This window comes from Sphingobacterium yanglingense, assembly GCF_004363245.1.
In the GTDB taxonomy this organism is placed as follows: Bacteria; Bacteroidota; Bacteroidia; order Sphingobacteriales; family Sphingobacteriaceae; genus Sphingobacterium; species Sphingobacterium yanglingense.
This window is the reverse complement of record NZ_SNYV01000019.1, coordinates 230,685-277,879: the sequence shown is the minus strand read 5'-3', so window position 1 is coordinate 277,879 and position 47,195 is coordinate 230,685. Positions and strand designations below refer to the sequence as shown.

General features: G+C 41.3%; 38 protein-coding genes (1 of these 38 only partly in view). 13 read left to right on the top strand and 25 right to left on the bottom strand.

The features are described from left to right. Together CLV99_RS22280 and pfkA are read left to right on the top strand one after the other, a co-directional pair. The coding region (locus CLV99_RS22280; RefSeq protein WP_170180431.1) for a thioredoxin family protein at window positions 1-384 on the top strand (384 nt) is incomplete at its 5' end. A gap of 163 nt (window positions 385-547) precedes the next feature. Continuing rightward, window positions 548-1,522 carry a 6-phosphofructokinase gene (pfkA, locus tag CLV99_RS22275; protein WP_133586722.1) on the top strand — a complete coding sequence of 325 codons (975 nt, stop codon included), beginning with the start codon at window positions 548-550 and terminating at the stop codon, window positions 1,520-1,522. A 48-nt stretch (window positions 1,523-1,570) separates the two neighbouring features. Here pfkA and CLV99_RS22270 read toward each other — a convergent pair whose 3' ends face one another. The 3 genes from CLV99_RS22270 to CLV99_RS22260 all read right to left on the bottom strand — a co-directional run bounded on the left by CLV99_RS22270 (window position 1,571) and on the right by CLV99_RS22260 (window position 4,784). Continuing rightward, the gene (locus tag CLV99_RS22270) at window positions 1,571-2,827 is read right to left on the bottom strand and encodes a metallophosphoesterase (protein ID WP_133586721.1); all 1,257 of its coding nucleotides are present in this window, start codon (window positions 2,825-2,827) and stop codon (window positions 1,571-1,573) included. 8 nt (window positions 2,828-2,835) lie between these two features. Beyond that, window positions 2,836-3,864, bottom strand: a complete 1,029-nt coding sequence (gene hemH, locus CLV99_RS22265) for a ferrochelatase (RefSeq protein WP_133586720.1) — start codon at window positions 3,862-3,864, stop codon at window positions 2,836-2,838. A gap of 71 nt (window positions 3,865-3,935) precedes the next feature. Beyond that, a complete protein-coding gene (locus CLV99_RS22260; protein ID WP_133586719.1) occupies window positions 3,936-4,784 on the bottom strand; it encodes a 4-hydroxy-3-methylbut-2-enyl diphosphate reductase in 849 nt (282 codons plus the stop codon). Window positions 4,785-4,956: 172 nt separating this feature from the next. Between CLV99_RS22260 and CLV99_RS22255 the strand changes: the two genes are divergently transcribed. Further along, window positions 4,957-5,376: a nucleoside-diphosphate kinase gene (locus CLV99_RS22255; RefSeq protein WP_133586718.1), complete on the top strand. Its 420-nt coding sequence runs from the start codon at window positions 4,957-4,959 to the stop codon at window positions 5,374-5,376. Between the two features lie 61 nt (window positions 5,377-5,437). Here the strand turns inward: CLV99_RS22255 and ybeY are convergent, their stop codons facing one another. Together ybeY and ruvX are read right to left on the bottom strand one after the other, a co-directional pair. Further along, window positions 5,438-5,872, bottom strand: a complete 435-nt coding sequence (ybeY, locus tag CLV99_RS22250) for an rRNA maturation RNase YbeY (protein ID WP_133586717.1) — start codon at window positions 5,870-5,872, stop codon at window positions 5,438-5,440. A gap of 3 nt (window positions 5,873-5,875) precedes the next feature. Next, entirely contained in the window at window positions 5,876-6,289 is a 414-nt protein-coding gene (gene ruvX, locus CLV99_RS22245; protein WP_133586716.1) for a Holliday junction resolvase RuvX, read from the bottom strand. A gap of 276 nt (window positions 6,290-6,565) precedes the next feature. Between ruvX and def the strand changes: the two genes are divergently transcribed. Then, the gene (def, locus tag CLV99_RS22240) at window positions 6,566-7,288 is read left to right on the top strand and encodes a peptide deformylase (RefSeq protein ID WP_211348624.1); all 723 of its coding nucleotides are present in this window, start codon (window positions 6,566-6,568) and stop codon (window positions 7,286-7,288) included. Between the two features lie 18 nt (window positions 7,289-7,306). On the opposite strand, the gene CLV99_RS22235 is transcribed toward def, so the two are convergent. Genes CLV99_RS22235 through CLV99_RS22220 form a run of 4 tightly spaced genes read right to left on the bottom strand, consistent with a single transcriptional unit; the run spans window position 7,307 to window position 10,961 of the window. Beyond that, window positions 7,307-8,344 (bottom strand): glutaminyl-peptide cyclotransferase, encoded by a 1,038-nt coding sequence (locus CLV99_RS22235; protein ID WP_133586715.1) that lies wholly within the window; start codon window positions 8,342-8,344, stop codon window positions 7,307-7,309. A 38-nt stretch (window positions 8,345-8,382) separates the two neighbouring features. After that, window positions 8,383-8,736: a YraN family protein gene (locus tag CLV99_RS22230; RefSeq protein ID WP_133586714.1), complete on the bottom strand. Its 354-nt coding sequence runs from the start codon at window positions 8,734-8,736 to the stop codon at window positions 8,383-8,385. Window position 8,737: 1 nt separating this feature from the next. Beyond that, window positions 8,738-10,732, bottom strand: a complete 1,995-nt coding sequence (dnaG, locus tag CLV99_RS22225) for a DNA primase (RefSeq protein ID WP_133586713.1) — start codon at window positions 10,730-10,732, stop codon at window positions 8,738-8,740. A 31-nt stretch (window positions 10,733-10,763) separates the two neighbouring features. Then, window positions 10,764-10,961 (bottom strand): PLDc N-terminal domain-containing protein, encoded by a 198-nt coding sequence (locus tag CLV99_RS22220; RefSeq protein WP_133586712.1) that lies wholly within the window; start codon window positions 10,959-10,961, stop codon window positions 10,764-10,766. Between the two features lie 132 nt (window positions 10,962-11,093). On the opposite strand from CLV99_RS22220, the gene CLV99_RS22215 reads away from it, so the two are divergent. The 3 genes from CLV99_RS22215 to CLV99_RS22205 all read left to right on the top strand — a co-directional run bounded on the left by CLV99_RS22215 (window position 11,094) and on the right by CLV99_RS22205 (window position 13,401). Further along, on the top strand, window positions 11,094-12,479 hold the full coding sequence (locus CLV99_RS22215; RefSeq protein WP_133586711.1) for a nucleotide sugar dehydrogenase: 1,386 nt from the start codon (window positions 11,094-11,096) through the stop codon (window positions 12,477-12,479). 115 nt (window positions 12,480-12,594) lie between these two features. Further along, entirely contained in the window at window positions 12,595-12,972 is a 378-nt protein-coding gene (locus tag CLV99_RS22210) for a hypothetical protein (RefSeq protein WP_133586710.1), read from the top strand. A gap of 93 nt (window positions 12,973-13,065) precedes the next feature. Then, window positions 13,066-13,401 carry a phosphoribosylpyrophosphate synthetase gene (locus CLV99_RS22205; RefSeq protein WP_133586709.1) on the top strand — a complete coding sequence of 112 codons (336 nt, stop codon included), beginning with the start codon at window positions 13,066-13,068 and terminating at the stop codon, window positions 13,399-13,401. 52 nt (window positions 13,402-13,453) lie between these two features. On the opposite strand, the gene CLV99_RS22200 is transcribed toward CLV99_RS22205, so the two are convergent. Continuing rightward, window positions 13,454-14,050, bottom strand: a complete 597-nt coding sequence (locus CLV99_RS22200; RefSeq protein ID WP_133586708.1) for a TetR/AcrR family transcriptional regulator — start codon at window positions 14,048-14,050, stop codon at window positions 13,454-13,456. A gap of 454 nt (window positions 14,051-14,504) precedes the next feature. Here CLV99_RS22200 and CLV99_RS22195 point away from each other — a divergent pair, with 454 nt between their 5' ends. Then, window positions 14,505-15,014, top strand: coding sequence for a GNAT family N-acetyltransferase (locus CLV99_RS22195; RefSeq protein WP_211348623.1), 510 nt, complete (start codon window positions 14,505-14,507; stop codon window positions 15,012-15,014). A 130-nt stretch (window positions 15,015-15,144) separates the two neighbouring features. Here the strand turns inward: CLV99_RS22195 and CLV99_RS22190 are convergent, their stop codons facing one another. After that, window positions 15,145-15,564, bottom strand: coding sequence for a nuclear transport factor 2 family protein (locus CLV99_RS22190; protein WP_133586707.1), 420 nt, complete (start codon window positions 15,562-15,564; stop codon window positions 15,145-15,147). A 591-nt stretch (window positions 15,565-16,155) separates the two neighbouring features. Here CLV99_RS22190 and CLV99_RS22185 point away from each other — a divergent pair. The 5 genes from CLV99_RS22185 to CLV99_RS22165 all read left to right on the top strand — a co-directional run bounded on the left by CLV99_RS22185 (window position 16,156) and on the right by CLV99_RS22165 (window position 24,145). Next, a complete protein-coding gene (locus tag CLV99_RS22185; protein WP_133586706.1) occupies window positions 16,156-16,734 on the top strand; it encodes an RNA polymerase sigma factor in 579 nt (192 codons plus the stop codon). Between the two features lie 111 nt (window positions 16,735-16,845). Next, window positions 16,846-18,030: a FecR family protein gene (locus tag CLV99_RS22180; protein ID WP_133586705.1), complete on the top strand. Its 1,185-nt coding sequence runs from the start codon at window positions 16,846-16,848 to the stop codon at window positions 18,028-18,030. Between the two features lie 171 nt (window positions 18,031-18,201). Further along, window positions 18,202-21,531 (top strand): TonB-dependent receptor, encoded by a 3,330-nt coding sequence (locus CLV99_RS22175; RefSeq protein ID WP_162850192.1) that lies wholly within the window; start codon window positions 18,202-18,204, stop codon window positions 21,529-21,531. An 18-nt stretch (window positions 21,532-21,549) separates the two neighbouring features. Beyond that, window positions 21,550-23,016, top strand: coding sequence for a RagB/SusD family nutrient uptake outer membrane protein (locus CLV99_RS22170; protein ID WP_133586703.1), 1,467 nt, complete (start codon window positions 21,550-21,552; stop codon window positions 23,014-23,016). Continuing rightward, window positions 23,003-24,145, top strand: a complete 1,143-nt coding sequence (locus tag CLV99_RS22165; protein WP_162850191.1) for a metallophosphoesterase — start codon at window positions 23,003-23,005, stop codon at window positions 24,143-24,145. Before CLV99_RS22170 ends, CLV99_RS22165 begins: the two co-directional genes overlap by 14 nt. An 80-nt stretch (window positions 24,146-24,225) precedes the next feature. On the opposite strand, the gene CLV99_RS22160 is transcribed toward CLV99_RS22165, so the two are convergent. The 14 genes from CLV99_RS22160 to CLV99_RS22095 all read right to left on the bottom strand — a co-directional run. Then, window positions 24,226-25,767, bottom strand: a complete 1,542-nt coding sequence (locus CLV99_RS22160) for a RagB/SusD family nutrient uptake outer membrane protein (RefSeq protein WP_133586701.1) — start codon at window positions 25,765-25,767, stop codon at window positions 24,226-24,228. A 20-nt stretch (window positions 25,768-25,787) separates the two neighbouring features. Further along, window positions 25,788-29,420, bottom strand: coding sequence for a SusC/RagA family TonB-linked outer membrane protein (locus CLV99_RS22155; RefSeq protein ID WP_133586700.1), 3,633 nt, complete (start codon window positions 29,418-29,420; stop codon window positions 25,788-25,790). A gap of 125 nt (window positions 29,421-29,545) precedes the next feature. Beyond that, window positions 29,546-30,688 (bottom strand): TlpA disulfide reductase family protein, encoded by a 1,143-nt coding sequence (locus CLV99_RS22150; protein WP_133586699.1) that lies wholly within the window; start codon window positions 30,686-30,688, stop codon window positions 29,546-29,548. A gap of 26 nt (window positions 30,689-30,714) precedes the next feature. Further along, window positions 30,715-31,860 (bottom strand): FecR family protein, encoded by a 1,146-nt coding sequence (locus tag CLV99_RS22145; RefSeq protein ID WP_133586698.1) that lies wholly within the window; start codon window positions 31,858-31,860, stop codon window positions 30,715-30,717. Between the two features lie 110 nt (window positions 31,861-31,970). Continuing rightward, window positions 31,971-32,570, bottom strand: a complete 600-nt coding sequence (locus tag CLV99_RS22140) for an RNA polymerase sigma factor (RefSeq protein WP_133586697.1) — start codon at window positions 32,568-32,570, stop codon at window positions 31,971-31,973. Between the two features lie 164 nt (window positions 32,571-32,734). Further along, window positions 32,735-34,480, bottom strand: a complete 1,746-nt coding sequence (locus CLV99_RS22135) for a RagB/SusD family nutrient uptake outer membrane protein (protein WP_133586696.1) — start codon at window positions 34,478-34,480, stop codon at window positions 32,735-32,737. A 105-nt stretch (window positions 34,481-34,585) separates the two neighbouring features. Next, on the bottom strand, window positions 34,586-37,834 hold the full coding sequence (locus tag CLV99_RS22130; protein WP_133586695.1) for a SusC/RagA family TonB-linked outer membrane protein: 3,249 nt from the start codon (window positions 37,832-37,834) through the stop codon (window positions 34,586-34,588). A gap of 16 nt (window positions 37,835-37,850) precedes the next feature. Further along, complete coding sequence (locus CLV99_RS22125; protein WP_133586694.1) at window positions 37,851-38,993, bottom strand: Sb-PDE family phosphodiesterase; 1,143 nt, start codon at window positions 38,991-38,993, stop codon at window positions 37,851-37,853. A gap of 185 nt (window positions 38,994-39,178) precedes the next feature. Continuing rightward, window positions 39,179-39,598 (bottom strand): hypothetical protein, encoded by a 420-nt coding sequence (locus tag CLV99_RS22120; RefSeq protein ID WP_133586693.1) that lies wholly within the window; start codon window positions 39,596-39,598, stop codon window positions 39,179-39,181. 141 nt (window positions 39,599-39,739) lie between these two features. Further along, entirely contained in the window at window positions 39,740-40,570 is an 831-nt protein-coding gene (locus tag CLV99_RS22115) for a hypothetical protein (protein ID WP_133586692.1), read from the bottom strand. A 71-nt stretch (window positions 40,571-40,641) separates the two neighbouring features. Then, window positions 40,642-41,652, bottom strand: a complete 1,011-nt coding sequence (locus CLV99_RS22110; RefSeq protein ID WP_133586691.1) for a DUF4302 domain-containing protein — start codon at window positions 41,650-41,652, stop codon at window positions 40,642-40,644. A 19-nt stretch (window positions 41,653-41,671) separates the two neighbouring features. Continuing rightward, window positions 41,672-42,547, bottom strand: a complete 876-nt coding sequence (locus CLV99_RS22105; protein WP_133586690.1) for a substrate import-associated zinc metallohydrolase lipoprotein — start codon at window positions 42,545-42,547, stop codon at window positions 41,672-41,674. A gap of 1 nt (window position 42,548) precedes the next feature. Next, the gene (locus tag CLV99_RS22100) at window positions 42,549-44,006 is read right to left on the bottom strand and encodes a RagB/SusD family nutrient uptake outer membrane protein (protein ID WP_133586689.1); all 1,458 of its coding nucleotides are present in this window, start codon (window positions 44,004-44,006) and stop codon (window positions 42,549-42,551) included. 11 nt (window positions 44,007-44,017) lie between these two features. Further along, on the bottom strand, window positions 44,018-47,195 hold the 3' portion of the coding sequence (locus CLV99_RS22095; protein WP_133586688.1) for a SusC/RagA family TonB-linked outer membrane protein. The gene runs 458 nt beyond the window's last position; 3,178 of the gene's 3,636 nt are visible here — the last part of the coding sequence; its start codon lies off the right edge, out of view; its stop codon occupies window positions 44,018-44,020.

The following is a 47,195-nucleotide window of genomic DNA, read 5'->3' as shown; positions in this document are numbered from 1 at the left end:
CAGAAGAAACCGTTGTTGGTCGATTTTACAGGCTGGAACTGTGTCAACTGCCGTAAGATGGAAGCTGAAGTATGGAGTAGCCCTAAAATACGGGCGATGCTTAACAATGAGTTTATCCTTGTAGAGCTGTACGTTGATGACAAGGTATTGGATCTTCCCGAAAGTGAGCACTATGTCTCAAAGAAAACGGGCAAAAAGATCAATACGGTAAGTAAGCGCAATGCTGATTTTCAGATTACGAAGTTTGAGAGCAACTCACAGCCATTGTACGCACTTTTGGACAACGAGGGTGAGCTATTGGTGCCGACAAGTGGTGCGATCTATGATATCGAGAAGTATGGAGCATTCCTACAGTCTGGAATAGACGCATTCAAAGCGAAGTAAACCAAACATACTTTTAATGTAAAAATAACAACATTTGATAACAAATGTTGTTATTTTTGTATAATATAGACCCCAATAAGGGAGCATAGTAATGTACAGATGTATTTGAGTGCAACTGACATTTATTTTGCACTTGAAAATAAATTTATCTAGGTTTGAACATATGAGTGAAATTAAGAATATAGCTGTTTTAACATCGGGAGGTGATTCTCCAGGCATGAATGCTGCAATACGGGCTGTAATTCGGGCTGGTATATACCATGGGGCTAATATGTTTGGCGTACGCCGTGGTTATGATGGATTGGTCAATGGAGAAATAATCTCTATGGATGCCAAATCTGTGGCAAATATTATCCAACGGGGAGGTACTATCCTAAAAACAGCGCGTAGTGAAGAGTTTAAATCGGTCGAAGGACGTAAAAAAGCTTACGACAACATAAAAAAACTGGGCATTAATGGTTTAGTGGTTATCGGTGGTGATGGAACTTTTACAGGAGCATCCAAGTTTATCGAAGAATTTGATATTCCTATCGTAGGTATACCCGGAACAATCGATAATGATCTAGCAGGAACTGACTTTACAATCGGGTACGACACAGCGATCAATACCGTGGTGGATGCTGTAGATAAGATTAGAGATACGGCTGAATCCCATGATCGACTTTTTGTAGTTGAGGTAATGGGGCGTGACTCCGGACTTATTGCACTTCGTTCTGGCATCAGTACAGGAGCAGAAGCAGTTCTGATCCCGGAATTAACCGTAGACTACCAAGCGATCATGAAGCGTTTGGATCAAACCAGAAAGAATAAGTCTTCGCGAATTATTATCGTTGCGGAAGGTGACAATGAAGGAGGCCTGGTCGTAGCAGAAAAAATAAAAGAAAGCTTCCCTCATTATGATGTTCGGGTATCTATCCTAGGGCATATCCAACGTGGTGGCAAGCCGTCTTGTATGGACCGCGTACTGGCCAGCAGACTAGGAGTAGCAGCTGTGGAAGGATTATTGGAAGGGCGTCGTGGCGAAATGGCTGGATTGATCTGTGGACAGATTCAATTTACACCGTTCGGAAAAGCAATCAAACATATTGACAAGATCAACGACAATCTCACCCGGATTGTTGAAATCCTATCACATTAATACAAATAAAGCCTGTGGATGTCCACAGGCTTTATTTGTATATTTTCATTAGGAGGTTACCAATTCAAAAATTGTAATTTCTGGTAATATTCCCACCCTGCCAGGGTAACCTAAGAAACCATAGCCCGTGTTAACATAAAGCTGCTTCGGTCCCTCCTGATATAGGCCTGCCCATTCTTTATAGATATATTTAGCAGGACTCCATTGAAAATGCTCTCCTCTGACCCCGAACTGCATACCGTGTGTATGGCCGGCAAACATAACGTCTACATCTGTATCGAGTACCTGAGCGCGCCAGTGTGACGGGTCATGAGACAACAGCAATTTGACTGCTTTATCTTCAGTACCTATCAATGCTTTGCCCAAATCACCTTTTTTCGGAAAACGTCCGGTTCCCCAGTTCTGTACCCCAACAATGGAAAGTTCTTCATTATCCACTTTAATCACTCTATTTTCGTCCATCAGGAGATCCCAGCCCATTACCTTATGGACATCGATAATATCTTTCAAGTTTTTACGTTTAGCCGCACTATCTTCCTTACCGTAATAGTAATCACCATAATCATGATTCCCAAGTGTAGAATAAACCCCAAATTCGGCATGTAGCTTAGAAAAGATATCTTGGTAATCTCTCATTTCTGAGGCTACATTATTCACTAAATCGCCTGTAAAAAAGATTGCATCCGGTTTTTCACCAAGCAACATCTCCACACCGCCTAACACCGCTTTCTGGTTATAGAAAGAGCCAGAGTGTACATCCGAAATTTGAGCTATTTTAAAGCCATGGAAAGCCTTTGGAAGATTTGGCAGTACTAAACGCTGCCGTCTGATACGATAATCATAAGCGCTGGATATAACGCCCCAAGCTAAGGGAAAGATTGGTAAAGACGCCACCACAACTCCAGATTTAAGTAAAAAATCAGAGCGACTAATGCCGTTTTTGACTTTTTCAGGAAGCGGCTTTTCTAACTCTTCAACCCGCTCCTCCAATGTCTTTCCTTTTCGAGATGTAAATAGTCTAGACATCCAGACGCCCCCTCTCCGTATATCGTCCATTAGCAATACGACAACGTATATAAACTTACTAACGGCAGTCATGAAAAATGCGACTAATATAATAGAGCGATACATCAATGGAATATTGAACTTGAATGCGATCAATACTCCTGCCAATAAACAAATAGAATACAACCACCAAGCGATCGCAAACCATTTCTTTCTGACAAAGGATATTTTAGTGGCACGAAGTGCAAAAAAAATGTAAAAATCTAATACAAATAAAAAAATAGCGTTGAAAATCAACATAGTTTATATCAATTTGAGAGTACGAGCTTCTTAAGAGAATCGATCCATCTCGGGTTATCATTGAGGCTCTCTACCATAACAACTTCCTCTCCCCCTAGTGCTTTAAACTCATCGGCATACTCGACCTGTATCTCATCTAATGTCTCGATACAATCAGCGACGAAAGCAGGACTGAATACCAGTAGCTTTTTGACCCCCTTTTGAGCCAGATCATGTAATACATCGGAGGTATAAGGTTGTATCCAAGGCGTTTTCCCTAACCTAGACTGGAAACAAACTGTAAATTTCTCAGGGGAAAGCTCCAGCTTCTTCGCTATTGCCCTAGTTGTTGCATAACATTGTGACAGGTAACAAAATGAGTTAAGCTCTACCTTACAGGTATCACAACCACTATCCGGACAGTGCAATTCTCCGGAAGGATCCACTTTACCAAGCTGCCGTACCGGAAGCCCATGGTAACTGAATAAAATATGATCAAACTCCTCGATAGGATGCTTCTTGCCATTCTCTGCAAATACCGAAATCATATCTTCGTCTTCACAATAGCTATTCACAAAAGACACGCTAGGTATATACTGCCATTTACGCATAACCTCCATTACCTTCTCCATTACCGAACCGGTAGTCGCGGATGCATACTGTGGAAACAACGGCACAACCTTAATAGAATCCAGCAGCATTCCCTCCATCTTTTGCAAGGCAGCATCGATTGATGGATTTTGATAACGCATAGCTAACTCCACGTGGTATTCTTCGCCCAATTGCTCCTGAAGCATTTCCTTCTGCAACACACTATAATACATCAATGGCGACCCTGTACGGTCATCCCATATGGTTTTATAGGTAGCGGCAGATTGTGCCGATCGTTGAGGCACGATGATACCTTTGACAAGTAAAGTCCGGCTCCAGTATGGAATATCCATTACTCGTCCGTCCATCAAAAATTCGGTAAGGTATCTTTTCACTTCAGCGGTAGCAGGTGCGTCGGGTGTACCTAACTGCACCAACAAAACACCTTTTTTAGCCTTTTTGTTCATTAAGACAAAATTATACAAAAAAATAGATTAAGCTGTGGGGATCGGTCTAATATGAAAATCACATGACCTACCTATAGATTTTCGAGGGTAGTTTTTATCTCTTTCATCAGCCACATTGGGGTGGAAGTCGCTCCACAGATACCTATGGCTTCGCCCTCTTTAAACAAAGAAATATCTAATTCTTCTACTTCAGATATAAAATAGGAGTTTGGATTTGCGGCTTTACAAACGTCATAAAGCACTTTTCCATTAGAAGATTTTTTTCCAGAAACAAAGACAACACGATCATACTGTTTAGCAAAATCTCCTAGATCCTCATACCGATTAGAAACCTGCCGACAGATTGTGTCATTCGCCTTTACTTCATACCCACGTTCAATAAGCTCTTTTTTTATCGCATAGAATTTGTCTACACTCTTAGTGGTCTGACTATATAATGTAAAAGATGGGGGTAATTCGATATTATCCAGTTCATCTATATCCTGAAAAACCAGCGCTTCATTGTTGGTCTGACCTTGTAATCCAATAACCTCGGCGTGGCCATGCTTTCCAAATATCAAGATCTTTTCGGAGTCATCGTAGGAAGTCTTGATGCGATTTTGAAGCTTTAGTACCACAGGACAGGATGCATCTATCAGTGTAATATTATTTTCTAAAGCAATACGATAAGTCTCAGGAGCCTCACCGTGAGCCCGGATCAAGACTTTTTCATTCTGCAAATTGGGTAAAGCGTCATGACTGATGATACGAAGTCCCTTGGCCCGCAATCTCGCCACTTCTTCGTCATTATGTACAATATCTCCTAAACAATAAAGGTATCCTTCTTCTTCCAGAATTTCTTCGGCCATGTCGATGGCATACACCACTCCAAAACAAAAGCCTGAATCTTTATCAATCGTAACCTGCAGATTTTTTGACATAACACAAAGTTAAGTATTAGTATTTAGATATTAGTAGTTAGTATTGAGATATGAGTATTGAGATATGAGTATTGAGATGTTAGTATTGAGGATCTCAAATCTTCTGTCTTTAATCTTTGCTCTTTAATCTTTGCTCTTTTCCTAGTATCTTTGCAAAAAATTTATAATTACAATGGCAACAAACAGAACATTTACGATGATTAAGCCAGATGCGGTAGCAAATGGACATATCGGAGCTATTTTAAATGATATTATTGCAGGTGGCTTCAAAATCATTGCAATGAAATACATTAAGCTTTCAAAAGAAACTGCAGGTGATTTTTATGCTGTTCATAAAGAGAGACCTTTTTATGGAGAGTTAGTTGATTTTATGACTTCAGGTTCTATTGTAGCTGCAATTCTAGAAAAAGACAACGCAGTAGAAGACTTCCGTACGTTGATCGGTGCTACTAACCCTGCAGATGCTGCGGAAGGTACTATCCGTAACAAGTATGCAAAATCCATCGATGCAAATGCAATCCACGGTTCAGATTCTGACGAGAATGCTCAAATCGAAGGAAACTTCTTCTTCTCACAATTCGAAAGATTTTAATCGAACGATCTCGGTTACAAAAAGGGGGCGAAAATGAAAAATTTTCGCCCCCTTCTTTTTCCTAAAAACTTCGTTTCTGCAGGTATTCGTTTTCCTTCGCTGTCATCCGTTCTTTTTCTTCTTTCTTTTTATCCAGATAGCCACAGAGGTGCATGACACCATGAATAATAACGCGGTGAAGCTCATCTCTCTCGGGCACTTTAAACTTCGCTGCATTTTCACGTATCCGCTCTATCGAAATAAAAATATCGCCCGCTATCACTTCCTCTTCTTCCGAAGAATCGAAGGTAACAATATCCGTATAAGTGTCGTGATTGAGATACTCTTTGTTGATATCCAACAAATATTCGTCTGAGCAGAAAATAAAATTCAATTCGCTCACTCTTTTAAATCCTTCTGCCTGTATTGCCGAATGAATCCATTCGCGCACCTTTGCCTTTTCCTTCAACGTGTAATCGATGTCTTCTGAGAAAAAGGAAATATCTTTTAATGCCATACCTTAGTACTTTTGGGTGTCCATATATGTCTGCAAAATTAGCGTCGCTGAGATGGTATCTACCAATCCCTTGTCCCGCCGTTTGTTCTTCTTAATCCCACTTTGTAAAATAGCCTGAGATGCTATTTTGGAAGTAAATCGTTCGTCAACCTCTACCACGGGGATATTAGGGTATTCCCGCTGTAAGCGCCGGACAAAACCGACAACGTGATGTGCCGATTCCGATGCTGTGCCATCTGTCTGCAAGGGTTTCCCTACCACAAAAGTCTCTACCTCTTCCCGTTGCAGATAATCCTTAAGAAAATCCCATATCTTTTCGGGATGAACGGTATCCATCGCTGTAGCTATGATCTGTAAGGGATCTGAAATAGCAATCCCAATCCGCTTAGTCCCATAATCAAATGCCATCAATCGCATATTTTTTCTTCTGAAAGTGTTTGTTCTTTAAGGACATCAAGAACTTTCATCTCTATTGATGATCCTCCGCCTGGGAGATCATGAGAGTTTCTTCTGAAAGTGAATCCTCAAAGCTTTTTTGGCAAAGGTACAATTAGATTCTGATTTTGTTTAAAAACTTTAACGATTCTACAGCGCAACAGAATGTATTTTTGATCAGCAATATCCAAAAAGACACTCGAGCCCATAAAGACACTACCGAAAAAAAAGTGTAGATTTAACCTCATCTTCTTCAGAATGAAATCAAGAATTATAAATACCATAATCCTGTACTTTGCGACCACAGCAGCAATGCCGCTGTTTTCGCAAACAGCCGTACACTCAACAATAGAAGACAATCAAATGGGCAATTCTAAAATCAAAGGATTTAACAAATCAGAAAAAAGCATCATTCTAGCCGGGCAGACGGATAGCAAACTACACGTCTACCAGACAACAGACGAAAAAGAACTTATCGTTTTAAAAAGCAAGTCTTCTGATATAGACCCTACAGACCCACTACTACCTACTCTAGAAGCGCGTATGCTCTTGACGGTTCAGGACCCGAATCACTCAGGAGTAGGTATTGCCGCTCCTCAGATAGGAATCAACAGGAACCTGATCTGGGTACAGCGCTTTGATAAAACGGACGACCCTTTTGAGTTTTACATCAACCCTAGAATAATATGGAAGTCAAAGCTTACCCGCTTAGGAGCTGAGGGATGTCTTTCTATCCCTGATCGTAAGGAAGAAATACAACGAAGCTATGCGATTCGTCTTCAGTACCAAGATAAAAAGGGACAGTTTATTGAAGAAAATATTGAAGGTTTTACAGCCGTCATATTTCAACATGAGGTCGACCACCTGTTAGGCATTCTTTATCCTGATCGACTGGAAGAACAGACTTCAGCGGGATATATCGAACTGAATGAGAAAATCCCATTCTCTCTTCAGATCGACAAAAAAACGATATTACCGTAATCTGGGTCGCTCCGTATACTAACGGGCGACCAGTTTAATTTCAAAAAGCTTACTCCATAATTTCCCTGTCACAAACAGACGTTTGGCCTGGTGGTCATAGGCTATACCATTCAATTCGTTATCTACAGGCTTACGGTTCTCATTGTACATACCCACCAGATTAATTCTACCTTCTACGGCCCCAGTTTTAGGATCAATAATAACAATAACCTCTTGCTGATACACGTTAGCATACACCTTACCATCGATATATTCCAGTTCATTCAACTGATCGACAGCGCCATTTTCATCATACACGGCTATAGATGATTCTTCTGCTCCTGTCTTCGCATTCAAGAAATATAAGCGATTAGTCCCATCAGACTTGATCATTCGCTCGCCATCATAGGTAAGCCCCCACCCCTCTTTACTGCTTCCATAACCGAAGGAGCCTACTTGTTTTAGGTTCTCTTTATTATAAATAAAAGCAACATTCTCCATCCAGGTCAACAGGACAATCTTATCATCAACAATAGTCATTCCCTCCGCAAAATATTTATTGTCCAATGCTACAGATTGAAGTGCTTTTCCTGTTTGAAGATCTACTTTTTTCAATTGGGACTTCTCGTATCTTCCTGAAGACTCGTACATCACCCCATTTTGATATTGCAATCCTTGTGTAAAAGACTGATCATCATGCGGGAATGTATTGACAACTTCAAACCCGAAATTCTGTGCATTGGGTGGCAATACCATAACATTACTATAAGCGATATCTTCCTTCCCTGCAGCGTACACTTTTGCAGACAACGAGCGGTCTCCTAAACCATAACTCTTTGTATCAAAGACAACAGATCCCGTATCACGTTTGGTTTCAAACACATTACCATCGATAGAATATACAACGGAATCTACCGCAGCATTTGGAAAATTAAGCGTTAATTTGACCTGCTCGCCATAAGCAATCCGCTTACCAGAATCGGGCTGAACAAATTCTAACTTACCTTTTTGCGTCTTACAGCCAACTACTGTAATTAATACTGCTACCAATAATCCTACTGCTGATTTATTTTTCATCGTAATCTAATTACTTTAATAAGTTTATTCTTCACTTTTTAGTTACTCCAAAAGGCATCTTTAATCCATTCAACCTCTTTCGTTTTTAGGTAGACCGATATAATATCGAATCTTATTTCTCCTTCGAAACGTTTAATCTTTATATAGGCCTCGGCCAACTTAATCAAATTATTTCTCTTCTTCCAATCGACAAATTCCGCTGGCTCACCAAAAGCCGTATTTGTCCTACTTTTCACTTCAATAAAAACAAGCACATCGCCATCCATCGCTACAATATCAACCTCCCAATAACGATAGCGCCAATTTTTATCCAACACATTATAGCCTAACTTCCGGACAAAATCAAGAGCCAACTGCTCTCCATACCGACCCGATGATAGATGCTCTGCCAAATCACTTTACGATTGTATTTCCTAATAGATTACCCAACAACTGCTCTCCCTCTTTTAGCTTTTGATATTTATGCAGGGCAATCTCCATATCTTCGGCGCTCAGCGGTTGCTTTAGCTCCTCTCTGACTTTATGCATCTCTGAAGCAAACTTTCTCTTTTTAATCCGATAAATCGCCTGGATAACAAGCTCTTTCAAGTGTTCAATCTCTTTCGTTATATAGATCTTGCGCTTATCATCATTCCAGTTAGGGCTCAGTTCATAGCGTGAGGCAATACAATCTACAGCTAATTTTGAGATATCACCATCCTCATGTCCAATAAAGAACTTCGCTTCAGGGACTTCAAAATTCTCAGCCTGTTTCTTAAAAACAGCCACAATCTTGGCACTTGCGCTATCGTCAAATGTCAGATCTTCTATACTCCCCAATAAATAAGGAGCAACCGGAATATCACCATCACCTTCCCAGCTTACCAGCTCTCTCCCATAGTTCAACAGAATCCGAACAATCTCTCTTTCTTGCAACACCTCGGCCGTAATGACTTGCTCTGTGCTCCCTTCAGGCATCCCTGCCTCAGAACGCTCTTGTTCTGTCATAAAGAAATCCGGAGGAGGCATATCTCCCTCTGGACCGATCGACATATGCGAAGGTGCCGATCTCGCACTACTTGCTTTCTTATCCTGAGCCTTTGCCTTATTGATCCGGATTTTGTTCAGTTCAGTCAGCAACACCCTTTCTTCGATATCCAGTAAAGAGCTACACTGACGTATAAAGACCGAGACTTTAATCTCATCAGGAATAAGTGCAATACTCTCCACGACATCACGGATTACCTCAGCACGTTTTATAGGATCATCCTTTGCGTCCTTTAGTAGGATATTTGTCTTATAAAAGATAAAATCTTCTTGATGCGCTGCTATATAGGCAATAAACGCAGAAGAACCTACCTGCTTAATATAAGAATCAGGGTCATTGCCATCCGGAAAAAGGAGAACCTTCACGTTCAATCCCTCTTCGAGCAACATATCTGTCCCCCGTAGCGATGCCTTTATACCGGCAGCGTCTCCATCATAGAGAATAACAACATTCTTTGTAAATCTGGAGATTAGTTTGATCTGTCCGGTAGTCAGCGATGTACCGGAGGAAGATACCACATTTTCTACTCCGGCCTGATGCATTGCGATGACATCGGCATACCCTTCTACCAAATAACACAGATCCGCGTCCATCACGGCCTTTTTGGCATGGTTTAACCCATATAGAACGTCTGACTTGTGGTAGATTTCGCTTTCAGGCGAATTGACATATTTAGGGGTTGACTTTTCCGTCTTTAATGTCCGTCCACCAAAACCGATGATACGGCCTGTCAAGTTATGAATAGGAAAAATCACCCTTCCTCTGAACCGATCATACAGACTTTTGTCATCCCGCTCGATCGCAAGACCTATATCGGATAGGTAAGACTCTTGAAAACCATCTTTTTTTGCAGCGTCGACCAGAGCAGTCCATTGATCGGGAGAATATCCTAAATCAAATTTTTTAATGATATCATCCCTGTATCCCCTTTCTTTAAAATATGAAAGCGCGATGGCTTTCCCCGAATCGGTTTCCCAAAGGTGCTGTTTAAAGAATTTACCGGCCCATTGGCTCAACACATACAGGCTCTCACGTTTATCCTGAGCAGCCATCTGCGCAGGACTTCTCTCCACCTCCTCAATTTCAATGCTGTATTTGCTGGCTAGATAACGTATTGCTTCGGGGTAGGAAAACTTTTCCAACTCCATTACAAATTTAAGGGAATCCCCCCCTGCCCCGCAACCAAAACACTTGTAGATCCCCTTGGCTACAGATACGTGAAAAGATGGTGTTTTTTCATTATGAAAAGGACAGTTCCCAATCAGTGAGGTTCCTCTCTTTTTGAGGTCTACAAACTCACCAACGACTTCCTCAATCCGGGCCGTATCTAATACCTTATCTATGGTTTCTTTCGTGATCAACTATCCTCCCTGTCTTAATATTCCTATAGGACTACTGGTCTACTTTTGCCTCATTCATGAATAGGTATACCAGCCCTCCGAATACAGGAATAATTATAATCCCCAGCATCCAAAGAACCTTAGCAGTCTTCTTGATTTGCCCATTCACGAGGCACTTATATAGTGCAAAGAGTGGTACAAGAACGACTATTGCTCCGAATAAATAGGTAAAAACCTGTTGCATATCCATACTCACTCTTTCTAGTCTTGTGTAATTCAAATTTAGAAATTAAAAATCAGAATCCCTCATATTCGAAGTTAAGAAGGTTAGATAGAGTTAAGATAAATTAGCTATTTTTGTGCTTCAAAAACTTGCTAAGAGATGGCTTTTACAATAAAAAAAATATGTTGCATTGGTGCTGGTTATGTAGGAGGTCCGACAATGTCGGTCATCGCACAGCAATGTCCTGATATCCAAATCACCCTCGTGGACATGAATACCGAACGGATTGCAGCCTGGAATGACCCAGACCTAGATCTACTCCCTATCTATGAGCCGGGTCTATCTGATATTGTTGCCGAAGCCCGTGGGCGAAATCTCTTCTTTTCTACCAATGTAGAAAAGGCTATCGACGAAGCGGACATGATATTTATCTCTGTCAATACTCCGACCAAAAACTATGGAAAAGGCAAAGGGATGGCCGCTGACCTCAAATACATTGAGCTCTGTGCACGACAGATCGCCGATGTAGCGACCTCGGATAAAATTGTAGTCGAGAAATCCACACTTCCAGTACGTACAGCCGCTGCACTAAAGAGCATTCTACACAACACCGGCTCTTCGGTGAACTTCCATATCCTGTCCAACCCTGAGTTTTTGGCAGAGGGAACTGCTGTGCAGGATCTACTCAATCCAGATCGCGTATTGATCGGAGGAGAACATAAAGAAGCTATACAGGCATTGGTTGATATTTACGCCAGATGGGTTGACCGAGACCGTATCCTTACGACCAACCTTTGGTCTTCGGAGCTCTCAAAGCTCACCGCCAATGCTTTCTTGGCACAGCGCGTCTCTTCTATAAACTCTATCTCTGAGCTCTGTGAAAAAACAGGGGCTGATGTACAAGAAGTCGCCAAAGCTATTGGTATGGATACGCGGATAGGCTCGAAATTCCTAAAAGCATCTGTAGGTTTTGGAGGATCTTGCTTTCAGAAAGACATTCTGAACCTTGTTTATATCGCACGATCTTACAACCTACAAGAGGTCGCCGACTATTGGGAGCAGGTTATATTAATGAACAATCACCAGAAACAGCGATTCGCAGACAACATCATACAGACACTCTTCAATACCGTCAACGGTAAAAAGATAGCCATCCTAGGATGGGCTTTCAAAAAAGACACCAATGACACACGAGAATCTGCCGCGATCTACGTAGCCGATCACTTGCTCAACGAGCAGGCAGACATCTTCGTATACGACCCCAAGGTGCCCGCAGAAAAAGTATTCGTGGACCTTGACTATCTAAATAGCCGTCCTGATGCCGAAACCCGACGACTAGTATCTGTCAGCGAAGACCCTTATGAAGCCTGTAAAGATGCTCATGCTATCGCCATATTGACCGAATGGGACGAATTTAAAACTTATGACTGGTCTAGAATCAAAAGTAACATGAAAAGCCCTTCATTTATATTTGACGGCCGCAAACTATTGGATAGAACACAGCTCGAAGAGCTAGGGTTTGTATACTACGCAATCGGAGAATAGAGAAACTCTAATCTCCGATATAGCAATTTAGACTGTAGAACAACTCTGATTCAGGGGTATTGCATATAAAAAGGATTTTACGTATGTTTATACATAAGAACCAATAAGCGTGCTAATGAAGCATATTATTTTTATTGATGAGGCATACATAGGGATTTTTCAGTTCCGATGCTTCATCTTCGAACACCGCAACCAAGAGATAGGGTTTGGCATCTTCTTAGATAAACACCCCAAAGCTTTAGTCTGGTTCGAACCAGAAGGTGAAAGCAGTGCCAGCCTCCACACCAACGACGAACTTGCCCAATTAATCAGCAACCAGACCCAATCCAACAAAGACCAACGCAAAGAGAACTTCAGACGGTTTATAAAATTTATTAAAGACAGCGAACGCATCGCTGCGAAAATGGTATTCAAAGGGAGAGAAGTAGAATACCTCAGCAAGAGCAAAGATATTGTCAAAATAAAGAATGATTATATCAACAAGGTAGATTAGGGAAAATCCAAATATATTTCACTACCTTTAATAGGCTAGTGAGAGGCCGCTGTAAACAGAAATCTACGGACAGTATATACAAAACCATCTATTATGGACAGTAGTAAAAAAAGATATACCTATGACACCCTAAGTGAAGCAGTCAATGATCTTCAAAAAAGAGGATATACTTATGACTTCTTAATCCCCGAAGAGCAGGAATGTATCTATTGTACGCAAAATTCATTAGAACTCTCTCCAGATGAATTCAGCATTGAAGAAATATACCGGTTTGAGGGAATGACAGATCCTGGTGATGAAAGCATTGTATTTGCTATTGCTTCAAAAAAACACAACATCAAGGGACTTGTAATCAACAGCTTTGGCGCAGAATTTGGTTACCGTTCATCCAAATTGGTCGAGGATCTGTACAAGAAGTCTAGAGGATAACACTTCCCACCAAGGGTTACCTCCCCCTCTTATTAAGATTCACAGACAAATCTTATTTCACATTCTTCAAGACACGCTCCAAAGTAGCCGTTACACGTGCTGCATCCTCCTCTTTATTGATATCTAATCCACAAAATAGACTTCCATTGATCGTGGCATGCATAGAAAGGTAATAGATACCGCTTACAAGAAGAGCGATCAATGGCTGTACGTCCTCTTTAAAACTTTCATTTTTCACTATTTTCGTCAAGAGCTCATTCCCTACCTCATCCCGCTCGTCGGCCAACTTAGACAATATTTCATTTTTCTCACTTAATTCCCAAATGAGCAACTGCGTAAGCAATTTATTGCTTTTCATTTCAGAAAACTGCTTCTTCAACACCTCAATCACGGCTTCCCAGTTTAATTGCTGAGGTATATCTTCAAAAGCCTCAGACAGCCAGAAATCCTTACTCCTCAAAAACGCATTATATAGACCTTGCAAATCTCCGAAATGGAAATAGATCAATTTTTTATCTACCCCAGACACCTTACTGATGTTCTCGACTTTTAAGGCTACAAACCCTTCATTAGCCAATATATCTTCCACAGCCTGAAGCAGTTTGCGTTTAGTCGATTCTGATTGGAGCGTTTTCTTATTTACTTTCATAATATAAATATACCACTTAATATCTTTTTATCAACATCCGTACAAAGGATGAAAAAATCAGACTTAGGCCAAAGAATACGTGTTTAACCTTCAATTTTCATAGGAGGTCAATTCCCTTATTCACACTAATTATTTATTATATTTAGGGAAATATAATTCAATTATAGGGTAATTATCAAGCTTGACATATATCCACAGACATTAAAAAAAAGAGCATATTTTTTAGCGATTCACAGACTTGAGGCAGGCATTGTAAAAGATAGTCCTGAAGCTAGCACTCCAGGACTACACAAACCAATTATTAACCTAAATTATGAAATTTCTGACTTATTATATAAATAACGCTATGAAGCATTATTTATTATATCTCAAAACAGAAAAAATCATATTCCACGAAAAAATGCAACTTTCAACAGAAAACTTTATTTTTATCTGCGACTTAGCATAAACAAACATGATTAAAATAATAAAGGCCACTCTCCAGGATGTTCCCGTCATTCAATCTCTAGCTGCTACAATTTGGCCAGTTACATTCAAAGATATACTCTCTCAGGAACAAATAAGCTACATGATGGACTTCATGTATTCGGACAGCGCACTTGAGCAGCAGATCGGTGTACATCACCATCAATTCTTACTTGCTCAGCAAAACAATAATTACATTGGTTATCTCTCTTTTGAATTAGATTACAAGTCAGACACAAAAACGAAGATCCATAAGATATACCTTCTACCAGAAGTCCAAGGGCAAGGTGTAGGGAAGCGGCTATTTGAAGAGGTAACGGCCCTAGCTCTACAACACGGAAACCAGACCCTATCCTTAAACGTAAACCGGGACAATAGCGCCGTAGATTTCTACAAACGGATTGGATTTAATATTGTGGGTGAAGAAAACATTGCTATTGGCAATGGTTTTCTTATGGAAGACTATATTATGGAACGCCCTATTGGCCTACCTATGTAAGCATCCTTTAGAGCGTCCATTCATGCCCTAAAATGTCAAATCAATAATACAGACATTCCCAGAAAAAAAGAGCCTGTCCGTATTTAACGGTGCAGGCTCTTACACAATTTGAACAAAAATTACCCAGTTCCTATGGGTAGGTCGTTACCACTTTACTTACTTTCCAGTTATCTGTTCCCTGGCTCAGTGTCACATAGTCAACACGTGTAAAGTTTTTGAACTTCATAGTCACTTTGGCTATACAAGCCTTACCACATTCGTCCAATATTTCGTAGCTGGTTTCACAGTCGTATTTTAGCCCTTTATTAGCTTTCAGAAAGGCTGTGTACTCTCTCTTTCCGTAAGTTTTCTTATCGGCGGCATTCATATACTGAAAATCGTCTGCAAATAAATACTTATTCAGATCAGGAGCCCCCAATGCCGTTACTTCCAGATAAGTCGCTATTATTTTAGTCGTATTAAAATTTTTCAATGGATTTGCATTAGCAAAAGAATTGAGGGATAGCATCATAATAAATGCTGTTGCGATGGTTGCGATTGTCGTTTTCATTTTTTTGTATTTTTAATTTTTTACGGTACTATTACCTATACGTTATGTCTATTATCTGTTTTTTATCTACGTACAATCGTTCCTCTACCTCCTTATCAACTTTCCTGATTGTTTTGTTACACCAAAGGTATAACGACACCATCAAGCTAGGAACGATGATTAGACCAGAACGTCTATTTTCTCGGTAAAACCGTTCTCTTTTTCGGTCAATTTCCGACTGTACCTTTTGCCGATAATCGACAGATAATCTCGACTAACTCGTCTCATGCCATTCGTTATCAAGCGCGAAACCAAAAACACAATCCACTGAATACATGCACAATAAGAAAAACACATCCAATAAACACTGTACGATATTGAACACAGAACTGTTCAATATTGGGCAAACAATAGCTATGGTCATAAGGAGAGGCTTCACCGAAAATAGGAAAGTCAAATTCAAGGTTAATTTAAAGTGAAGTTTGGTTAGTCCATTTGGGAATGTAGAAAGACTTTTCTAATTTAGACCTTTACAAACATAGCCCCATGCCCATAGCAGACATATTTTACAAACGCAACAGGCGGTACTAACCTATTTATGTTTGAAATCATATGACAGAATCTACCTTGATAGAGAACCTTAGAAGCGATAGCCAGGAAGGCTTTGTGGCGATCTATGATAGATTCTATACACCACTTTTATACTTTATTTCAAAGTATGTTAAAAAGACAGAAGTCGCTGAAGAAATTTTGGCCGATGTCTTTGTTACCGTTTGGAACCGGAGAATGGACTTCCAAACTATGGATAATCTCCAGGCTTTTCTTTACATCTCGGCCAAGAATGCCAGTCTAAATACACTCCGTACCCCAAACAGGATTGCTTATCTTGAGTCTATCACTGCATTCGAACACCTGCTTGTGGAAGATAAGGACACTTTTACCCAGATGACCTATGTTGAGCTTCTTCAATCTATTCTAGAGGAAGTAGAGCGTCTGCCCGAGCGTCAGAAAGAAGTATTCAAACTGACCTATTTAGAGGACAAGACAGTAGAGGAGATTGCGCAGCAACTGGAAATGAGCCCTACTTCCGTATACACCAACCGGTCTCGCGCTGTCAGTTCACTCCGCCTCATCCTAAAGTCAAAAAGCGATGTGGTCCTCATTGCATTTTCGTTCCTTATCAACCAGTAAGAAAAACAAAGCGCTCAAAATCAACTCAATGCAAATTATTACAGATTTTAATGTAAGATTTCCTTTCCTACTGTGTTTTTATTGCAAGTCACGGTTATTAACATTCACGACATGCAAGAGACCACATACCGTATTGACCTTCTTAAGGAATACCTCAAAGGGACGATACATCCGGACAATCACTTAGAACTTAAAAGCCTATTTGAAGAATATCCTGATCTTTTTGATCTTATACATAATTTGGAGGATCCCAGCAGTCTACAACAGGCCTTGCAGGAATATCGTCATTTTCACACGACAAAATCTATTGCAAATAAAGAACAGACTCTCCAGAATATCCTTCATCGTATTGAAGCTCAGCCCAAGAAGCGCATTCGAGCAAACGCTTATCGGTCATTGCTTCGCTATGCAGCAGCGGCCTCTATCCTTGTTTTTCTTTCTGTTGGCATTTGGTATCTACTGAGCCTTCCGAACTCGAGCTCCGACCTACAGACCTTAAAAGAGGCCGAGAAGCTAAATCCGGGAAGCAATAGAGCGACCTTATTAGCAGCAGACGGATCAGTCATCGAACTGAACGAATCGCATAGCGGTATTGTCATAGGCGATGAGATCACCTACAATGATGGTTCCTTATTGTTAAAAGATATCCCTGAAGAGACGGCACTATTAACCTTATCTACGCCCAAGGGTGGGCAGTACCATGTCACTTTACCTGATGGCAGTAAGGTCTGGCTTAATGCTGATAGCCGATTGAAATACCCAAATAGATTTACTGCCCCTCTCCGGGAGGTTGAACTGGATGGAGAGGCCTACTTTGAAGTCACCTCCAATGCAAAACAGCCTTTCGTAGTCAAAACGCCTAATGAACAGGTCGAAGTATTGGGAACACACTTTAATATTAATTCTTATCGGAATGAAGAAGCCTCGAAGGTGGCCCTCTTAGAAGGCAAGGTTCGCGTTGTCGCTGACAATAAACAATCGAGTACATTACGTCCGGGGCAACAAACGTTCTTCAGCAATAACCAAATGAAAACCCAGAATATCAATGTAGAAGAAAGTATCGCCTGGAAAAACGGAGAGTTCGCCTTCAACAATGAATCTTTGGGCACAGCAATGCGACAGGTCGCCAGATGGTATGATATCGAAATCGAGGTAGCCCCATCCTTAAAGGAACTTGCACTCTGGGGATCTGTATCCCGATTAGACAATTTTGATAAAGTATTAAAAATTATAAAAATGACTGATGACAACATTAAAATCAAGATCGAAGGGAGGAGGGTTAAGATCATGAAGTAATTCGGGACAAAAAAGTAAGAAGATTTGAGCTGAGTACTTCAAAAGAAACCGGAGAAGGTGGCACTTCCCCGGTAATCGGCCCAGTATCAAATAAAATCCATGTAATCGTTTATTAAAAAACTAAACCAATCAAAAGTAATGAAAAATAAGCTTTGTAAACACCTCATTATTATGAAAATGATCGTTGTGCTACTTTTGATCACCGTTGGCCAAATCCAGGCAGAGGGCCTGGCTCAAACGGTGAACATCAGGAAAAAAAACAGCCCCATCACCGATATCTTTCGGGAGATCAAAAAACAAACCGGCTATACCATATTGAGCAAATCGGAGGTCATCAAAAACACACCTTCCGTTGATGTAAATTTTGACAATATGGAGTTGAATAGAGCGTTAAATGCACTTCTAAAACCGCTCGCGCTAACCTATGTAATCGACGGCAAGTCTATCGTGATCAAAACGGCTTCTACAGAAACGGCAAACTCACACAAACAAACTACCTCATTTTCCGATGCCGCATCTGTACAGAATGATATCCGTGGCCGAGTCACTGACCATCAAGGAAAAGCGCTATCAGGAGTCCTTGTCGCTGTCAAAGGCAAGAAAACATCGACTGCAACAGATGACAATGGTAATTATCACATCGCCGCAGAGCGCGGATCCACACTGACATTCAGCATTCTGGGATATGAAAAAAAAGAGCTAGAGGTCAACTCTTCTACGATCAATGTCAGTCTACAATTTGTCGAAGCTGATTTGGAAGAGGTTATCGTCACTGGCTACGGTACCTTCAAAAAGTCGGACTATACTGGTTCCGCCTCTACGATCAAAACCGACAGAATGAAAGATATTCCTGCTGTAGATTTCTCGACTATGCTACAGGGAAATGCACCTGGTGTACAGGTCAATTCACTATCGGGTCAACCTGGTGGGTCTACTAGTATCCGTATACGCGGCATGGGATCTATCAATGCAGCAAACAATCCGCTCTATGTAATCGATGGGGTACCTGTCATGTCTGGTAATATAGCTTCCAGCGGCTCTAACAATGCTGGTTTTGATGTCATGTCGACATTGAACAACTCCGACATCGAACAGATCACCGTTATCAAAGATGCTGCGGCCGCTTCACTATATGGCTCTCGTGCTGCTGGTGGAGTCATCTTGATCACTACCAAATCGGGAAAAGCCGGTAAACCGGTATTTTCAATCCGAGGAGACTATGGAATATCGAGTCAAGCTACTGATTTTAGAGAGGTAATGAGCGGACCTGAACGTCGAGCAATGCTATTAGAAGGTCTTCGTAATAAGGCCCGTTATACCGATAAACTGACTGATGAGACAAAAATCGAAGAATATGCACAAGCCAATATTGACAAATATGCACCAGAGCCATGGAGCGGGTGGGCAGATTGGAAAAAAGAGCTTTTCCGTAGCCAAGCCCCTTTTAAAAATGTAGACTTTTCTGCTTCTGGAGGAGACAGCAAACTGTCTTACTACAACTCCTTGTCGTATATGAATCAGAAAGGCTTATCTTATCAGTCTGATTTTGAACGTCTCTCTGGCCGTCTGAATGTGAAGTATAAGATGACCGACAAAATGGAAGTCGGTGCCAATATTCTCTATTCCAACGTTGCTCAGGATGTCAATGCAGAAGGGGGAACTTATACATCACCAATCTATGCTACACGTCACAAAATAACAGGTTCAGAGCCCGTATACAACGAAGATGGCTCTTTTTTTACGGATTTCTTCTCCAATGGGCCACGCAACCCTATGGCTGCATCTATGTATAATTTTAGAACAGAGAAGGCCAACCGCTCTTTCAACACTCTCTTCGCTAACTACAAGTTTATTGATGGATTGGTATTTAATACTACCTTCAGTCTAGACCATACGACGACCAAATATAACTCTTGGGCGGATCCACGTTCTTCCGACGGAGAGAAACAAAACGGATCTTTGACTTCTAGTTTCAAAGAATACAACCAGATTGTATGGAAAAATAGCCTTACTTATACGAAGACTTTTGCGGACAAGCATAATCTAGATATCTTAGGTGGCTACGAGGTCAATAAATACACCCGTGAAGATCTAGATGGCGCCAAAGAGAACTTCCCTTCGGTGGATAAAATTGTTATCTCCAACGGTTCTGTCCTTAAAGACCTATCTGGTTCTACCAATGAATGGCGTTTACTATCCTACTTATCCCGTGCCAATTACAATTATGACAACAAGTATTTCTTAGGTGCCAGTATACGTGCAGACGGTAGCTCCCGTTTACACCGTAATAGCCGCTGGGGTAACTTCTGGTCCTTATCAGGTGCTTGGAGACTAAGTAATGAAGATTTTATGCAATCCTTAAAACCAGTTGTATCCGACGCAAAGCTTCGCGTGTCATACGGTACCAACGGTACTCTTCCTTCCGCTAGCAACAATTACTTCACCTATATGGACCTGACAGGCTTTGGCTATCCATACGGGGGCAATCCGGGTATACGCGAAACTCAGATCGGTAACCCCTACCTGAAATGGGAAAAGCAGAACAACTTGAATATCGGGATGGATCTACGTTTGTTAAACCGTATCGACTTCACCTTTGAATGGTATAACAGGCAATCATCGGATCTACTAAACGATATGCCTACATCTTATACCACCGGTTTTTCTTCTTATTTGACCAATATCGGGGCATTACGTAATACGGGCATCGAAGTAGACATCAGTGCCGATATTTTACGGGACAAAGCGTTGAGTTGGACTACATCACTTAATCTGGGTATGAATAAGAACAAAACCATTTCTTTGGCTGATGGCAGCTCCGAACTTCGTAATGGTACATTGATACATCGTGTAGGGCAACCGTGGTATAGTTACTACCTGGTGGAATTTGCAGGGATCAACAAAGAAACCGGCGCACCACAATACTATGTCAATGACCCAAACAACCTAGGCTCTAGAGAAATTACCGAGGATGACACCAAAGCCAATCGTATTGCTTACAAAAGCGTAGACCCGAAGCTTACGGGTGGTTTTACCAATACATTCCGTTATAAGTTCATAGATCTAAACTTTACTTGGACCTATACTTTGGGAGGCAATTCGTATGACTATGGCGCGAGTAAAACAGAGCTTGCGGGCAAAACAGGGTATGACAATATTCCTAAATATTACGAAAGACGCTGGCAGAAACCCGGCGATGAGACCGATATAGAAATGTTTATGGTGGGTAATTCGTACGACATGAGTAGTGTCGCCAACACCCGTAGAGTACACTCTACTGATCACATCCGTCTGAAGAATCTTACTTTTGGCGTAGCCGTTCCTCAAGAGTTTGCTCGCCGGCTTAAAGTCAGCAACATACGCGCTTATTGCTCAGGTGTCAATCTATTGACATTTGCTGCATACAAAAACTATGACCCTGAAGTACCTGTCGATGGTAGCGTATACTTTGAGTCACCAAAGCTAAAGACAGTGACATTTGGATTGGATATTAAATTCTAACAACAAGATTATTCAGACATGAGAAATATATTATCAATCGCATTTATTGCTAGTCTATTATTCACGGGATGCGGCAATAAATGGCTCGAAGAAGCTCAACCTAGTACCTCTACAGAAAGTAGTGAAGCCATAAAATCCGCCCGCGAAGCACAATATGCGCTAAATGGGGCTTATGATTTCCTTCGTAATTATGAATACTATGGAGCCCGCATGACTTATTATGGTGATGTGACGGGTGAGGATCTACAGGCCAATGGGGATACGAAACGTGCTGCAAAGTTCTATCTATTTGATTATAACAAAGACACTGCTCCATCCTCTCTCTGGCGCTTCCCCTACCGTGTGTTGCGCAATGTAAACGGTATCTTAGCTTTCGCGAATGGTCTTCCCGCAGAAGGGCTTAGTGAGGAATTGAAGGATATCAAAGGACAGGCATTAGCCCTACGTGCCTTAGCACATTTTGATTTAGTAAAAGTTTTTGGCGCTCCCTTCAGCAAAGACAATGGCGCATCATTAGGCGTACCTATTGAAGTAGAAAAGCACAACTCGAGCAGTAAACCTTCTCGCAATACGGTCAAACAGGTCTACGATCAAGTAATCATAGATTTAGAAGATGCCAGCAAACTGCTTAGTACGGCGCGTAATAATGGTAAGATAAACCGCTTTGCAGCCCAACAATTGCTAGCACGTGCCTATCTGTATATGGGACAGAATCAAAAGGCTTTTGATACCGCGACACAAATGATCACCGAAGCACAAAAATCAGCTTCTTCTACCAAGGGACAGTATTTTTTATGGACCAATGAAGAATACAGTACGGTTTGGTCCAAAGACTTCACCAGTGAGATTCTGTTTCAACTACCTATCATCAAAACAGAGACAGGTTCTGACACCGGTGGTCCTGGCAAAGATGGGATAGGTTATTTATTGTGGCGCCTAGGTTATAATGATATTATATTGTCTGGTGATTACATGAACTTATTGAAAGCTGACCCGAACGATGTACGTCATAAAATCATCACCAAATACACCAGCAAGCAGGTCGATTACTATTACCTCAATAAGTATCCTGGTAACCCAGCCGAAGGCGAAACGCCACAGGAGGCTGACATTCCTGTCCTACGTCTTTCAGAAGCCTATCTTATCGCTGCAGAAGCTGCTGTCAAGATTGGAGACAACACGAATGCGTTGAAATACCTTAATGCTATTGTAACCCGCGCCAATCCGGCCAAATCGGTATCAGGGACCGTTACATTAGAACGCGTCATGGAAGAACGCCGCAAAGAGCTTGTTGGCGAGGGACACCGCTTATTTGATGCAACACGCAACAATATGCGCATCGAGCGCAAAGCCCCATCACACAACTCGCCGCTACTCCGTGCAGAGACGAAGTCTTTCGACCGCACTTATTTCAAAACGGTAATGGCTATTCCTCGTGGAGAAATCGATGCCAATACAAACATTATACAGAATGATGGCTATTAAACATACCATCCAAGGCTATACCTGCACTATTTTTTGCAGGTATAACCTTTGGATTATTTTTCTACTTAGCTTATTTACTATAGGAAACCTCTCCGCCCAGCAGTCCGCTCCCCTCTCTCAACACGACGGCCCATATATTCTATATACTGCCGATCAAACTAAGCAGATACGTGTTTACGAGGGGCAATTAGAAATTCAGCAAAATAGCACTCCGACATTTGAAGTTATTTCTGAGAATGGAGAACATCGATTCCAAGTCGCATTGCACCCTATAGAGACTCCTAAAGCAACGTACAGCAGTAACAATGAGATTCTCGTACTTTCCGATCCTCATGGAGATTTCGATTCCTTCCATGCTATCTTGAAAGCGCATCGCGTTATTGGCGAACAGTATCAATGGACCTTTGACAAAAAACACCTCGTAGTAATCGGTGATATATTCGACCGGGGCGAAGATGTCCTTCCCTTATTCTGGCTACTTTACAAACTAGAAGCCGAAGCCTCTGCGGCAGGTGGAGCTGTTCATTTCCTACTAGGCAATCATGAAGAAATGATATTGCGTGGCAATCTTAAATACGCCAAAGAAAAGTATAAGACACTTGCCAGTCAACTTGGTAAAAACTACGAAGATCTTTGGGGAGCAGACTCCGAATTAGGACGTTGGTTGATAAGCCGTAATACGATAGAAAAAATCGGTGACAACCTTTTTGTCCACGCTGGGTTGAGCGCAGACCTTATCGGTGATGTATGGTCTATGGATGCGATCAATGACAGTACACGTGCATATATACACCAGAAAAAGGAGGAGCGAGAGCAATCTCCTGCAGCCAGATTCCTATTCGGAAGCAATGGCCCCTTGTGGTATCGAGGCATGGTCCGTACGGAGGAAAAATACAACCCGCTCTCTGTTGCCGACCTACAGCACATTATGGACCAGTATCGCATAAAACGTATTTTTTTAGGCCATACTATTTTTCCAGAGGTAAGCTCCTTTTATGAAGGCAGAGTTTATGGCGTCAATGTGAGCAATAAATCCAACCGGGATAAAGGGCATAGCCGCGGACTTCTGATTAAAGGGAACAAGCGGTACCGCATTTATGATGATCCCAAGAAAAAGGAGAGAATCTAATACAGATCCTATTTCAAAAAACGCCTTCTATACGATCGTATAGAAGGCGTAATATTTACTGTCCATTTATAGAACAATTACTATTTTACAGGCAGATAAGTCTCCATATTTGGCGTCAATCCCCAGCTTGGATTTAATTGAATAGTTGGGTTATTGATCTGCAAGGTAAAGTACTTAGACTTTACATCTGCCGAATACGTTTTACTTCCTATAGTATGTTCTATCTTTTGTTTAGCCCAAGGTTTACCTGTATCCAGTGCCAATCGTTTGATATCAAACACACGTTGAAAGGTGCCGGAGGGCAATTCTCTTCTACGTTCCTTTAATATCTCTTCCAATAACTGATCCTGACTTAAAGCAGCTCCATTAGGCAGATTTGCCAAAGCAGTACTATATCTGTACTTACGCAACAGATTAAGATCCGTCAACGCATTGGACAGCTTATTCAATCGTGCATTCGCCTCTGCTTTCATCAAGAGCAACTCTGGGTAAGTCAAACCTTGATTACCCGCCATTTTATCATCCCTATAATAGTATGTCTGTACCCCGTCATCATGTTTCACACCACCAACAGTCACCGCATACCCCAAATCCTTTAATGCAAATAAACGATAACGCTGATCGTTCGCCTTATCAAATAGGTTCAGGAACTCCTCTGATGGATAAAACCAAGCACTCGCTGCTGCTGCCCTATAGAACAAAAACTCCCTGTTATCTGTTTGGTTGATTAGGTTATCCTGTCCTATGAGTTCCAAACCGACCTCTACATCCGTACCTGGCGAGGGTGAAGCATTTGGATCTGGTTTATAACTAAATTTGTTAAAATCGTAGATCAGGTTATCTACATTTCCTTTGGTTGCTAGGGCTTTTGCCCAAGCTGCATCTGCATATTCACCCATTTTTGCCCAATCTCTCTTGAACATATAAAGTTGCGCCAAAAGGGCATCCACTGCCGTCAGACTCGCCCGTGTAGGATTCCCTACATTCGCTGGTGCATCTTTTGCTTCCAAAAGATCCTTTTCCACCAGGTCTAAAATCTCCTTTGTCGTGGACAATCCCGGGTTCGCGACAATAGGCGAACTGTCCTTTCGATAAGGTAATACCTTCTGATCATTTGCCCCAGCCGGATCATACATTGGACCATAGCCTAGCGCTGCCACCATATAACTCCAGGCTCTTCCTGCCTTTGCCTGTGCCGTAATCAATTTTCCAAGATCGCTATTTTCGGCATTCAATGCCTTCGTTTCATCAATTACCGTATTGAACATCGCAGTAGCACGATAGATTCCCCATTCCCAAGTCGTTTGTGGTTTATTAGGGTCTGTATAGGGGTGATAGAACGTATACGCCGCATAGCGATCTATATTCGGGTGCGTATTGACATATTGATATTTAGCTTCATTTTCAGAAATTCGCGTATTATCACCTAGATAGGCATAAAACGACCCTCTATTATTATCTATAAAATGATAATCAATACTTCTCGGGTTGTTTAATAGGTTTTCCAGGTCCTCCACTTTACTCGGAATCAACTGTCCGACTGGCTTTACATCCAGGTATTTGTTACAGCTTGTATTGTACAATGCCCCAGCAAATAGCAAGGCAAAATATATCTTCTTCATATGTATTCAATTAATAAGCGTTAGAAACCAATCTTTAGTCCCATAAAAAACTCGCGCGGTAGCGGCAAAGAAGTATATCCCTGCTCTGTAGCCGCCCCTGTACCCGTGGTCATATTCACCTCAGCCGTTTCGGGATCGATATCGACTCCCTTTGCTGTAATCCGGAACAGGTTACGTCCCTGTGCATAGATTTGCGCATTGGCTATACCGATCGATTTGCTCCATTTGCTTAAATCGTATGATAGCGTTACGTCACGCAGCTTGGCATAACTCGCATTTCCAACCAACGCATCAATATATGGGAAGCTAAACATATCCATATTCCAAGACTGCAATACCGGGTAGATCGTATTGGCCTCATCCCCAGGCTTGCGCCAGCGTTCCGCTACATGTCTATTCTGGAAATTAGATCCTACGAAGGCATCTTTTCTATATTTGTGCCCCAGCTTAGCAATAAACATGAAAGATAGATTCCAGTCCTGATATTTAACACGATTGGTCAATGCCAAATCCCATTTCGGTCTAAAGGTCCCTTGGTAAACAACATCTTTCGGTGTAGTATTTGCAATCAAAACCACTTCATCTTCTGCATTATACACCTGCGCCTGCCCTTTATCATTCAACCCTGCAAATCGATACCCCCAGATACCCGCTGCCGCATATCCTGTAGCAAGAATCCCTTGTGGACTAGTATAACTTGAGGCATACTGTCTCGTCACATTATAATTTTTCACCGTATTGAAGTTGTATGCTATATTTGGTGAAATAGTCCATCTCAACTGATCTTTATTCAATACATTGACATTTAGGCTCAATTCAAACCCTTCATTACTCATCTCACCGATATTCCGCACTAAAGAGACATATCCTACTGTTGGATCAACAGCATCACTGGTCAATAAATCGCTACTGTATTTATTATAATAATCCAGACTACCTTCCACCTTATTGTTAAATAATCCAAAGTCGATTCCTACGTTTGCAATCCTTATTTTCTCCCAACGTAATTGGCTATTTGCTGGAGACTTCATTCCATACGACATTCCCCCCGTAGACTGCTCATACTTACCTACATTTAAGATTAAGAATGGTCCATTCTCTAGCGAAATATTACCATTGATACCGTACGATCCTCTTATATGGAGTTTATTGACCACCTCACTGTTCCAGAATTTTTCATTGCTCAATTTATAGGTTCCCCCTAATGACCATAATGGTTTATAGCGGTATTTTTTATCCGTACCAAAGAAATTCGTTAAATCCAGACGTGTAGATCCGCTTATGATAAAACGGTTGTCGTACTCGTACGAAGCATTGGCATACCAAGACACAAAACGATTATCCCTATATTTAAATTCCCCATCGGTAATACCATCAAAGAAAGTATTAAACAGCTTATCCGCATTATATAAACCACCCACATAGTCTTTAATATTGACAGGTATAAAGGATCCTGCGGTTGGGTTATATCCCATCCGAGTAGCCAGTTGATTGTTATCAAATGTCATTTTACGGATTTCATTACCTGCTAGCACATTTAAGCGATGCTTGATTCCCTGAAAATCCTTGGTATAGTTCAGTTGCGTACGGACAGTCCAAGACTCATTAATATCTCTATACTCGTTGATTACGGCACCATCCGGAAAATAATGGTTTGCGTTATTCTTTTTAGATGTATTATCATTATACGCCTGCCTTACCGCAAATGCGTCTGCCGATTGTAATCCTTTCGTTAGCGTATTTCCTCTCACCCAGTTACCGCCGACTTCAGCTGTCAATCCCTCGATGATTTCAGCACGGACGAAACCGGTGATACGGGCCGAAAAATTCTTCCTGTCATACTGATTATCGTAAATATCCTGTAGCGGATGATAATCCCAACGCTTCATTCCTGGCGTTTTCTTATAGGTATTCACTTTGTACTGACTAATCCCCCATATATCTGCCGGATCTCCATTCTCGTCCCATAGATTAGTATATGGACGAAGCAAGGAACCAGTATTATATGCTGTCAGTGACCCAAAATAATTACCTAAATACTTAGGCCCACCCGTCGTATTTAGAACCATATAACTAGATTCCGTATTATTTACGGTGAAGTTTGCAGAGGCTCCTGCTGTCAAGAAAGAAAATGGCTTCCATTCATTTTTTAAGTCAAAAATAATTTTCTTGCCATCATTATTCAACAGATTCTCCTTCGTATTTTGATAGTTTACAGCAATATTATAGTTATACTCTTCCGTTCCCCCTACAATACCCAAGTTATGTTGGTGCGTAATCTTATTTCTAAAGAACGAATCTTCGATCTGCTTCATCCCATCTATTTTACGCAATGCATTTATTTCAGCCATTGCTTCTGCTTCCGAGATCTTCTTTTCCCTAACCTGCATCAACAGATAAGTAACGCGGCTCATGTTACCCGTACTGATCGTCGATGGTCCATTCGGATTTTCATTGAATAGATCGATCTCTGCATCTATATAATCTGAAGAGGATGCCCTGTTCAGGTATTTTAGCTCCGGTTTGGATACGATATTTACAAATCCGGAATAGTTTACTCTTGGCTTTCCTGATTTTCCTGCTTTCGTTGTGATTACGATTACACCATTTCCTGCCCGCGAACCGTAGATCGACGCTGCTACCGCATCTTTCAACACCGTAATACTCGCAATATTCATCGGATTTATATCATCTATTCCCCCTTCAATAGGATATCCATCGACCACTACGAGTGGGGTCTTCTCTGCACTAAACGTCGAAATCCCCCTAATCTCAATATTTCCCGATTTATCAATCACCACCCCTGCGGCTTGTCCCTCCAGCGCATTTTTCAGGCCTGTTGCCAATTTAGACTCCAGCTGCTCTCCAGAAACATAACTGAATGAGCCCGTCATACGTTCACGAGGCAAACTCTGATAACCTGTGTTTACGCGGACTACAGCTTCTTCAATTTTCCCATCAGTCGGCACTAAGCTGATACTCCCAATATTAGCCTTCGCTTCTACAATCTTCCGTACATAACCTACATAGGAAATCGATAAAGTAGCTCCAGGTTCAATGCCTTCCAATGTAAAATTCCCATTGGCATCTGTAACAGTACCTATACGTCTCCCCTCTACCGCAACACTGACCCCTACTAACGGATTTCCTTTATCATCAGTCACTTTACCTCTTACCACTTGCTGGATATTAACTTCTGACGTACGCTGCAGTTTATTTTCCAGTCCTGCTCCAGCCACATTTGCTAATATAGCTGGCTTTGCTTTAACACGGATCACTTTGTCCTGAATCTCGAACGTCAGCGGATAGCTACTTTCAATTTTTCGCAACACCTGTTCTATCGATTCATCGTTAAAAGACACCGCTATTTTACTCATCGGATCCACCCCCTTGGCGGTCCATAAATAGTGATAGCCGGTCTGTCTATTAATTTCTTGAAATACCTTTCTATAACTTACATTCTTGTTCTCAAATTTTATTCGCTGTGCATAAGACGATGCACTGACGGCTATAGTTCCCATCAGCATCGAAACAACTGCAAGCGAAACTTTTCCCCATTTAGGGACATTACAGCTGTACAGCGATTTAGTATCGTTCTGCAGTTCAGGATTAGATAGCCCGTCTACATTTTGTTTAGTAAAAAATTTCTTCATTTTTAGAGGTTATTGATTAATTGTATTCATTTTACGATTAATTTCATTCTGGATAGGCACTCATTATACCAGCCTTAATGTGTTAGATTTTATTCATTCTTCTCCTTTCTTTTTAGGTTAGTGCACTATAACAATTCAGCTAGTTTTTTATCAAGTTCATCTTGTCTCAGGTTTACCGCGACAATCTTTCCGTTTGCATCAACGAGATAATTGGCTGGTATCCCTCTAATGCCAAACATCTGCACTACTGGACTTTTAAAAGCCTTTAGATCTCCTATATTTATCCACGGAATATGCTCTTCATTGGAAGCCTTCAGCCAACGTTCACGTTCATGATCTAGGGTAAATGAGAGAATTTCAAATCCTTTAGCATTGAATCGTTCGTATGCTTTTTTCATATGCGGAATTTCCGCTCTACACGGTCCGCACCATGAGGCCCAAAATTCGACAAGCGTATATTTATTCTTTTTTAAAATCCCCATCAGGTTCATTTCTTTTCCATCCAGGTCATTGCCTTTAAAGTCATTTATCGTCGAATCAACCCCCATCACCACCTGTTTCTTAGCTCTCGCCCTAACATCTTGTATTCTATACTTCAGATATACGATTTCCGGTAACTCGCCCAATTCTTTTTGCAGAAGATCGAGCTCCTTTTCTCTCGTATCCAGCGATCTCACCATCTTGAAGGCCAACAATCGTGCTATTGGATCCGGATTATTGTCGCGAATAGCGTCATATTTAGCTTGTAAGATCTGACCTGCTTCTTTTTGCAATTCAGCATATTTTGCTCTGTTGGCATCCACCTGAAAATCTTCTGAGGTCAACGAGCTGGAATAACTTTCAAATGCTTGCAGCTTTGCCACGTATACGGGGTCCTTCTTTATGGCTTCAAACAACTTATTGTACTTGCCTCCTATAATGTTTATGCCATTGGATTCGGCATCCCTATCTATTTGAAGCTCGCCGGGTTCAGCAATAAATTCCTGTTTATAGACAAAATCACCTTCTGGATTATACAAACCGAAGTAGGCATTTTGTGGAGCCCATACCTGCCCTTTAATAGTAAACTTACCTCCCTCTATAATCTGCTCTGCTAACAGGGCAGTACCTCCTATAGAGGTGTCCAGCACAACTATAGTCAACCTATGTCCATCATATTTCTGCCAGTCAGAGCCAGAATAATTAAAATCCTTTAGCATCATTTTTTGCGCAAAAGCTCCCGAGCTCAGCCATAATACACTAACGATCAGCGCGATAATTTTTCTCATTTTATACTGTTTATTGAATTGATTTTCTAATAGATATACACCTGTTTACCAACGACACGAAAACGTAGATTTAATGATTCCTTCATCAGCTCCAACAACTCTTCCAATGATGCATATCTTGGTAGGATGCCTTCAATTCGTTCATTTTTTAACGATTCCTTCTCGAAAACGTACTCCATATCATACCATCGCGCGAGTTTCTGCATCGCCGCTCCCAAGGGCTCTGATGCAAATACAAACTGATTTTTGGTCCAGGATGTATAGTTGAATACATCGACAGCCTTAACCTCAATAGCTCCAGTTCCGTTATTAATAGCCTGTTGTCCAGGGATTAATTGCTGTACCTTCGCCCCACGATGTTCTGCCGAGACCGCCACCTTGCCTTCTACCAATGTGGTATAGGTACTTTTATCCTCTGCATATGCGGAGATGTTAAACTGGGTACCTAAGACCTGCACAGTCTGCTGCTTTGTCTTCACCAAAAAAGGTTGTGGTTGTTGCGCAGGAGTCAGGGTCTTGTTCACTTCAAAATACGCCTCCCCTTCTAGCTCTACCAAGCGTTCTCTCATCGAAAAAACCTTTGGAAATCGTAGCTTCGATGCTGCATTCAAAATAATCTTTGTCTTATCCGCTAGGATGACTGTGTACTCTCCCCCTTTTGGTGTCACTATTTCCATCATCGCATCAGCCCGCTGTTCCTTAGTCACACCTTCCACCCCCGAACCATCTCCATACAAAAGCTCGTCCGAAATAACCAGTTCATGCTGTCCCTCACTCAACTGAAGAGAGGTCCCATCGGCCAACTTAAGTATCGCTTTGTTGCCTCCTGGTACAATCTCCACCGCTGTTTCCCTATACTTCCAAAGAACAGACAGCAACACCAGCAATACTGCCGCAGCCACCCCCGCATACCTCCACCAGTACCGAGGTTTCATCTTTTTCGATTCAGTTCTGAGGATACGTTCCAACACACTATCTACAGCCTTATTCACATCGATAGTCTCCAAGGTCTGCAGATCCCTATACCAGTCCGTCTTATTCATCGCATATTGATAAGCCATTTCATGCTGTTCAGCCTCCTTCCTCCAGGCTAACAGCAACTCTTCCTCTTCAATAGACAAGGTATTTAGCTTCTTCCCCGCGATGAGGGCAGCTATCTTTTTTGAAATCATTATTTTTTTGGTAACTAAGGTTTTTGCTTATACACTAGGAGAACAGAACTGGGATTCGAAATCTTTACGCCAATTCAAACAAAAACAATAAAACACTAATAAACAGTTAATTAATTTTTCAAAAAACCAGATAAAAGAAGTGTAATCAAGAAATAATCTTCTGGTTTTAGATATTCTTTTAGGTAGTCTATACCCTTTTTCTTCTGTACATATACCGTACTGGCTGTGATCTGTAATTGTTCAACAACTTCAGCTACCGTATGCCCTTCGAGATAGAGCATGGTCATAACCTTGGCACACTGAGTCGGCAACTTTTTAAAAGCTTCATGGAGCTGACTCAAGGTCTCCGCATACACCATGTTCTGAAATTGCTCTGCATTGAGTATATCCGAGGCCGCTGATTCTACATGAAACTGTTCTTGGTTCTTGAGCAGGCGCTTATTTCGATCCAAGCGGTTCAAAGTGGCATTCCGGGTACTTACATATAGAAAAGAGGCAAGTTTATTTAAGGAATCAAAGTCATTTTTCTTATACCAAAGCTGATGTAATATGTCCTGTACTACCTCTTCGGCATCTTCTTTACTTATTTTAAATTGTAATGCAAAAAGACACAAGGGATGGTAAAACCGGCGAAACAGATGAATGTACCCTGCGTCATCTCCTGATTTGAAGGCAGCGAAATCTTGTTTATCGTCTTTATTGAATTCCATAGCAACTTGCCCAAAGGACGGAATCAAAAGTAAGTCAAAATCTTTTAAATTAAAAAGACCCCACTCCCTAAGTAAGGGGTGGAGTCTCTTTAATACAAGTTATATAGATCTCTTAAAAAGCCCTCTGCGGCATCTATATATAAACCGAGACAGGCATTACAGTGCTATTTCCAACCAGGATTTTGTTCTAAATTTTTATTATCCACAATATCTGCATTAGCTATTGGTCTCAAATACTTTTTATCTTCAAATTTTCTATCCTCGTCAATACGCCACAAGATATGCCCCTTCGTACCTTCCGATAGTTTGGCCGCCTTATCATCCACTACGAAATAGACCACTCCTGATGTAGTTTTACTTGGAATGGCTTTAACAAAGCACACATCCGGTGTGTTGTTACCGTCCAAGTCCATTTCTATGCCTAGACCGGGTACATATATCCCTTTCCAATCCATCTCCAACAACTTACCTTTTCTCCAGCGCAACAAATCATCATAACGCAGACCTTCATACACCAACTCTATCCCACGCTCCCTTCTTACCTCCATTAAATATCGGTCAGATACCTCTGGAAAATAAGTCTTTTGCATATAGGGATCTACACCTGTTGGCGCTTTGGGGTCTACCCCTGCACGTTTGCGCAATTCTCCGATTGTTTCTGCCCATATAATATCGTTCATCAGTCCCAGCTCGGCCTTCGCTTCTGCATAGTTCAATAGTATCTCTGCATAGCGCATCATGGTTATCGAATTAAAACCCTCTGCAACACCATCCAAACGTTTATCATCGAGACTAAATTTATGAATATGGTACCCCGTAAAGGTATACCCAAAATTAGGTGGCGCAGCCGAGCCGTCCGAGCGCTTATAACCTAACGACCGTACAGATTGCCCTAGACGTGCATCCCTCCCTTTCATTTCTTCTTTAAACTCAAGTTCATCGTATCCTGCCTTATCTGTAAAGCGGCTACCATCTACATTCAGGTATGTATTTACAAACTGTTTGTTCAGCCCCCAACGCGCACCATACGTTGCCGAGTTAAATTTCCAGGTTATCTCATGCCAACGCTTCAATGCATTATTAAACACATTCGACCATAGCACTTCTGTGGCCACTGCATTTTCACTGATAAAGAGCGTACGATAATCTGAATTCGGCTTTCCTGTGTTATAAATTGCATACTGTTTGCCGTCTATTAGCTCTTTCGATGCTTTTGCAGACTCTTCCAACCACTTATTCGCAGTAGACTTTAGCCCCAAATTCTCATGGTATTTCCGAAATGTCCCTTCAAAAAGACATATGCGAGACTTTAATCCCAAAGCCACCCATTTGGTTATCATACTCGACGAGTTGTCTTTTGCAGACCTAATATTCGCTATCGCAAAATCAATATCCGCCAGTACCGAATCCATCACCATAGCCCTAGGGTCCTGCTTCTTATACAGCTCTGGATCATCTGTAGCCAGCGGCTTGTTGTACCACGGCACATCTCCATATGTTTTTACTTTATCGAAGTAAAAATAAGCTCTAAAAAAACGAGCGATACCTGCATAGTGTTTTCTTGCCTCCTCCGGGATTTCTTTATTATCATACCGCGAAAGGAAATAATTGACATTTCTCAGCTTTGTCCAGTCCCATTTTCCCTGATCTACTGGCGAAAAATTACCTGCTATAAAAGTGGGCGAGTTATTTTTGGATGTATAATCTCCCATTTCATCAGCCTGTACAATTGCCAGACCGCTAGGAATAAAATCCTGATAGAAAGAATTTGTGTACAATTGCAAATCTGCCTCTGTTTTGAAATAAGAAGAGGGCACCAGTTTATCAAAAGGCTCTTTGTCCAGAAAATCCTTACAGGAGCCCATCAGCAACACCGTTGCCAACATTCCTAATATATATTTTGTCTTCATCCGTTTGATATGTAAATCACTATTTCGTGAGCTCGTAAGCTCGGTTTGTTCTTTAATTGTCATTGACTTGTCCCCACTTTCAGCAAAGAATATCCACGTCAACTCCTAGAAAGTCAAATTCAGTCCTATAGTTGTTGTTTTCAACATAGGGTATGCATATCCCTGCCCCGATCCATTAGTCAGGTCGCCCACCGGTTTTTCCATCACCTCAGGGTCAAAATTATCTGTATGCTTAAATAATCCAGAGAATGTAAATAGATTTTGCGCTGTCAAGAAAATCTGAGCGTTATTTATTTTCATCTTATTTACCCATGTTTTCGGCAAGGTATAGTCTAGCGTTAGAGTTTTGAGACGCAGATAAGATACATCCTGCAGATACTTTGTCTGTGGTGCACCTAGCGAGCGATCTGTACCCAACGCAGTGTAACCTCTATATCTAGGGAAGTAGGCATCAGGATTCTCTTCCGTCCATATATCCTCCATCATTTTTGTTGGTTGATAGCCATACGGTCGGTTATACGGTCCCCAAAACAAACCTGCTTCCGATGCAAAATACCAGTCACGCTTACCTATCCCCTGGAAGAAAGCCGACAGACCGATACCATTCCAATTCCCCGACAGCGTAAAGCCATACTGATATCTTGGGCTATCATTACCTATTATCCTACGATCGCCCGGATTATCTACCGTATTATTTCCTTGGTTGATAACACCATTATGGTCCAAGTCAGCAAACTTAAGATCTCCTGCCAGCCAAATATTGTTATTTGAGTTTTTCAGGAAGCTTTGATCAGCATGTTTCTTCACATCTTCTTCCGATGTAAAGAATCCCAACGTTTCATATCCCCATATTTCTCCTACTTGCTGCCCTACGTAATACGTAGACAATAGCTTGTTGGGATTGTTAAAACGCTCAATAGTCGATCTGCTATCCCATAGTGATCCGTTAATCCCCCAGTTGAAAGGTTTTCCTGCCAATTCGAACTGCGAGTTATAATTGGCCGTCAGCTCCCATCCTTTTGTAGACATATCGGCATAGTTTCCAAACGGCACTGCTGCCCCAAATACATTAGGCAATGGTTGCCCTGCTGTAAACATATCGTAGGTCATTCGGTTGTACCAGTCGAATGTTAGATTCAGGCTATTATTAAAAAATCCAAGATCGGCACCAAAATTAGCTGTAGTCGATCGTTCCCAAGTCAGTCCATCTGGAATTACACCTGGCAATTTGGTATAATTGGTCTGCACACCATTCAGCACGACCGAAGTTTTGCTCACCCCCATTTGCTCGAGGTAACGATAAGGTGCAACATTTCCATTCCCTAATGAACCATATGAAGCACGTATTTTAAAATTGCTCACGATCGGCTTTATAGGCTCAAAAAAGGCTTCATTTGAAGCAATCCACCCTCCCGATATAGAAGGGAAGAACCCATACCTTTGATGCTCTGGGAATTTGGAAGACCCATCATAGCGACCATTGAGTTCCAACAGATAACGATTGTCATAAGCATAATTGAGGCGATAGAAAACACCCAAATAGGCCCATTCATTACCACCACCTGTAATACCATAATTCAAACCATCCATAAGATTGAAATCAGGCTTAGACGCCACCAAGATACCATCTCTCTGTGCCCGCAACAGCTTCGTAGTCGACGATTCGACGTTATAACCGACCAAGACATTGACATCGTGCTTATCTGCAAATTTGTTGACATAGTTTGCCGTGATATTCCCTGCTAGGTATTTGGTATTTTCATTCCACTCTCTCAATAACGAGCGTCCAAATCGCGAGATCACCCCTGGCGAGTTACTGTAGTCCATGTAGTTGTTGGTGCGCACATCATTCTCCCAGGTTCTGCCATACGTCATATCCCCTTTTAGTGTCAGCCCTTTCACTGGCTTCAACACCAATCCTGCCGTATTCCTCAGCACCGTATTATTCAGATCCGATGCATTATTACCTTCCATAAAGGAAGCCACCCCTGTATAAACAGCCGTATGTGTGTAGGTACCGTCAGGATTGTATACCACCGCCATCGGATATCCTTGATGTTCAAACTGACGCCATATATTACCATCGCCATCTGCAAACATTGGGTAATGGTAGTCATAGGTACTCAATTCCGTATTATTTTGAAATGTAATCCAATCGTTTAGTTTCACATCTCCTTTTGCGCGGAGGTTATACTTATTAAATTTATCCGGATTGTGTTTAAAAATACCATCTTGGTGATAATATCTTCCCGAGACATAATACGACGCCTTATCTCCACCTCCCGACACACTCATCGCTTGTTCGGTAGCGGGCATCATATCCTTATAAATCATATTATACCAATCCGTATTTCCGAAATACTCATACCTATTTTTTGCTGGATTGAACACCGCTTCCTCACCAGTAGGATTTTCGGCATATTTTTTCAGTGCCTCAAGGTATTCTAGCGAAAACGGATAGATATTATTCACCGATATCGGCGTAGACTTATAATCGTACCATGCATTAAAGGCATCGTTAAAATTCTTAGCCCATTCATAGCCTTGCGTCACCAGCTTAGGCTCTACGGTACGCTGGTTCATTGAATAGTTAGAGTTCAATGTCACCTTTGCCTGTCCTTTTACTGGATTTTTTGTGGTAATCAGCACCACACCAAATGCTGCCCTCGAGCCGTATATCGCTGCCGAAGATGCATCTTTCAACACCGTCACAGACTCGATATCGTTCGGGTTGATCATATTAGCATCTCCTTCCACTCCGTCGATCAATACCAATGCCGAACCTCCGGCTCCTATCGAGGTCGTACCCCGCACATTAAATTCCGCACCACGTGTAGGGCTACCATCTACCATCTTCAGGTTCAGGTTGGGCAGTGTCCCTTGTAGCATACGGCTCAGGTTTGGTGCCGGTCTATTTTCCAACACTTCCGATGTTACCTGCGATACCGCTCCCGTTAGGTTCACTTTTTTCTGCGTACCGTAACCCACCACGACAACTTCTTCGAGGTCATTTTTGTTATCCAACACGATGCGTATATCCGTTCCCGAATCTACTTCAAAGCTCTTGGTAGTAAAACCAACACAGCTCACTACCAATACGACTTTGGCACCATTTGAATGATCAAATTCAAACTCCCCTTTTGCATTGGTTGTGGTATTCAACAACGTTCCCTTTATGGAGACATTGGCATGTGCTACTGGTCGCCCACTAGCATCCACCACCTGTCCAGCTACCTTTTGTTGCTGTACCTCCATGGTGATTCCTGCCGCTGACAAAAATCCCAGCTCAATAGCCTGCAAGTTTTGGGACATAGCAATCCCAGCCAATAAAAATATCGGAATTCTCTTGTTCATGATTATTTGGTATAGATTAAAGGCTCAGTTCTATTTTCAGATGTTTATCACTACGTACATAAGTAGATACCACCTCATATGATAGCTTTGACTGACCTGTATCTGCGATCAGTATCTGTGACGATTTGGGCTGCAATACGATATTCTTCGTTCCCTTTCCATCTACTAGTTGTAGTTCAAAGTAGAGATCCGAATTATTCTGTAGCTCATAATATTTACTGTCCGCCTTCTTTGCATTAGGCTTACTATAGAAGCTTGGGGTCAATTTCACGCAGGCATGAAACAAATCGCGCACATGCTCTTCCTTTCCAAATAGGTAATTGCTCGACCATGCTACCGTACTCCCCTTTTCGAGCGCAGTACGTATCGCCTCTGCTGAGCGGTCTTTAGCTAACACCAATGTCATCGTACGGTGTATACCCTCCCGTTCTATATCATACTCGTGTGCGATCAGATTATGTATATCCGTATTACCTATAATGGTTAGATTCCTATCCAATGCCCAGTCCAAGGCTTTTTTATGGAAGCCAAAACCATTGACCACTTCGATACCGTGCAGATTTTTTTCTTTGTACATCTTATCTACAAATGGGATCCATTCGTAAGAGCCTTCGATCTGTGTTGCCTTCCAGCCTGGATGATTCCAGAAGATAAAAGCCTTCTGATCCACTACAGCCTGTATAGCTTGCTCGTCCAAGTCTGAGTCCCTTGGTACGACCAGGTTTTTATCATCCTGTATGAATAAGGCATTGAAATGCCCTGGAGGCGTATTTCTCGTCACTTCTGTTCCTTTTACCAACAAAATATTCTGCTCTGCTGCTAGCTTTTCAGCCAATTCATGTGGCCGTAGATTTCCAGGTTTTACATCATCCTTATGTGGTGTATACTCGACATGCTCTGTAAATGCGATTGCGTCCAAACCTTCTTTCCAAGCTTCTTGCACACGTACATTAGGCCACACATGCCCATCTGTAAACACCGTGTGCATGTGAAAATCGCACTTCAACACCTGCAATCCATTGACATTAGGGATATCGATTATCTTGCGTTGTTTGGGGTACCGAAATTCATCAAGCTTCATGATTCCGGAATTTTCCTGAGCAATAGATGGACCCGCAAAAGCACATAATGCTGCAAGCAAAAGTAAAGTTCTGTTCATAGTATCTTGTAGATTTTGGCACAAAAATAGGCCCCTCGCATTAAGCTAATATTAAATTGAAATGGTATTTTAATGAAGCTTTCCGACAAATAATTAATACTACTTTACACAAAAAACAGGCGTCAGTTTTTACACTGACGCCTTTTCAATTCCAGCATAATCTGGATCATTTATTACTTTATCATCTATTGTTTCGTTCCTTTGAAACTATAGATTATTTCGTCTTTCTGGGTCTGTTCCGTCAATAAGATTACAGTCTTATCATCTATACTATAAAGAAAACTACCATTAGGTTCATTGAGCGTATTAATCGAAATGTTATGTGTGTTCGACACTTTCATCGTTTTAGCAGCAACTCCTGAATATTTTTCACCTGATTTTGCCTCAATCTTAATATGCGAGTCGTCAACCTTAGAAACCTTAATAATAGCATCGAAATAATCTGCACCTCCAATCACTTCTATTTTACCAATATAAGTACCTATTGCGGCATCAATACCAGATGGTGTCTTATCATCATCTTTACTACAGCTTGCAAATATTAAACTAGCACAGGCAAAAAACATTACAGCTAAGAAGCTGTTTCTTTTCATAAATTTTTTCATCGTTATATATTTTTATGCGGGTACCTACACAATTATTAGACCATTCTATAATCAAAATTTATAGAACATCTCGTTACACCGCTCAAATAGCAACTAGAAAACTGGTTATCAATCAATTTAAGAAAAGGAAAAACATATTACCTACAGCAGTTCATCATATTGCTTTTTTATCATCTTATAATATTTGCTCTTCTGGCCCTGGCCTTGCAACAACTCAAATGTATTCTCGAATTTCTGAAACTCACGATGGTTATAAAGTTGATAAAAAAGAAAGAATGCAGAGATCTTACTTTCTGGATTAGCAGCAACAAGTTCCTGTATACGTGTATCCAACACCTCATCCTTCGTCAAATGATTTTTGATTTCCTCCAGATTCAAAAAGGCCTTATTTCCTTTTTGCAGATTATTAGCATCGATATAGCTGTAATACTCCTGTTTAGCACTATCTACCAATTTCGCTTTCCGGTCAAAGAACCCACTGAATGCTTCCCAATAACGGTCTGCTAGATCACATTCTTTGCAGGCTATATTTTTAAATTGCAATATCGATGCGCCTTTACGTTCCAATTCTTCGACACTCACCTCATTCACTACTTCTATACGATAAACTGTCCCATACGCTCGATCGATGTACAACGGTTTAGTCAATTGAAACAAGTCTTCATCACTTTCCTTGTCAAAGCCTTTACTCCTAACTACCTGATGAGAGAGCAGTGTTCGAGGCCAAGAAAAAACAGCAATGTACATATCATCTTCTAGACCGTGAAGAATAATAGGTTTAGAAAGATCTATCCCCTCCTTAAAAAACAACTCCTCACCAGTTATGATATGATTAATACGCAACGAACAGGAATCTACGGGGAGATTCATCAGCTGTAATTCGACATCCTGAACATCTCCTCCCTTCTGTTCAGTCTCAAAACCACATGCAACGCAAAAAAAAACTATAAATAATATCTGAAATAATCGCATAATACCTTCTAAAAAGCGGACTTGATAATAAATCACCAAGCCCTCTAACACAACACATTTTATACTAAAAGTTATCTTAAATTATTGTACGTTGCCTTCACAATAACATTTCCCTGTTTATCATAAGCCTCAAAATCCATTTTCACATTATTTCCTGTTCGGACAACATCTTTACAGACTAGGTAATGTAAATTATAAGCATTTATAAAGTAATTCATATAGGTAAGATTGGTCGTACACCCATACTGTGGATAGAAACTAATGGTATTATTTGCTACAACTGGAGAGACGTCATAAATATCTCCGGCATAAGGGAATTCCATGAAAAAATAATATGGAGTTTTAAATCCTCCTGTGCCTATATTCTGACGCGTACTAAATGGAAACACACTTTGCATATTGACCATGTACATATCAGGAACAGTATTAAATTCTGTTTCGAAGCTTTTCTTTTCACCTGAATTCTTCACGTATTCAATTTCCATTTTTGCTCGTACACCTTCCACGTTAGTCCTAAACTTGGCAGAAGACATATCAAAGTAGATCTCATCATCAGCCCACTTCCAATCTTTGGGCCGTTTAAACATTTTATAAACTACCCCGCCTTCTGGTTTATACACTGCACCGCTACGATATCCTCTTATAGCCACCGTATCGGCCGATACACTTACCACATTATATATATGATCCGTAATATCCGAGGCCTGCGCTCCAACACGGTACAGTGTCGACATAATAGACCCTGTGGTAAAAATTAACTGCGGAGCCCCCGTTCCATTGGCTATCCGAAAATACGATTCTGTATCAGCAGTCTCTCCATAGACTGTTTTTACAAAAACTCTATTCTTCAGCGTATCAAACTTCAATACAACAGGTGTATACACCTGAGAATTCAACCCTGTTTTAACCATCATCACCCAGCCTTCCGGCGCTGAAGCCAGTGTAGACTTTAATTCTTCTGCAATTTTATCCATCCGCCCTGGATGCTCCTCAAAGTAGGTATTTGTGATATTGTCTTTCTCACAGCTATAGAATACAGTAGCTATAAGACCTAGAACTAAAAATTTTATAATCTCTTTCATATTACTTATGCTAACTCTATTAATAATTCACTTTTCTTGCCACCGAATCGAGCACCACCTGCAGTTCATGCAGATCTACCCCCATATCCAGATAACGTTGGTGCAGCATTTTATATTTGGTTTCGAGAGCTGCACTTTTACTTTTTTCGATCTCCGCTTTATGTGCTGCCTTGGGCAGTCTTAACATATACTCCACTGTCGTAGCAAAATCCTCTTCGGGCGCATATCCTCCATACCCCGTCCAAAAGCCATCAGCTCTAGCCTCTTGGGTAGTTACATAAGCATATCCTGGTATCCCGTAATATCTTCCCTGAGAAACGCGATCGAATCGCTCACTTCGTCCGTATTTATGATCTATCTGATGAGCATGCTCATGATAAAGCGTGACGATATGATCCCATAGCCAATTTTTATTCAGCGAAAAGTTATTCACCCCTCCCATACCTAGCCGATAATACTGTCCATTCATACCGGCTCCTGCTGCACCAGCCGTCGTTGTAGGATCATTAAAATGTACAAATCCACCTGCCAATATGAATTCGATTGGAGTCTGCTCCTTAAAGAACTTTGGATACAGTTCTTTAATAGGTTTCAGCCACATTTTATCCAACATCACCCGGGTATAGGGCAACGCCTTATCATATTGAGGCGGCATAAAGAAAGTAGTACCCTCTATAATACGAGGTGTATATTCATAGATTATCTCTACTCCATACGCCTTTTGAATCGAATCACATAAATAATCGAGTTCATTCCATTGAGATTTTGGTTTGACCTGTTTTTTTGAAAAGTAATCAACCGTTTCATCGATCTCACCCAATGGATAATTGTCCTTTTTACAGCCTACAAAGGCAAGAACCAATGCTATTAAAAAAATATTTACTCTCATATTCATATTATCTAGGGTTTAACTGATCGTCCAACAACGGGTTGCCTACACGTGCTTGTAAAGGAATCTGTATTGCTGTCCTTTTATCATTTGGTTTTAATATCACAGCGGTCTTTCCATCTGTGCGGTTCATCCGATGTTCCACCTCAATTCCTAACCGCTTGATATCATACCAACGATATCCCTGTCCCAATAGTTCTAATCTTCTCTCCTTTATCAGTGTAGTTAATGCATTTTCTACATTTGTCGGCGTTGGTAATGTCCTGTAGTTAGTCGCAGAAAACCGTTCCTTACGGATAGCTTCTACATCCGACATCGCTTTTGCTATATCTGGATTTGCTTTACGCAGATTTGCCTCAGCACGATTCAGCAATACCTCCTCCATCGTAAAACAATCATACCTCACCTGTAGTGCATTCGGATTATTCGGTTGGTTACCATACTTTACCGGAAGAGCCACACTATCAATTACCGTCCCTCCGGCACTAAAATGATCTTTACGATAATCCGTAGCCGGTGTTGTGTAAAAAAGGTCATGCGCGATGTAAAATCCTCCCAAACGATAACCAAAAGGACGGCACAAAAAAGTCGATGTCACCTGATTGACCAACAACAAATTGGGGTGTATAGTTGGATTCATAATCTCCTGCGCCCAGTATTGTTCAGTCGTATTTATCTTCCGTGCTACATCCTCAGCCATCTTACGTACTGTTACCCCTTTTTCTTCCACCACGAGATCCGCATACTTTGCTGCTTCTTCCCACTTACCTTTATATAGGTTTATTCTCGACATAAAAGCATGCACACTGGTTATATTAAAGCGATATGGACTACGTGACACGAATGACACCCCTTTCTTCATCAAAGCCAGCCCTTCCTCTACATCTTTATCAATCTGCTCATACACCTCCTTTACAGACGCCCTGTTGTACAGTCCTCTATTTTCTTTTGGAACCTCTATTATCAACGGCACCCCGAGGTTTGTCGCATTATTCGCTTCATTATAGTGCATACTGAATAGGTTTACCAATGAAAAATAGCCGTATGCTCTTAATATCAATGCTTCTCCTAGCAGTGCATTCTTATGTAGTTCATCACCGTCAGCGCTTGCTAGCGACTCGATAATTAGATTAGCTTCGTATATCTTTTTATAATAATGCGAATAGGCATGTGTTGGTGTCGCTGTTGTTACTGCATCCGAAAACTCATCTTCCCAGCGGAATAATGGCAGATAGGTCGGTCCATTATTGGCCTGCATTGTGGTAGCATAATGATGCAAGTTATCCGTCATGATTTCGGCAAATAGATCTGCCCGCATGGGATAAGCATTCGTCACCAAAAGCTCAATATCAGCGACGTCATTGAGTTCGACCCGATTATCATAAGGCGCATCGAGAAATTTCTCACAGGAACTCAACATGCCTAGCGCTATTACAAATAGTATAATTATATTAAAATTTTTCATGTACTTTCCTCCTAAAATCCAAAAATTAAACGCATTGTATACGATCTCGGATTAGGCAATGCCGTACCACCGCTCAGGTATAAATCCGGATCTACTCCTCTTAACTTACCACTTGTCCAGTAATAAATATTATTTGCCGAAAGCATCACCCGGGCATTCTTTACAAATGGGTACTGCCTTTTTAACACCCCTCCAAGATCATAAGCCAATAGGATTTCACTGATCCGCAGATTACTTGCATCTACCGCCCGAAAATCAGATCTATTGTACGCCTGTTCATCCCCAAACCCTACTGATTCCAGGTATTTCCGCTGTATGGTACTTAGCAATCCAGGTATATTCGTATAATTCTCATCACCTATTGTCTGCCATCTATAATTCAGGTCACCTGATTTCGATCCAGAGTCATTATACGTCTGTTGCGCAATTGGCGTAGTAAACACCTTATGTCCATAGGAATAAGTCAGGAATACGCGGAGTTCGATTCCTTTATATTGGAAAGAGTTAGCGATCGACCCTGTACCTGTCGGCTGCCGTGTCCCTAAATAAGAAATCAACGATCTATCCCTTGATGACTTCATGATTCCATTTTCTGGGCCATTTTCACCGTTAAACATTGGTCTACCTTCCTTATTCAACCCTGCAAAATTATACCCGTATAGCCCTTCCTTAGGATATCCTGTCAATGGGTAGCCCAATGGGTTTGTGATCTCTCCCAGCATCGCTGATTGCAATTCGCCATCAATAAGCTTATTCTTTACATAGCCGTAGATTAGGTTGACATCCCACTTGAATTCCTGTTTATTTAGGACATTATTATAGCCCAGCGTTAGATCGATCCCTTTGTTGGTCATCGATCCAAAGTTGATCCGTTTGGATGTAAAACCATCTTCCTGCGCAATGTTAAACGGCACTACCAGATCCTTATTCTTTCTTGTATAGTATTCTGCTGCTAGCGTCAAGCGATTTAACAGAGAAATATCCAGTCCAAAGTTGGTCGTATAGTCCTTCTCCCAAGCCAGGTTATGCAATTCCGGTGCGAGTATGCTGATTCCTTTTGCATTATTTGACGGGTCCAATCTTGGCAAGTTAAAAATTGATGCATCCAGCATTGGTGATGTTTCAAAACTATTTCCGCGCAACGCATGACTTACCCGAAACTTCAAGTAGTCAATCGTTCTGTTCGTATTGATCTTCTCAAAAAACGGCTCTCTGTCTATATTCCAGGCAAATCCCAAGCCGTAGTTAGGCAAGAATTTACTTCTTTGCATACGTCCAAACATATTACTACCATCCTGACGGCCCGAGACATCAAAATTATAGCGGTTTTTGAATGTGTATTGTAGGTTTGCATAGAAACCGACGTTTCTCCTATCCTGAAAATGCTCTACATACGTTGGATCGTCCTTGTTAATCGCATAGATCATGGCCATCTTTGAGGGAGATGCTATTCTTCCACCATAGTACATATAGCCGTAAGCTTTTGAGTACACCCTATCCACATAGGTCTTTTCAATCTCCGACCCTACCAAAAAGTCAATTTTATGATCACCGATTTCTTGATTATAGGCTAGCTGATTACGTACACTCCAAAAGGACTGGGTATTATTCCATAAATACCGAAATCCTCCCTCCGAGAGGATGGTCTCCTTATAGCCAAATGGGTCATTCGGATCTCTATACAACAGCGCGTTCTGATCCCGTAATACATCATTATAATCTACCCTGTAGGCATTTGCCATATTCGAGCGTTCGGTTACGATATGACTTATCTGATTTACATTCTTGCGGACAGCAAATGTTCCGCTATAGGTAATGTTTTTCGTAATTTTATAGGTTGGCTTTACGATAGCCCGTATTTCCTGCGCTTTAATATCATTAAAATTCTCGTTAAGCTCTTCCACAATATTAAAAGGTGCCAGGTTCTCTAGATAATATCGGTACGATCCATCCGGATTATAAGGATATTTCGCCCGGCTCGTATTCATAGCATAGAGAAACGGGTTTATCTCAAACTCCCGTGTTACTTCAAAAAAATTGCTGGTTGCTAATGCTTTAGACTCATTTGTACCTGGAGTAGACTGACTCCGCGAACTCCAATTCAGATTAATATCCAAATCCAGCTTAGAGGTCACATTTAGCGTAGTACGCATATCTGCTGTATATCTTTTCGTCCCAAATCCGACAGCCTGCCCATTATCGTCAGCCATACTCCCTGATACATAGTAGGTATGCTTATCACTTCCTCCCGAAAAAGATAGATTATGCTCCTGCACTAGATTATTACGGAACAGCACATCAAACCAGTCTGTATTTGCTCTGGCCGATCTATTAAGCTCTGCATAAGCTCCATCCAGATCAATATTCCTTAATGCCAGTTGTCTATAGGTTTCTGTAAAAGCACCCGTAAAAGTTGGCCAATTGGCATTTGATAAATACCCACGATCATACATCTCCTTATAGAGCTGCATTTCCTGTCCCGAATTCATTAAGTTAAATTCTCCAACATTAGGTTTCAGTCCTACGGAAAGCGCTGTACTTAGATTCACATTTTTACTGTTATACGAGCCCTTCTTAGTAGTAATCGAAATCACCCCATTAGCCGCACGTGTACCATACAATGCCGTCGCTGCACCATCTTTTAGTATCTGTATATCTTCTATATCCTGTGCATTCAATCCGGCTATTGCTGATCCTAATACCGAAGCCGGGTCACCACTATATAATTGATTCACCGCTACATTAGACGGCGAAGTAATCACCACACCATTTATAACATATAGCGGTTCCTGATTGGCCGAGATAGAGGAGTTACCCCTGATCCGGATTTTGGGTGTAGCTCCAAACGTACCCGAAGTATTCTGCACGGACACCCCTGCAGCAGCCCCCTGTAACATCCTGGACACATCAATTGCTCCTGACCGGTCTATATTTTTCTTGTCCACAGCACTCACTGAGCCAGTGAACTTCTCTTTATTGATCCGTTGAAAGCCTGTTACAACAACTTCATCAATGTCCTTATCGTCCAGCAACATAGTCACGACCACCCCTTCCGTAGCAGTTTTGGTGACCATTTTATGCCCTATCAACGAAAACCGCAACGTAACGCCCTTATTTACAGCAATTGTAAATCTTCCTTCGGCATCTGTATTCGTCGCTTTACTTCCATCAGCCGCAGCCACAGTAACA

Excerpts from the sequence above, each read along its gene's own strand:
- pfkA (WP_133586722.1), top strand. The coding sequence starts at position 548 with ATGAGTGAAATTAAGAATATAGCTGTTTTAACATCGGGAGGTGATTCT.
- CLV99_RS22270 (WP_133586721.1), bottom strand. The coding sequence starts at position 2,827 with ATGTTGATTTTCAACGCTATTTTTTTATTTGTATTAGATTTTTACATT.
- hemH (WP_133586720.1), bottom strand. The coding sequence starts at position 3,864 with ATGAACAAAAAGGCTAAAAAAGGTGTTTTGTTGGTGCAGTTAGGTACA.
- CLV99_RS22260 (WP_133586719.1), bottom strand. The coding sequence starts at position 4,784 with ATGTCAAAAAATCTGCAGGTTACGATTGATAAAGATTCAGGCTTTTGT.
- CLV99_RS22255 (WP_133586718.1), top strand. The coding sequence starts at position 4,957 with ATGGCAACAAACAGAACATTTACGATGATTAAGCCAGATGCGGTAGCA.
- ybeY (WP_133586717.1), bottom strand. The coding sequence starts at position 5,872 with ATGGCATTAAAAGATATTTCCTTTTTCTCAGAAGACATCGATTACACG.
- ruvX (WP_133586716.1), bottom strand. The coding sequence starts at position 6,289 with ATGCGATTGATGGCATTTGATTATGGGACTAAGCGGATTGGGATTGCT.
- def (WP_211348624.1), top strand. The coding sequence starts at position 6,566 with ATGAAATCAAGAATTATAAATACCATAATCCTGTACTTTGCGACCACA.
- CLV99_RS22235 (WP_133586715.1), bottom strand. The coding sequence starts at position 8,344 with ATGAAAAATAAATCAGCAGTAGGATTATTGGTAGCAGTATTAATTACA.
- CLV99_RS22220 (WP_133586712.1), bottom strand. The coding sequence starts at position 10,961 with ATGGATATGCAACAGGTTTTTACCTATTTATTCGGAGCAATAGTCGTT.
- CLV99_RS22215 (WP_133586711.1), top strand. The coding sequence starts at position 11,094 with ATGGCTTTTACAATAAAAAAAATATGTTGCATTGGTGCTGGTTATGTA.
- CLV99_RS22210 (WP_133586710.1), top strand. The coding sequence starts at position 12,595 with ATGAAGCATATTATTTTTATTGATGAGGCATACATAGGGATTTTTCAG.
- CLV99_RS22205 (WP_133586709.1), top strand. The coding sequence starts at position 13,066 with ATGGACAGTAGTAAAAAAAGATATACCTATGACACCCTAAGTGAAGCA.
- CLV99_RS22200 (WP_133586708.1), bottom strand. The coding sequence starts at position 14,050 with ATGAAAGTAAATAAGAAAACGCTCCAATCAGAATCGACTAAACGCAAA.
- CLV99_RS22195 (WP_211348623.1), top strand. The coding sequence starts at position 14,505 with ATGATTAAAATAATAAAGGCCACTCTCCAGGATGTTCCCGTCATTCAA.
- CLV99_RS22190 (WP_133586707.1), bottom strand. The coding sequence starts at position 15,564 with ATGAAAACGACAATCGCAACCATCGCAACAGCATTTATTATGATGCTA.
- CLV99_RS22185 (WP_133586706.1), top strand. The coding sequence starts at position 16,156 with ATGACAGAATCTACCTTGATAGAGAACCTTAGAAGCGATAGCCAGGAA.
- CLV99_RS22180 (WP_133586705.1), top strand. The coding sequence starts at position 16,846 with ATGCAAGAGACCACATACCGTATTGACCTTCTTAAGGAATACCTCAAA.
- CLV99_RS22175 (WP_162850192.1), top strand. The coding sequence starts at position 18,202 with ATGAAAATGATCGTTGTGCTACTTTTGATCACCGTTGGCCAAATCCAG.
- CLV99_RS22170 (WP_133586703.1), top strand. The coding sequence starts at position 21,550 with ATGAGAAATATATTATCAATCGCATTTATTGCTAGTCTATTATTCACG.
- CLV99_RS22165 (WP_162850191.1), top strand. The coding sequence starts at position 23,003 with ATGATGGCTATTAAACATACCATCCAAGGCTATACCTGCACTATTTTT.
- CLV99_RS22160 (WP_133586701.1), bottom strand. The coding sequence starts at position 25,767 with ATGAAGAAGATATATTTTGCCTTGCTATTTGCTGGGGCATTGTACAAT.
- CLV99_RS22155 (WP_133586700.1), bottom strand. The coding sequence starts at position 29,420 with ATGAAGAAATTTTTTACTAAACAAAATGTAGACGGGCTATCTAATCCT.
- CLV99_RS22150 (WP_133586699.1), bottom strand. The coding sequence starts at position 30,688 with ATGAGAAAAATTATCGCGCTGATCGTTAGTGTATTATGGCTGAGCTCG.
- CLV99_RS22145 (WP_133586698.1), bottom strand. The coding sequence starts at position 31,860 with ATGATTTCAAAAAAGATAGCTGCCCTCATCGCGGGGAAGAAGCTAAAT.
- CLV99_RS22140 (WP_133586697.1), bottom strand. The coding sequence starts at position 32,570 with ATGGAATTCAATAAAGACGATAAACAAGATTTCGCTGCCTTCAAATCA.
- CLV99_RS22135 (WP_133586696.1), bottom strand. The coding sequence starts at position 34,480 with ATGAAGACAAAATATATATTAGGAATGTTGGCAACGGTGTTGCTGATG.
- CLV99_RS22130 (WP_133586695.1), bottom strand. The coding sequence starts at position 37,834 with ATGAACAAGAGAATTCCGATATTTTTATTGGCTGGGATTGCTATGTCC.
- CLV99_RS22125 (WP_133586694.1), bottom strand. The coding sequence starts at position 38,993 with ATGAACAGAACTTTACTTTTGCTTGCAGCATTATGTGCTTTTGCGGGT.
- CLV99_RS22120 (WP_133586693.1), bottom strand. The coding sequence starts at position 39,598 with ATGAAAAAATTTATGAAAAGAAACAGCTTCTTAGCTGTAATGTTTTTT.
- CLV99_RS22115 (WP_133586692.1), bottom strand. The coding sequence starts at position 40,570 with ATGCGATTATTTCAGATATTATTTATAGTTTTTTTTTGCGTTGCATGT.
- CLV99_RS22110 (WP_133586691.1), bottom strand. The coding sequence starts at position 41,652 with ATGAAAGAGATTATAAAATTTTTAGTTCTAGGTCTTATAGCTACTGTA.
- CLV99_RS22105 (WP_133586690.1), bottom strand. The coding sequence starts at position 42,547 with ATGAATATGAGAGTAAATATTTTTTTAATAGCATTGGTTCTTGCCTTT.
- CLV99_RS22100 (WP_133586689.1), bottom strand. The coding sequence starts at position 44,006 with ATGAAAAATTTTAATATAATTATACTATTTGTAATAGCGCTAGGCATG.